This is a genomic window from Phocaeicola plebeius DSM 17135 (genome assembly GCF_000187895.1).
Taxonomy (GTDB): domain Bacteria; phylum Bacteroidota; class Bacteroidia; order Bacteroidales; family Bacteroidaceae; genus Phocaeicola; species Phocaeicola plebeius.
This window is the reverse complement of the sequence record NZ_DS990126.1, coordinates 57,672-115,342: the sequence shown is the minus strand read 5'-3', so window position 1 is coordinate 115,342 and position 57,671 is coordinate 57,672. Positions and strand designations below refer to the sequence as shown.

The 57,671-nt window shown below is 42.8% G+C and carries 32 protein-coding genes (2 of these 32 cut by a window edge); 8 read left to right on the top strand and 24 right to left on the bottom strand.

The genetic code is table 11. The features are described from left to right. Positions 1–2,830 carry the 5' portion of a SusC/RagA family TonB-linked outer membrane protein gene (locus tag BACPLE_RS07015; RefSeq protein WP_007560258.1) on the bottom strand. It extends 365 nt beyond the left edge of the window, so 2,830 of the gene's 3,195 nt are visible here — the first part of the coding sequence; it begins with the start codon at positions 2,828–2,830; its stop codon lies off the left edge, out of view. 540 nt (positions 2,831–3,370) lie between these two features. Beyond that, a complete protein-coding gene (locus BACPLE_RS07010) occupies positions 3,371–7,567 on the bottom strand; it encodes a hybrid sensor histidine kinase/response regulator transcription factor (protein WP_007560256.1) in 4,197 nt (1,398 codons plus the stop codon). Positions 7,568–7,805: 238 nt separating this feature from the next. Here BACPLE_RS07010 and BACPLE_RS07005 point away from each other — a divergent pair, with 238 nt between their 5' ends. After that, positions 7,806–9,785 (top strand): alpha-L-arabinofuranosidase C-terminal domain-containing protein, encoded by a 1,980-nt coding sequence (locus tag BACPLE_RS07005; protein ID WP_007560254.1) that lies wholly within the window; start codon positions 7,806–7,808, stop codon positions 9,783–9,785. A gap of 552 nt (positions 9,786–10,337) precedes the next feature. On the opposite strand, the gene BACPLE_RS07000 is transcribed toward BACPLE_RS07005, so the two are convergent. From BACPLE_RS07000 to BACPLE_RS06950, 11 genes are all read right to left on the bottom strand, one after another. Next, positions 10,338–13,685: a glycoside hydrolase family 2 TIM barrel-domain containing protein gene (locus tag BACPLE_RS07000; protein ID WP_007560252.1), complete on the bottom strand. Its 3,348-nt coding sequence runs from the start codon at positions 13,683–13,685 to the stop codon at positions 10,338–10,340. A gap of 442 nt (positions 13,686–14,127) precedes the next feature. Beyond that, positions 14,128–16,344, bottom strand: coding sequence for an LruC domain-containing protein (locus BACPLE_RS06995; protein ID WP_007560249.1), 2,217 nt, complete (start codon positions 16,342–16,344; stop codon positions 14,128–14,130). 582 nt (positions 16,345–16,926) lie between these two features. Continuing rightward, the gene (locus tag BACPLE_RS06990; protein WP_007560248.1) at positions 16,927–19,152 is read right to left on the bottom strand and encodes a GH92 family glycosyl hydrolase; all 2,226 of its coding nucleotides are present in this window, start codon (positions 19,150–19,152) and stop codon (positions 16,927–16,929) included. 27 nt (positions 19,153–19,179) lie between these two features. Continuing rightward, positions 19,180–21,453, bottom strand: a complete 2,274-nt coding sequence (locus tag BACPLE_RS06985) for a GH92 family glycosyl hydrolase (protein ID WP_040312580.1) — start codon at positions 21,451–21,453, stop codon at positions 19,180–19,182. Between the two features lie 27 nt (positions 21,454–21,480). Further along, a complete protein-coding gene (locus BACPLE_RS06980) occupies positions 21,481–23,697 on the bottom strand; it encodes a GH92 family glycosyl hydrolase (protein ID WP_040312578.1) in 2,217 nt (738 codons plus the stop codon). A 150-nt stretch (positions 23,698–23,847) separates the two neighbouring features. Continuing rightward, positions 23,848–25,683: a SusD/RagB family nutrient-binding outer membrane lipoprotein gene (locus BACPLE_RS06975; RefSeq protein WP_007560242.1), complete on the bottom strand. Its 1,836-nt coding sequence runs from the start codon at positions 25,681–25,683 to the stop codon at positions 23,848–23,850. A 23-nt stretch (positions 25,684–25,706) separates the two neighbouring features. After that, positions 25,707–29,096 carry a SusC/RagA family TonB-linked outer membrane protein gene (locus tag BACPLE_RS06970; RefSeq protein ID WP_040312602.1) on the bottom strand — a complete coding sequence of 1,130 codons (3,390 nt, stop codon included), beginning with the start codon at positions 29,094–29,096 and terminating at the stop codon, positions 25,707–25,709. A 192-nt stretch (positions 29,097–29,288) separates the two neighbouring features. Then, positions 29,289–30,290, bottom strand: coding sequence for a FecR family protein (locus BACPLE_RS06965; RefSeq protein ID WP_007560238.1), 1,002 nt, complete (start codon positions 30,288–30,290; stop codon positions 29,289–29,291). Continuing rightward, positions 30,283–30,846 (bottom strand): RNA polymerase sigma-70 factor, encoded by a 564-nt coding sequence (locus BACPLE_RS06960; protein ID WP_007560236.1) that lies wholly within the window; start codon positions 30,844–30,846, stop codon positions 30,283–30,285. The genes BACPLE_RS06965 and BACPLE_RS06960 overlap by 8 nt, the downstream gene beginning before the upstream one ends. A 153-nt stretch (positions 30,847–30,999) precedes the next feature. After that, positions 31,000–33,099, bottom strand: coding sequence for a glycoside hydrolase family 97 protein (locus BACPLE_RS06955; RefSeq protein WP_007560235.1), 2,100 nt, complete (start codon positions 33,097–33,099; stop codon positions 31,000–31,002). Positions 33,100–33,456: 357 nt separating this feature from the next. Then, entirely contained in the window at positions 33,457–35,808 is a 2,352-nt protein-coding gene (locus tag BACPLE_RS06950) for a glycosyl hydrolase 115 family protein (RefSeq protein ID WP_040312601.1), read from the bottom strand. Between the two features lie 368 nt (positions 35,809–36,176). On the opposite strand from BACPLE_RS06950, the gene BACPLE_RS06945 reads away from it, so the two are divergent. Continuing rightward, complete coding sequence (locus tag BACPLE_RS06945) at positions 36,177–39,020, top strand: beta-glucosidase (protein WP_040312574.1); 2,844 nt, start codon at positions 36,177–36,179, stop codon at positions 39,018–39,020. A gap of 10 nt (positions 39,021–39,030) precedes the next feature. Continuing rightward, on the top strand, positions 39,031–40,080 hold the full coding sequence (gene mnmA, locus BACPLE_RS06940) for a tRNA 2-thiouridine(34) synthase MnmA (protein WP_007560227.1): 1,050 nt from the start codon (positions 39,031–39,033) through the stop codon (positions 40,078–40,080). On the opposite strand, the gene BACPLE_RS06935 is transcribed toward mnmA, so the two are convergent. Together BACPLE_RS06935 and BACPLE_RS06930 are read right to left on the bottom strand one after the other, a co-directional pair. Then, entirely contained in the window at positions 40,081–41,577 is a 1,497-nt protein-coding gene (locus BACPLE_RS06935; protein ID WP_007560225.1) for a DUF3843 family protein, read from the bottom strand. It abuts the gene before it with no gap. A 282-nt stretch (positions 41,578–41,859) separates the two neighbouring features. After that, a complete protein-coding gene (locus tag BACPLE_RS06930) occupies positions 41,860–43,131 on the bottom strand; it encodes a peptidase U32 family protein (RefSeq protein WP_007560223.1) in 1,272 nt (423 codons plus the stop codon). Between the two features lie 88 nt (positions 43,132–43,219). Between BACPLE_RS06930 and dusB the strand changes: the two genes are divergently transcribed. Continuing rightward, entirely contained in the window at positions 43,220–44,206 is a 987-nt protein-coding gene (dusB, locus tag BACPLE_RS06925) for a tRNA dihydrouridine synthase DusB (RefSeq protein WP_007560221.1), read from the top strand. Between the two features lie 15 nt (positions 44,207–44,221). Here dusB and BACPLE_RS06920 read toward each other — a convergent pair whose 3' ends face one another. Genes BACPLE_RS06920 through BACPLE_RS06910 form a run of 3 tightly spaced genes read right to left on the bottom strand, consistent with a single transcriptional unit; the run spans position 44,222 to position 47,110 of the window. Further along, a complete protein-coding gene (locus BACPLE_RS06920; RefSeq protein WP_040312599.1) occupies positions 44,222–45,196 on the bottom strand; it encodes a phosphatase PAP2 family protein in 975 nt (324 codons plus the stop codon). Further along, a complete protein-coding gene (locus tag BACPLE_RS06915; protein WP_007560217.1) occupies positions 45,193–46,203 on the bottom strand; it encodes an NAD-dependent epimerase/dehydratase family protein in 1,011 nt (336 codons plus the stop codon). Before BACPLE_RS06915 ends, BACPLE_RS06920 begins: the two co-directional genes overlap by 4 nt. Before the next feature lie 4 nt (positions 46,204–46,207). Then, the gene (locus tag BACPLE_RS06910) at positions 46,208–47,110 is read right to left on the bottom strand and encodes a cation diffusion facilitator family transporter (RefSeq protein ID WP_007560214.1); all 903 of its coding nucleotides are present in this window, start codon (positions 47,108–47,110) and stop codon (positions 46,208–46,210) included. A 148-nt stretch (positions 47,111–47,258) separates the two neighbouring features. Here BACPLE_RS06910 and rnr point away from each other — a divergent pair, with 148 nt between their 5' ends. After that, entirely contained in the window at positions 47,259–49,409 is a 2,151-nt protein-coding gene (rnr, locus tag BACPLE_RS06905) for a ribonuclease R (RefSeq protein WP_007560210.1), read from the top strand. Positions 49,410–49,478: 69 nt separating this feature from the next. Here rnr and BACPLE_RS19815 read toward each other — a convergent pair whose 3' ends face one another. Continuing rightward, entirely contained in the window at positions 49,479–49,610 is a 132-nt protein-coding gene (locus BACPLE_RS19815; protein ID WP_007560208.1) for a hypothetical protein, read from the bottom strand. Positions 49,611–49,698: 88 nt separating this feature from the next. On the opposite strand from BACPLE_RS19815, the gene BACPLE_RS06900 reads away from it, so the two are divergent. Further along, complete coding sequence (locus BACPLE_RS06900) at positions 49,699–50,604, top strand: serine O-acetyltransferase (protein ID WP_040312571.1); 906 nt, start codon at positions 49,699–49,701, stop codon at positions 50,602–50,604. Between the two features lie 219 nt (positions 50,605–50,823). Here the strand turns inward: BACPLE_RS06900 and fucO are convergent, their stop codons facing one another. From fucO to BACPLE_RS06875, 5 genes are all read right to left on the bottom strand, one after another. Continuing rightward, positions 50,824–51,978, bottom strand: a complete 1,155-nt coding sequence (gene fucO / locus BACPLE_RS06895; RefSeq protein ID WP_040312568.1) for a lactaldehyde reductase — start codon at positions 51,976–51,978, stop codon at positions 50,824–50,826. 32 nt (positions 51,979–52,010) lie between these two features. Beyond that, positions 52,011–52,820 carry a rhamnulose-1-phosphate aldolase gene (gene rhaD / locus BACPLE_RS06890; protein ID WP_007560202.1) on the bottom strand — a complete coding sequence of 270 codons (810 nt, stop codon included), beginning with the start codon at positions 52,818–52,820 and terminating at the stop codon, positions 52,011–52,013. 26 nt (positions 52,821–52,846) lie between these two features. Next, positions 52,847–53,857, bottom strand: a complete 1,011-nt coding sequence (gene rhaT / locus BACPLE_RS06885) for an L-rhamnose/proton symporter RhaT (protein ID WP_007560200.1) — start codon at positions 53,855–53,857, stop codon at positions 52,847–52,849. Between the two features lie 65 nt (positions 53,858–53,922). Then, complete coding sequence (locus tag BACPLE_RS06880; RefSeq protein ID WP_007560199.1) at positions 53,923–55,176, bottom strand: L-rhamnose isomerase; 1,254 nt, start codon at positions 55,174–55,176, stop codon at positions 53,923–53,925. 6 nt (positions 55,177–55,182) lie between these two features. Beyond that, positions 55,183–56,661, bottom strand: a complete 1,479-nt coding sequence (locus BACPLE_RS06875; protein ID WP_007560197.1) for a rhamnulokinase — start codon at positions 56,659–56,661, stop codon at positions 55,183–55,185. A gap of 26 nt (positions 56,662–56,687) precedes the next feature. Between BACPLE_RS06875 and BACPLE_RS19425 the strand changes: the two genes are divergently transcribed. Beyond that, positions 56,688–56,849: a hypothetical protein gene (locus BACPLE_RS19425; protein ID WP_007560196.1), complete on the top strand. Its 162-nt coding sequence runs from the start codon at positions 56,688–56,690 to the stop codon at positions 56,847–56,849. Then, positions 56,824–57,671, top strand: partial view of an AraC family transcriptional regulator gene (locus tag BACPLE_RS06870; protein WP_007560193.1) — the 5' portion only. Its footprint extends 46 nt past the window's final position; 848 of the gene's 894 nt are visible here — the first part of the coding sequence; it begins with the start codon at positions 56,824–56,826; its stop codon lies off the right edge, out of view. Before BACPLE_RS19425 ends, BACPLE_RS06870 begins: the two co-directional genes overlap by 26 nt.

Genomic DNA, 57,671 nt, shown 5'->3' with positions numbered 1-57,671 from the left:
CATCTTTGTTGCTCCACCCGTAACAAGAATTAAGCGAGTTATAGATATCATCGCTCACATGATAGTTCAACGCACCGTAAGTAGCAATGCTCAAATCAAATCCTTTATACTCAAAACGTGCATTAAGACCGAAGTTCATTTTAGGCAATCCGCTTCCTAACACCACTCTATCATCTGTATCTACCTTTCCGTCATTATTTATATCCTTATATAAACAGTCGCCTACATTTGCTCCTTCCTGAGTAGCATGATTGTCAAGGTCCTCCTGCGTGCGTGCAATTCCTTCATAAACATAACCATAGAACTGGCCTATTTCCTGTCCAACGTAAGTAATGTAATCGCCCGTAAGATAATAATCAGTACCAAATCCTAATGAGGTTACACGGTTCTTTAACGTACTGAGGTTGGCAGATATTTCATATTTGAAAGGATGTTCACGGTTACGATAAGTAGCAGAGAACTCAAAACCTGAATTTTCCATAGAGGCAGCATTCATTGTAACAGTGGTATTGGAAACTCCGGCTTGTTCCGGAACAGGAACGTCATACAACAAGTCGGTACTGCTGTTTTTATACCATTCAGCCGTAAACTCCAAACGATTGTTGAAGAATGCCAAATCTACACCCACGTTATAGGTTTTCTTCTTTTCCCATGACAAATTATTATCTACGAAAGTAGAAATAGCGGAACCTGTTACAGGAGAATTATTGAAACTATACGTCATGTTATTGCGCGACATAGTAGCCTGATACATATATTCACCGATATTTTCATTACCGAGTTCACCGTAGCTACCACGCACTTTGAACATGTTTACCACATCCGGATTGAAAGGGAAGAAACTTTCCTTATCAAAACGCCAGCCAACAGATACAGAAGGGAATGTTCCCCAACGAATACCACTTGACAAACGGGAGCTGGCATCTCTACGTACGGTAGCAGAAAACAGATATCTGTCATCATAGTTGTAGTTTACACGACCAATGTAAGACAAGATAGCATGTTTATACTCATAACTGCTAGAGTAGGTATCAGAACCATTCTGAAGTTGCAGGAAGTAAGGTTCAGTATAGTTTAATCCCCATCCTGTAAGCAAATCTGTATTTTCTTCCTCATAAGTCTGACCTGCCACAATATTGATGTGATGTTTACCTATTGTTCCGTCATAAGTAAGAACGTTTTCAATAAGAGCATCTGAATAGTCACGGGAAGCCTTTTCCAGACGTTCATTGCTCTTCGCCAAATACACACGGTTACTTTGTATCCAAGAAGGAATCCAGGTAAAATCCTTGCAATGAGTCTTACTATAAGACAAGTTGATCTTATAGTTCAACTTATGGTTTTTACTATCCACACCAAACATCTTAAGAAGGTCCACATCGGCCGATCCTGTACCGACAAAACGGTCTACGCGAGTGTTACGCTGCAACAAATTATTAATCAGCAAAGGGTTAGATGCCGAAATATCTCCGTGTATGTCATCATAATACACACCGTAGCCATAGCCGTCGTAATTGTAATCACTGGCTGCACCGACTTTGTCATCGAGTACCCATGTAGAAGAATCGTATGCCTTGATAGTGGGCTGCATAAGTAGGGTACCACGCAATACGTTGGTTACATCGCCATACAATCCTTGAACGTACTCTGAAGCATTGGACAAACTCATATTATCCTGGTCTGAATGAGAGTAAACGACACTTGTCTGGAACTTCACGAATTTCGTATCCATCGTATTATTGACACGCGCGGTAAATCTCTCGTAGTTAGGTCCGGCTCCTTCAAGTGTTCCTCTCTGATTAAAATAGTCCAATCCTATATTATAAGTATTGTGAGCTCCACCTCCTGAAAGATTTACATTATGATTCTGGCGAATACCTGTCTTGAAGACCTCATCAAACCAGTCTGTATCAGTATCATCCTGAAAATGATATTTTCCTGTCGCACTATCAAGGCTATATCCTCCAGGCAACGGTGTATTGGAATTCAAACACGACAAACCAATATGTTGACTATATTGATCAGCATTCATCACGTCATACACACCTTTTGAGATATTATCAACACCAAAATATCCATTATAATCTACTTTTAACGGCTGGTCTTTCTGACCACGTTTGGTTGTGATAATAACCACACCATTGGCTGCACGAGAACCATAAATGGCAGCTGCAGAAGCATCTTTTAACACCTGAATAGTTTCAATGTCATTGGAAGAGAAATCGCGGATAGAAGTACCCATAGGCACACCATCAATGACATAAAGAGGAGAAGTATCACCAAAAGAACCGACACCTCGAATTCGTACTGTCGGGTCTGCTCCTGGCTGACCGTCAGAGGTAACTTGTACACCAGCCACCTTTCCTTCGAGCATAGAAGAAATATTAGAATGAGAAACCTGTTTCAAGGCTTCAGTATCGACTACAGCTACAGAACCTGTCAAATCCGACTTTTTCTGTGTTCCATAACCGACAACTACCACCTGGTCAAGCATGAAATCATCGCTCTGCAACTGGACTGCTCCAAGAACAGACCGACTACGCACTGCAACTTCACGTTCCTTATAGCCTACATAACTAATTAACAGAACAGCATTACCAGGCACTTCCAGCTGGAAATTTCCATCCAAATCGGTGGTTGTTCCGATTGAACTGTTCTTCACCCTGATAGTAGCTCCCAGTAAAGGTTCTCCTTGTTCATCAACTACCTGCCCACTGACCTTGATAGCCGGTGATTGTGCTACGGCAGCCATGGCAGGTACAGAATACATCGCTGTACTGCCAAAGGCACACAAGCCAAGCATTGCAGAAAAAATCAACTGTTTATTCATATCGATTGTATTAAATTTAAATTATTAATAAAGTAATAAATTGTCATAGATTCAGGAACTCAGACTTCAGTTCGCATATAAAATATAGCAGTATCGTAGCTGTTTTTTCTTTTCATGTCTCATAGTACGGAAATATTTATCTAACAAAAATGTTTCTTTCAACGCTTCAAATGTAAAGACATATGCAAAAACAAAGGTGGACAAACGAATTTTATAGGTGGATAAATGAAAAATACGAATATTTCCACATTAAAGGACAAAAGCTCCCACAGGACTCTTTGAGATATTTTCTGACCTACACAACAAAGGCTTAGATAAGAAATCACGACTCCACCATGATTATTCAGAAATTATTCTCCAAAATCCAGGTTTCTAATGGCAGAACCCTATGTTTTCCACACGAGAAACATAGAGTTCCAACGTAGAAAACATAGGGTTCTGCCACTAAAACCATAAAGAATATACTACACTTTCTCCTTTTAAAGCACTGCGTTTTCAGTTCTTCACCAAAAAGAATAAAAAAGGAGATTTTCCTTATGGTTAATCTTCCAGCAAACTGCTCGGAGTCACATTAAAATGCTTTGTAAAACAACGGGTAAAATATTTAGGATCATTAAATCCCACTTCATAGGCTATTTCAGAGATATTCATCGTACGGTTCACCTTATTTTTCAGCAAAAGTTCACGAGCCAGATTCAAACGATAGTTGCGAATAAACTGACCGGCAGACTGCCCGGTCAGGCTCTGCATTTTTTTATTCAGCAAACTTTTACTGATTCCTACCGCTTCAATAAAATCACTTACTTCAAAATCCGGATTCTTATAATTCTCTTTTACTACCGACATCGCTTTGTTCAAGAACTTCTTGTCACCCGAGTTCTCTTCTACCTCTAACGAGTCGGTGTTCATATCAATAGAGAACTTTTGCTGGAAACGCTTCCGGTTCTCCAGTATATTAGAGATGCGGGCCAGCAGCATATTCTCATCAAAAGGTTTCAGCAAGAAGGCATCTGCACCCATTTTATAGCTTTCCAGACGGGCCTCATCTGATGTTTTAGCCGTCAGCATCAAGAAAGGAATATGAGAGATGGAGAAGTCATTCTTTACACGACGTGACAATTCCATACCATCCATGACAGGCATCATCAAATCACTGATGATAAAGTCGACATTATTGGCATGCAATAAAGCCAAAGCTTCTTCTCCCTGAGAGGCTTCGAGCACATTATAATATTCAGCCAGTATAGAGCGAATATAATCACGCATATCCTTATTGTCTTCTACCACAAGTATAACCATTTTCCCATTACGTGGCACATCTATCGCAATATCCTCTTTTTCCATTTCAGACTCCGAATGGATTTGAGTATCTCCATATAATGCAGGCAAAAGAATACGGAATGAAGCCCCTTTCAGCGGATTATTCTTCGCATAAATCTTGCCGTCCAGTAAATCAATAAGCTTCCGGCATAAATACAAGCCTATGCCCGTGCCACTCTGCCCACTGACAGACTCAAGACTCCGGTTATCAGACTGATAGAACTGCATGAAAATACGTTCTATATCATTTTCCGGAATACCTTTTCCGGTATCACGTACACTAATAAACAATTTCTTTTCTGTCGCCTGTCCTATCACTCCGACATATATGCCCACATTGCCTCCTTTGGGAGTAAATTTCAAAGCATTGCTGATTAGATTGGTCATAATCTTACGCATCACATCCTCATCAAACATAAGGAACGGATCCGGAAGACGAAGATACAATTGAAGATTAATACCACGATTCTTCGCATAATCAGCAAAAGGAGGTACTATCTCCAACATAAATTCTTTCAAGTTACCATAGTTGGTAGCAATCTTGATACGACCCTCTTCCACTTTCCGAAAATCCATCAACTGATTAACCAATGAAAGAAGATATTTCGAATTGCGTTCCACCAAATGCAATTGTTCAATTACCTGTGGATTATAGCTCAACTTTAAAGCACGCTCAATCGGACCTACAATCAGAGTAAGCGGAGTACGAAATTCATGGGTAATATTGGTAAAAAAAGCCAGTTTATCAACCGTCAGTTCCTCTACCTTACGCGACATCTCCAGAATCTGGTTCTTTTGTGCAGTAATTTTTTCATTCTGATCCTTCAACAATTTATTCTGCTCCGAAAGTTCCTGAGTCTGGTTAGATAACAATTTCTTTTGTTCCTCCAGTTCTGAAGTACGTTCTTCCACCATCTGATGCAATAAGTTCTGCTGGCGCTTCAAAGCCTGATAACGCCACCTCAAAATGCGATAACCACCAAACAGGATAACAAACAAAACAGAAAGCAAAAACCAAGGTGTTTTATAAAAATAAGGATGAACTACAATGGTCAACTCCTCTGTACGTGCAAGCCAATGCTTTCCATCAGGAGCATAACGAAGTTGGAAAACATATTTACCGGGATACAAGTTCGTATAAGTCGCATTGTTTCGATTGGAAGGTACTGTCACCCATGCATCGTCAAAACCTTTTAAACGATATGAATATTGTGCCTGAGACTCCAATGCATAATCAAGGGCTGAGAACTCTATTGATAACGACTTGTCACTCTCGTGCATAACTATTTCTCCTGACTGAGGAAAAACTTCCTGTCCAAACACCTTGCAATGTGTAAATGCCAAAGGAAACTTACGCTGATGCTCAGTTTCAATCATCGGATGTATTTCGGTCAACCCCTTTTGACTACCAAAGAACAAACGTTCCTTGTCAAAAGACAAAGCACCGGCATTCCAATAAAACTGATCAGAAACCAAGCCGTCAATCTGACTGTAATTACGAAACGACTCCTCTTTGACATTAAAACAAGACAACCCGTTGTCGGTAGATATCCAGATATTTCCATACCAGTCCTCCAGCATTCCACGCACACTATTGCTTACCAGACCATCATTTTTCGTGAATGCCAGGAACTGATAATCATTCCCTTTCTTCATGGCTTTATAGAATCCGTTTCCATTACTTCCCAGCCATATTGTCCCGTCTTTCGCTTGAAAAATAGAAGTAATGCGCTCCCGACGCTTAGAAGCCGGGTTATCCAACTGATATACATATTTCTGATATTTCAATTGTCCTTTGTCATAAGCCGTCAGATTTATTCTTAAAAGGCCGAACGGAGACGAAATCCAAAGTTCCCGCTCACGGGTAATACACATGCCTAGTGCATTCTGATTGACAACCTCCTTACCTTCATTCAGGAAAGGTTCTGAAACGGTTCCGTCTGCCGGATTATATACATACACATTATTCATGGTGCCAATCCAAAGTAAATGACTCACAGGGTCAAAAGCCAAACTTGACACAAAAGGATCACTCAACGGAAGAGGTACATAACGTTTAGATGCAGAAGGCTTACGGTTTATCCAGCCAAGTCCGCCCCCCCAAGTACCTACATACAAACGATCTTTGTCATCTATTACTAACACACTCACAGTATTATGCGCCAAATAAGCAGGTGCTTCGGTAGTATAATGCAAGAAGGTATCACTTCCTTTCAGGCGACAGTTTAATCCCCCTTCCACCGTTCCCACCCAAAGTGTCTGGTATTCATCTTCTACAATCGCATTGACCGGATTACGCGACAAACTACCGGGAAGATTTTGCTGATGATAATAATTGATTACAGACAAACGGGAAGGAAACATTTTACTAATTCCTCCTATCTCAGTCCCTACCCAGATTATATCATTTTCATCATCTGCATACAGAGTATTGATAAAGTTACATGACAGCCCATGCATTTCCATAACTTCACCAGCCTGAATACGGGTAAAATCAGACGTAGAGGCATTAAACACGTTCAGGCCTAACAATGTACCAACTATCACCTGATTATCTCGTGTGGATGTAATAGAGGTCACATAATTCTGTGACAAAGAAGACGGATTCTGGGTATCGTGCACATAATGCAGACTGGTGTCTGTCGTCAAATCATAACAATACAGTCCGTTACTTGTACCAATCCACACATTATTCTGACAATGAAAAATGCTAAAAACCGCCTCTAAAGGAGAAATATCCAAAGATACAGAAACCGGCTGTGGTTCCTGACTACTTGTTACGCTCTCACTAATCCGGCACATTTTTCCTTTATGAAAGAACCAGACATAACCATCTATCTCATACAAAACACAGCCACGCTCATGTATTGGCGTATCCGAAATACGAATGACTTTTTTCACCGTACCCGTACTGTTAAACATTACCTTATAAATATGTCCACGACTACAGAGCCATAAATTACCAGTCCGAGTCGTCATCAAGAAACTAACCGGCGCCTTCATAAGCCCTGCCATTTCTTCCGATTGCAAAGATTCTACAGGCAGTAACTGTAAGTTCTCTGTAGAAAGTAATTCGATACCTGACTCTCCAGCCACCCAAATACGATGAAAAGCATCCTCTGCCAATTTCTCTACAAAATTACTTCGAAGTAGCCTTCTCTGGTCTGTCGTATTCGTATTAAAAACCACAAATTCATTTCCATCATACCGAGCCACCCCACCTCCATACGTAGCGACCCACAGATAGCCGTCGTCCGATTTGATTATATCGTCTACAAAATTATAAGTCAACCCATCGTTTATCGTAATAGAAGCCAACGAAAAACGAGAAGAGTTCTGCACCGCATAGAGTAATCCAGCCGGACGACACAAACAAAAAATCAGGAACAAGTATAGAAGCAAACTTTGTCTTTTCATAGAAATTATTCTGTTTTACACAAAGGTAAACCGTTTTTCGAGTCTTTTTCTGAAAAAGAGGATAAAAATCCGCTCAAAAGACAAATGTCCACCCAATAGAAAAATTTGTCCACCTCAGGAAAAAGGATTGCTCCTATTTTTATGCCTAGATTTCATAAAGACAGATATTTTACTGTTTTTCCGTGAATCTTTCGTGCTTTTTTATAATTTTGTATCACATTAATTTAATAATAAAACCATGAACAAACACTTAACCTTTCTTTCTGCACTTGCACTAACAGCGGGACTCAGCTTGCAAGCACAGAATGTCAACCAAATGGTTATCCAAGCCAACAAAATTGGAGCAGAGATTCAACCGACCATGTACGGTCACTTCTTTGAAGACATTAACTATGGAGCAGACGGGGGACTCTATGCAGAATTAATCAAAAACCGTTCATTTGAATTCCCACAAAGTTTTATGGGATGGAATATCTTTGGAAACGTAACTCTGCAAAACGATGGTCCGTTTGAACGTAATCCACATTACGTACGACTTGGAGCTCCCAGCCATGCACACAAACGTACAGGTATTGAAAATGAAGGATTCTTCGGCATCGGAATTAAAGCCAATGAAAAATATCGTTTTACTGTATGGGCAAGAGGAGAAAACCAGAAAATACGAGTAGAGCTTATTGACAACGATTCCATGGATGAGACTCAGGTCATCACGGCACAGTCTTTAGACATCAACTCCAAAGAATGGAAAAAATACGAGCTGATACTGACTCCTACAAAAACAGAAGCAAAAGCTCACCTGAGAATCTTCTTACAATCAGCAGGAACTGTAGACTTGGAACATGTATCCTTATTCCCAGTCGATACATGGAAGGGACGTGAAAACGGATTAAGAAAAGACCTTGTACAAGCATTAGCCGATACTAAACCGGGCATATTCCGCTTCCCTGGAGGATGTATCGTGGAAGGTACAGAAATAAGCGACCGTTACAACTGGAAAAATTCAGTAGGACCAGTAGAAAACCGTCCGCTGAACAGCAACAGATGGCATTATACTTTCCCACACCGTTTCTACCCTGACTATTTCCAGACGTATGGAATGGGATTCTATGAACTATTCCTTCTCTCAGAGGATATGGGAGCAGAACCACTGCCAATCCTGAACTGCGGACTTGCTTGCCAGTATCAGAACGATGACCCGAAAGCACATGTTCAGCTATGCGACCTCGACAGCTACATCCAGGATGCACTCGACCTGATTGAATTTGCCAATGGAGGTACTGATACCAAATGGGGAAAACTCCGTGCCGATATGGGACATCCGGCTCCTTTCAACATGAAATTCATCGGAATCGGAAACGAACAGTGGGGACCTGAATACCCGGAACGCTTGAAGTTATTCGTAGAAGCTCTTCGTAAAGCACATCCTGAAATCAAGATTATCGGTTCATCTGGTCCGAACTCTGAAGGAAAAGATTTTGATTACTTGTGGCCGGAAATGAAAAAGCTGAAAGTAGACCTGGTAGACGAACACTTCTATCGTCCGGAAGACTGGTTCCTGAAATCAGGAAACCGTTACGACAATTACGACCGTAAAGGCCCGAAAGTATTTGCAGGAGAATATGCCTGCCACGGAAAAGGAAAGAAATGGAATCACTTCCACGCTTCTTTGCTTGAAGCAGCGTTCCTGACTGGAGTAGAAAGAAACGCAGATGTAGTGCACATGGCTACTTATGCTCCGCTGTTGGCTCACGTAGAAGGCTGGCAGTGGCGTCCAGACTTAATCTGGTTTGACAACCTCCGTTCTGTACGCACCTGTAGCTGGTATGTTCAGTCGCTCTATGGTCACAATGCAGGAACAAATGTAGTTCCTCTGACTATGGATAAAAAACCGGTAAGTGGTCAGGAAGGTCAGAATGGACTTTTCGCCAGTGCCGTATGGGATGAAAATACACAGACCTACATTGTAAAAGTAGCGAACGTGTCTGAAAAAGCACAACCCATCAGTCTGGAATTTAAAGGACTGAAGAAGTCGGTAACTTTAGGAGATGGAAAATGCATCACACTGCATACAGAAAATCCGGATGCCGAAAATACACTCGACAACCCGAATCTTATTACTCCTAAAGAAAGCAGCATTTCAATTGAAGGAAATACGCTCAATACCCAAATAGGTGCCATGACATTTGCTGTCTACAAGTTTAAAAAAGAAAGCAAATAATTCATCGGCTTTTATTGCTAAAAAGGTGCGTCCGGAATTATCCAGACGCACCTTTTTTCGCTCTACTAATAATACATGCACAATCTATATCCCAGATAAAATAAACAAGCACATGCTATAAATAGCATAGCCATTGTAACTGTCAGTGCTTTCTGACGTTCCCGAACACTTAATTCCATTATATAAAGCCTTGATTAATTCTGTAACAAAGGACAAAAAAACATATTACAGAACCATGTAGAACACATGACTTTTAAATGAATATATTTTAGAGAACAGTTCTCATTGCCATTGTAATTTTATTAATAAGTCTTTCAAATACAGCCAAAATTTCAAATTATGTTATAAAGCACATGTGAACGCACACAAAACTTGCATAATTCCCAAAAGTCCGTACCTTTGCATCGTGTTTTTCATAGTATTAGATTTAAGGTTAACAAAAGGTTGGAGTTCAGCGGAACTCCTTTTTTTATGTCCCTATCTGAACAAAAAAATTCCGGGCCTGAAAACAAGTCTTTTCAAGCCCGGAATTTTCATTTAACGCTTTATTATTTACATCGGTACAATCGTGAATCCCCATTGATACTCCTTATTGGCAGGAATCAGATATTGAGGATCTGGCACGGCACCCCAGCTATCAAATCCTCCTACACCCATCTGTCGCATATCCAAGCACACTTCCACGAAGTCACGAGGAGTAATATCATTAATGTGTGTCTGACGAGGTTTGATATTCTTAGCGGTACTTACATCATGTTTCAACTCTTCTGCATCACGGTTATTCCACTGGTAATCACGCTGAACAGCTTCTTCTCCATCAAAATCTTCTATAGAATTACGGAGTGAGTTAAATTCCAATGTACCATCTGCATACACAGCCAAGCCCTTTCCGTTTTTCTTTTTCAGCATCAGCCAACGTGTATCTGTATGATGTCCGTTCTCTTGTGGACGCACATAAGGGAAATACATTTGTTCAGCTGTCGCCTGATACTCACCTACCAGTGTACCATTATTGCGGTCACAATAATTCTCTTCCGGTCCGCGACCAAAATAAGTAACCTGTTCCATCTCGGCTGGCAAGCGGAAGCGAACACCGATACGCGGAACTACCAGTTTGGAGCTTTCCTTGCGAATCGCTTCGTTCCCAGGAGTGAACGTGGCCATCAATGTAGCTTCTGAAGCTTCTGTCTTCGCAGCTTCCATTTCTGTAGAAGTAAATGTATAATTTGCTTTCACAACTCCTGAAGGATGAATGCGATAAGTCGCAATATACAGATTACCTGCAGCCAACAAGTAGCTGACTTTCAGTACCGCATCTTTTCCATCCATAGTCAATGAAGCGTCCACCACATTGAAGTTCTTGCTGGACTGCTTCCAGATTTGCAGGCGCTTCGGCATCTGGCTTCCATAGTCATTGTCATTCGGAGCACGCCAGAAGTTAGGCTGTATACCAAATCCCTCATGGAAATATTCTGTTCCCTTCACTTTATAAGAAGTTACCAGGCCGGTCGACTTGTCAAATACAAAAGCTACGCGCGAAGACTGCACACTCAACAAGTTGCCATTTTCACTGCACTGCAAAGCAGGGCCCTGTACCGAGAATGAACGTGAAGCAGGGTCTATCGGCAAACGGAACTGTTCGTGTGCTATCTCATATCCTTCCGGAATAAGTGGTTCTGGCTCTACCGTAGTCACTGAGAAGTTCACAAAATATTCCGTACCCACTTTAGCTTTCAATCCACTAACATTCACCGCCAACTCTTTCTTTTCCTGAGGAGCTACATCCAGTGAAACTTTTCCACGACGCACCACCTTATCATTTTCCTTCACTTCATACGAAATCATATATTTCTTCAGGTTCGTGAAATAAAAGCGGTTCAGCACATTAAACTTACCGTTTGCCAGGTCTGTAGCTTCAAAAGCCACATTCTGGTGTGCATATTTTACCTCACTCATGGCCGGATGAGGATTGCGGTCCGGATTCACGATACCATTACAGCAGAAGTTGCCGTCACTTGGCATGTTAGTTCCGAAATCACCTCCGTATGCCCAATATTCTCTTCCGTTTTCATCCTTCACTAAAATTCCCTGGTCTACCCAGTCCCAGATATATCCTCCCTGCAAATTAGGATACTGATAGATAGCCTTCCACTGATCCCATAAGCCTCCGGTAGAGTTTCCCATGGCATGTGCATATTCTGAAGGTACTACCGGACGGTCACTTCCTAACCGACCTATTGATTCCAGCCAGGATGCACTGGGATACTGCGGCACGTACATATCAGAGTTCCATTCCCACTGAGCACGTTCATAATTTACCGGACGATCCATCAGTCCTTTATCGGCCTGTTTTACCCACAAATAAGCTTCATAAAAGTTGTAACCGTTTCCAGCCTCATTACCTAACGACCAGAATGTAACCGAAGGATAGTTCTTATTCCGTTCAAACATATTCTCCACACGGTAAAGATGCGGTTTCAACCATTCCGGATTATTTCCCAAGGTTCCACCCTTACGCAAATCATAATACATTCCATGACTTTCAATATTCGCCTCATCGTACACGTAAATGCCATATTCATCACAGAGCTCATAGAAACGGCGGTCTTGCGGATAATGACACAAACGTACCGTATTGATATTGTTCCGCTTCATCAACTCCAAGTCCTTACGCATCAGCGCCTCGTCTACGTAGTGTCCTGTCAACGGATTATGTTCGTGAATATTTACACCCTTCAGTTTTAAAGGCTGCCCATTGATAAACAACACATGGTAATTCTTTCCATTGGTACCTTTCTGATCAATTTCTTTGATTTCAATGCGACGGAATCCGACATTATAAGGAATCACTTCGGTCACCTTTCCATTTTCCTTTACAGTCATCAACAATTTATACAAGTTAGGTGCTTCCGAAGTCCAGGTTTTTACTTCCGTCAATTCCTTGCTGAATGATACGATACCTTCTTTACCAGCAAGTACATCTACAGTTTCCTCACCATTGGCTACTACCTTTCCGTTATTATCGAGCAACTCATATCCAATACTCAACCCAGCCGTATTGGTACGATGATTCTTCAGCTCCATATCCAAGCGGAAAATGCCGTTACGGTACGAATCATCCAAAGTAGACACAATCCGGAAATCCTGCACTGAAGCTTTCGGCTGTGAATAAAGGAATACGTCACGTTCTATACCGCTGATACGCCAGAAATCCTGACATTCCAGATAAGAACCCGTACTCCAACGGAAGATTTTTAAGGTCAATACATTATTACCTTCCTTCAGATAATCATTTATCAGGTATTCAGCCGGATTCTTGGAGTCCTCATTATAACCGACTTCCTTTCCGTTCAAATACACATAGCATCCTGATTTTGCTCCGGCAATGTGAAGGTAAATATCACGGTCCTTCCATTCTGAAGGCACGGTAATATCACGCCGGTACACTCCCACTGGATTCTTCTCCGGCAACAAAGGAGGTTGAGGGTTACGAGGTTGAAACTCATATCCGTGATTCGTATAAATAGCTGTACCGAATCCTTGCACTTCCCAGTTTCCCGGCACCTTAATATCGTGCCACTCCTCTGTACTCACTTCCGGAGAAATAATGTCTGCAGGAAGGTTCAGATACGAATCCGTATAATAAAATTTCCACGTGCCATTCAACAACTCATAATAAGGGCTGTTTTCGTATTTTCCAGTCAGGGCCTGAGTCTTGTCGGCATAAGTCATAAAAGCCGACCTCGGTGCCTCCCGATTTACCGATACAGTCTGAATATCCTTCCAATAAGGCAAGGATACATTTTCTGCATACAACTGTTGAGGAATCCCGCTAATCGTCAGTACTCCCGTCAATGAACAGCAAATAGTTTTGATTGCTTTAGTAAGAGTTTTTTCCATCTTTCCTTTTTAAGGTTAATTATTTCTGGCACGCAAGTTAGGAAGAAATTTTTATATTTCGTCCTAACTCCTTTATGAATTTTATTTTCTTAAAAAAAGAAAGCCCGCCACCAAGCCACAGGCTCGATGACGGGTTCCCAATATATAGTCAGACTTAGATTTTATTTTAATACCATACTACCGGCTCATCTCCTATCAGAACTTCATAAAAATCCTTAAGACATCACAAAAGCCTTTTTAAAAGAACTAATAGTAGAAGCAAACAAATAACCTGACACTGATAATAGAAAACAAGAACTACCCCACATTAACTCCTCCTATACTTTTCTATCTGAAAAACAATAAAAACTAATTTTTACATAGTTCAAAACCAGAATTCAGATATAAATCAACTTATAACTGGATTCTGGTTTTATCTTAAAACAATGTCTTATCTAGTATTTTAATGCAAATACCAGTCCTTATCTTCAGTATGATTACTTTCTACCCAGTTTTTATAACCTGCAAATATTTGATCAATAGCGACAGATTCATTCTTAGGACGTCCTGTTACATGACCGTTCTTGTCACGTACCAATTTATTTCGCAGATTTTCATATGCATCTTGATTAGGTACTCCTAACAAATAGAAACTGAACGGATAATCAAGACTTGATTTTGCTTCCCCTTGTACTTTACGAACATAAAAAATACCTTCTTCTATATCAGAAGCATCATCTTCTTCACCAAAATAAGAATCATCTACCATTGCAGTCGGTATACGGCCTGTCAAATGTACTTCCCAACGTTTTCCTGGATTTCTAGTTGATTCTTTATAAATAAACGGATTCAATGTAGAAACCCCATCTCTTGAACCACCTTCTATAGGTTGTGCTTCGTTATATTTCACCTTAATTCTAATGCGGTGGTTCAGTACATCTGCACCTTTAATGTTATCAGTAATCAGGATTACATTATATGTATCACTGCTACCATATACACCTTCCTGATGCAAACTCTGGGCCACCTCAAATGGTACATATTCATAATCATCATTATATACAAAATTACCGTCAGCATCCAATACAGACTCTTTAGTGATTTCAGAAGTAATAGTACAGTTTTCACCCTCTTTTAATTCTTTTACCGCTGTTTTCAAGCAAACACCAAACCCATTCTTATTTCCTGCAGCATTCACATTCTGGCCAGGAGTCAAATAAAACTCTTCTCCATCCAACTTATATTCAACATCCGTAACCTCTTCTGTCAACAAATCTTTATAAGTTGTTTCATAATATTGAATATAATAATCATATCTTACCAATACATCATTCATATCAAAATCACCTCTTGACGGCCATAAATCCTCAAATGAGAATAATCCTCCAGATGTTTCAAGCTGAATACGTGCAGAAGTTTCCGGGGTTATATTGTCAATCCAAGGAGCTTCGATATCCTCCGTTGAACCTACAGAAAGCTTAATAACCACATCTTTATAGTTATTTACATCATCTTTATCCTTCTTACAAGGAATAAAATTATCTTCAAAGCCGAAAAAGGCACTTTCAATTTTTCCACTAGAATTAAGCCCTTTACCATCAGAGTACTTAAAGCCAATTACAGGACGATTAGCTACCCCATTATTATTAATCTCATCGCCTGATGCTGTAATAGAATAAGTAGTATTCGTAGTAGAAAGTGTTTGATTACCGTCATTCAACTGAGACCAGGCGTCAGAAAGTAATACAAAACCAATATTCCATTTACCCTCAGGAAATGCATCTTGTGCCACCCCATTTTCATAATACTTCAAATAAACCGAGGTACCAACTTTGGTGCCTACAGTAGTAATTACCTCACCATCATCTGTCGTATAAGTACCATCTTGGGTATTAGGAAAAATCATATGAATTTGCAGGCTATTATATGAAGGTTCTGAACCTTGTTTATAATAATAGTACCCCAGTGAACTTCCATATTTAGAATTACTACTTAACAAAGTAACAGCCAGTTTTTCTTCACCATCACTCTTAAAAACGAAGTCTTTTTGCTCATTATTATTCTTACCATTTCGATTTGCATAGTAACTATTGAACAAATTAAAATCTTTTCGTAGCTCTTCTTCCTCATAGAAACCATCTGCATATTGAATAGTTCCGTTTTCATCATACTCTCCCATCGCTATCCAACCTTTATCCAATGCAGTTGTAGTACCTGCTCCAGCACGACTAGAACGACTGGCAACTTTCGTCAAGTTATTTGCATCCACAGTAATGGAACCGTTACTTACATTTGCTTTCAGCAAAGAAGGAACATGAATAGCCGATGTATATACATATACATCACGTCCTGGTGCGGACAAATATTCGGGCAACTCTACAGCCTGACTGAACGTACCATCTTTCTGAGTGAAACCACTGAAAATAGGCAGCAAATCATCACTCTTTACACCATCTTTTAACGGACTTTGGTCATACACTTCAAATACAATTGCACCCTCTACTTTTGTAGCATAGTTAATTGACAACTGATAAGTAGTACTTGTTGAAAATTTAGCTACCGGATCCAGCTCCTCTACTATATTTTCCCCGTTATTAACTCCTCCATCGAGATCGTCTTTACAACCTATTAAAGCTGTAGAAGCAGCCAATAAGGCTGCACAAAATGTTAAATGTTTCATAATACTAATTATATGTTTTCATAATAAGTTTACTAAATCCAAAAAAATCTTAGAATTAAGATGACACAAAGTAATACCAAGTGAAAGGTATTTTACTTGAATATTCGCATAAAACATTTGTATATTTACGTATTCAGACAAATTAAGAAACCTTGAAAAGCCTCACTTTAAAAACCTTAATTCCTTATATTAGACTTTTATCAAAAAATCTTTACAACAAAACAGAACGAGTACTTCCTTAAAAAAGAGATAAAAACAGCCTTGAAAATTAGTAATTTCTATCTTTTATTCTAATAAAAACACGCAGGAAAGACATTAAAATGAGGCCAATTTCTTTTGATAGCTTTTAATTTTTAGCACAACCAAAATAGATAATTTTTCATAAAAAGATTTCTATTTTCCATAAAGCAAATATGAAATTCCTTTAATCAAACTTTAAACTTCAACATAGTTTATATTTAATAACATCAAAAATCACTACTAAAACCATTACCATGATGAAACAAAAAATACGGAATTCAAAAATGAATTCCGTATTTTTTGTTTATGATATTAAAAACAACTCTGTTACAACACTAACATTTAATACCATACTACCGGCTCATCTCCCATCAGGAACTTCAATTCGCCACCTTTCATAATATCAGCATATTCAATCCAAGGTTTCTTATATTCAGCTCCATTAAGGACAATACCTTGTATGTAATTGTTCTGCTGACCTTTATTTTCACGTTCTATAACGAACTTACCACCAGGAACAGCAATTTCTACCTTATCAAAGTTCGGATAACCAAATACAAACTTGCCACCGGCAGGTTCTACCTGATAGAATCCGAAAGAAGAAAGGATATACCAAGCCGACATCTGTCCTACATCCTCATTACCTGACAAACCATCCGGCTGGTCTGTATACATTGTATGAAGAATCTCCTTGATTCTGTCGGCCGTCTTCCAAGGCTGCCCTACAAGTGTGTACAGGTAAACCGTATGATGACTCGGTTCGTTACCATGAGCATACTGACCAATCAATCCGCTAATATCCGGAGAAGAAGCATCTCCCATATCACCGTTTGCCAGGAACAAAGAATCCAGTTTGTTCACAAACGCTTCTTTACTGCCGAAGCATTCCACCAGTCCTTCTACATCATGAGGAACCAGCCATGTGTACTGCCATGCATTTCCTTCACAATAGTCGTCTTCTCTGTGAGAAGATGCATAAGGACTAAACGGAGTACGCCAGGAACCGTCGAGCATCTTTCCTCTCATGAATCCCGTAGAAGCATCAAAATAATTCTTGTATGATTTGCTACGTTTCAGGAAATATTCATAATCTTCCTGCTTGCCAAGTTTCTGAGCGGCCTGTGCCACTGCCCAGTCTGCAATAGCATACTCCATATCATACGCAATGGCTTCCGTCATCTTGTCTGCCGGAATAAACCCGTATTCAATACGGTGTTCCATTCCACGCTCAGGCAACATTGAAGATTCTTTCAGTGCCTTGAAAGCCAACTCTGTATCGAATCCTTTGATGTCCTTCAAGATGGCATCTGCCACCACCGGTACCCCCGGATTACCTACCATACAGTTGGTTTCACACCCCATCAGATGCCATACCGGAAGCTTTCCTTGCTGCTGATGGATATGAAGCATAGTATTAATGATGTCACTCATCTTTTCAGGATGCAGAATCGTCATCAACGGCTGTGCTGCACGATAGGTATCCCACAGTGAGAATGTAGTGTAATTTACAAAACCTTCGCCCTTGTGCATCTGCTTATCGGCTCCATAATAATCACCGTTCACATCACAGAATTCAGACGGAGCAAACAAGGTGTGATACAGACTTGTATAGAAAATCTTCTTTGAAGCCTCATCTGTGGTATACACTTTTACCTTATTCAATTCCTTATTCCAGGCAGCCTTTGCATCTGCAATCGTCTTCTCAAAGTCCCAACCACTCAGTTCTGTCTGCATATTCAGCTGTGCACCTTCTTCTGAAGTAGGAGACAATGCCACCTTCATATACACCGGTTCTTGGTTTCCCGCAGCAAAGTTGACTCTGGCAAACAGCTGTGCACCTTTTGCCATGTTACCTTCCTTCACAGAATCGTTGACAATAAATTCTACGTTATCAAACTTACGTGAGAATTCTGCACGGAAAAATACACGCTGGTCGTCGGCCCATCCCTTTGAATAGCGATAACCGCTCACGGTGCTGTCGTTTACCACCCGTATCACGGCTTCTGTGGTTTTATCCCAGCAACCACCGTTTACCATATCAAATACAATGGCCGGACTTTCATTTCCCAGGAAAGTATATTTATGGAAGCCGACACGCTTAGTAGCTGTCAATTCTACATCCACATTGTATCTTGACAGGTGAGTACGATAGTAACCCGGAGTCACAACTTCTTTCGAGCGGTCTGAGTAAGACCATAATCCCGTTTCATACGATGAAGCATCCCCTCTTGAATAAGTCACTTCTCCTACTACCGGCATTACATTGATGTCATGCAAGTCGCCTATACCGGTTCCACTCAAATGTGTATGTGGAAATCCTATCACCGTAGAGTCTGATACATGATACCCCGATACCCAGTCCCATGACTGAGGAATGCTTGTCGGACCCAGCTGAATAAATCCGTAAGGTACATTGGCTCCATAAAACACATGTCCATGTCCGCCAGTACCAATACGAGGGTCTACAAACTGCGTCAAATCTTCCATCTCCTGCCCTTTCTGGCTACTTCCACAAGAAGCCAGACACAAGGACAAAACCGGAACAAACAATAATGATTTCTTATTCATGGTTTTAAATTTAATATATGAAGGTTCTTATTTCTCATCCACTGAAAACGAGTAAGGAGCATCTTCTGCAGCTATACCTCTGTTTTCGTTCGGCAAGTTACTCATTTCTATTTGTATTTTCGCTCCATTCATCAAATCTTCATGTGAAAAATAGTTATGAGTATAAGATTTCCCATTCAATTTCATCTCTTTAATGTACAAATTCTCCTCACTGTTCAACGGAGCTTCAATCATTACGTCCTTTCCATTTTCCAGATGAATAGTCGCTTTCTTAAACAAAGGAGCACCCACCACATATTCATTACTTCCCGGACATACCGGATAGAATCCTAAAGCTGTAAATACATACCATGCAGAAGTCTGTCCATTGTCCTCGTCACCACAATATCCATCCGGAGTCGGTGTATACATCTTGTTCATCACCTGACGCAACCAGTACTGCGCCTTCCACGGCTGTTTGGCATAATTGTACAAATAAATCATGTGCTGAATAGGCTGGTTTCCATGTGCATAGTTACCCATGTTCATCACGGTCATCTCACGAATCTCATGAATTACAAAACCATAATAGCTGTCATCGAATACAGGCGGTACAGAGAATACAGAATCAAGCATAGACACAAAGGCCTTGTCCCCTCCCATCAGGTCAATCAGTCCCTGAGGGTCATGGAATACCGACCAGGTGTAGTGCCAGCTGTTTCCTTCAGTGAAGGCATCCCCCCATTTCAATGGAGAGAAAGGCTTCATGAATTCACCGTTTTCCTTCTTACCTCTCATCAGTTTGGTTTCCGAATCAAACAGATTCTTATAGTTCATGGCACGTTCTGCAAAAAGCTTGATTTCCTTTTTCGGTCGCTTCAGCTCTTTAGCAAGTTTATAGATGCACCAGTCATCATACGCATATTCCAGTGTACGGGCTGCATTCTCGTGTATCTTCACATCACAAGGCACGTAACCTAATTTATTATAATATTCATATCCCAGACGTCCGGTAGAAGATACCTCCGGATGCACGTTCTTTGTTCCATGGAGCAATCCTTCATACAATGTCTTCAGGTCGTCCACTTTCACACCTTTCATATAAGCATCAACTAACACGGAAGCAGAATTGTTGCCCACCATACATCCGCGGTGTCCGGGGCTAGCCCATTCAGGGAAGAATCCACTCTCTTTGTAAGTATTGACAAGACCTTCCTGGATCTCTTTATTAACTGACGGATAAGCCAAATTCAACAAGGGGAAAAGACATCTGAATGTATCCCAGAAACCTGTATCTGTGTACATATATCCCGGAAGTACCTGTCCGTTGTAAGGACTGTAATGCACTACCTGTCCGTTAGCATCTATCTCATAGAATTTGCGAGGGAACAGCAATGAACGATACAAGCAAGAATAGAACATGCGATACTGGTCAAGGTTACCGCCTTCCACCTCGATTCTGCCCAGCACTTCGTTCCAAGCAGTCTTACCTTTTTGTACCAACACATCAAAACTGTCATTGCCCAACTCCTTCAGATTTTCTAAAGCCTGTGCCTGACTGATGAAAGAAGAAGCCACTCTAGCATGTACTTTTTCTCCTTTTCGAGTAGCAAAACCGATAATAGCTCCTGCATGATTTGCCTCCTGTTCAACTTTATCTACAGAGATACAGCTGTCGGCCACCGTAGCCTTGTACGTAAAAGGCTTGTCAAATTCTATTACAAAATAGTTCTTGAAGTTATCAGGCACACCACCACTATTCTTGGTAGAATAACCGATAATACGGTTATTTGCCGCATCAATCTTCACATAAGAACCCTTGTCAAACGCATCAATCACTACGTAAGAATGCTCATTTTCAGGGAAAGTAAAACGGAACAGGGCAGCCCGTTCAGTCGGAACCAGCTCTGTCACTACATCATGTTCTGCCAGATATACCTTATAATAATATGCCTTTGCTTCTTCACCTTTATGCGAAAACCAGCTGGCACGTTTGTTTTCATCAAACACCGGCTCTCCTACCACCGGCATAATGGAAAACTGACCGTAGTCATTAATCCACGGGCTGGGCTGATGGGTCTGTTTAAATCCTCTGATTTTAGTAGCTGTATACATATACTGCCATCCGTCTCCCATTTTTCCGGTCTGAGGAGTCCAGAAGTTCATACCCCACGGACGTGCAATAGCCGGATACGTATTTCCGGAAGAAAACTCATAAGTAGACTGTGTACCAATTAGCGGATTCACATAGTCTGCATAATTCGTAGCCTTACCGTGAAGGGCAAAGCACATTATCATGATTAACAATACTAATTTCTTCATCATAAATTCCTAGTTTAAAATTTTTAATTAATACCATGTATGCCCAGGCTCATTACACATCTCCAGTTCCAATGTCGCACCTGACAGAATCTGTTCATGCGTAATAAAACTCTGATGATAATCCTTGCCATCCAATTTCACAGCACGTATGTACCTATTTTCTTTGTCAAGATTCTTCGCAAGCACAGTAAACACTTTGCCATTTGCCAACTGCAATTCAACCTTTTTAAATTTTGGTTTTCCTATTTCATACTCACCGGAAACAGGATTTACAGGATAAAAGCCCATGGCACTGAATACATACCATGCCGACATCTGTCCGCAGTCCTCATTTCCACACAAACCAGCCGGGGTATTCAGATACAGTTCATCCATAATCTGCGACACATATTGCTGCGTTTTCCAAGGCTGATTTACCTTATTATACAGATAGGCCACATGATGGCTCGGCTCATTTCCGTGTGCATACTGTCCAATCATACCCGTACTGAAAATAGGCAACTCGTGGTCATCCGTCGGGTGATATGTAAACATGCTGTCAAGCTTCTCTCTAAAACGCTCCTTTCCTCCCACCAGGCTCACAAGACCATCCACATCATGCTGTACAGACCAGAAATAATGCCATGCATTGCTTTCACAAATATGTGGCGTATATTCCTCAGCATGGAAGTCCTTGATAAAATTACCTTTATCATCTTTGGGCTGCATAAAGGAAGTAGCCGGATTATACACATTACGGTAATTCTGCGAACGAGCATAGAAAGTATCCGCAATATCCTTCCGCCCCATCTTGGCAGCCATTTCAGCTATACAAAAATCATCGAACGCATATTCCAGTGTTCTTGACAACGACCAGTTTTCAGAATTATATTCGTCTGTGACATTATAAGGGATATATCCCTTCTGCTTATAAAAGCCAATGCCTCTGTATTCATCAATATTCGCAGTAGCTACACAAGCTTCCAATGCCTTTTCAGCATCAAAATCACCGATACCCTTCAAATACGCATCCACAATAACTGGTACCGCATGATAACCAATCATCATGTCTGTTTCACTTCCATAGAAGTTCCATACCGGCAAACGGCCGTTCTGCTCATAGAATGCCAAGAATGACTTAATCATGTCATTAGTCCGTTCCGGCTGCGTATAAGTAAACAGCGGATGTGAGGCACGGAACGTATCCCAAAGAGAGAACGTACTGTAATTGGTCCAGTTCTCCGCCTGATGCACCTTCTGATCCGGTCCGTAATATTGTCCGTCGACATCCGAATAAATGGTAGGAGCCAGCATACTATGATAAAGTGCCGTATAGAACACGGTCTTGTCATCCTTGTCTTCCGACTCTACCTTTATCTTCGACAATTCCTTATTCCATGTTTCCTTGGCCAGCAACCGATACTTTTCAAAATCGTTTTCCGGAACTTCTGCCTGCAGGTTCTTGGCCGCACCTTCCATACTCACTCCCGAAATGGCGGTAGAAACAATTATCTGCTCATCCTTTTTCGTCGAGAAATCAAACCGGGCAACGTATGCAGTACCCATAGGAAGATTGTCCTTCAAGATAGGAGTCGTATCCATTTGTACATTCTCAAAAGGAACAGAGAAACGGGTCTGGAAGAACACCTTCTGCTTTCTGGCCCAACCATCCGAAAAACGATATCCACGGATAGTCACAGAGTCTACTACCTCCACATAACTATCCTGTGTGGCATCCCAGTTCATTGCTTTTTTCAGATTCAGAATAATGGCCGATTTCGCTTCCGGGAAAGTATAGCGTTGAATTCCGCAACGTGCCGTTGCCGTCAGTTCCACATTGATTCCATAATCATCCAAGAAGACCTGATAATATCCGGCAGATGCACTTTCCTTCTCATGCGAAAACTTGGAATGTATTCCCAAAGGGGCTTCTGCCTCTACGTATGGCAGGGTTACAGGCATAAAAGAAATATCATACAAATCGCCTGCTCCTGTTCCTGAAAGATGCGTATGGCTAAACCCGGCAATGGTACTGTCCGGATAGTAATAGCCTGCAATTCTATCCCATCCCGGAAGCCCGTTGTCCGGACTCAATTGAACCATGCCAAAAGGAACTTGTGCACCCGGATAAGTATTTCCGGTAAAGTCCGTCCCAATGAAAGGATTCACATACTGTGTCAAATCTTCTTCCACATGAGTAACAGGAGTAGAACAAGCCCATGTAAGACCAGCCAAACCAATAAAAGCCCAAAGTGAATTTTTCATGTTATTATAATAGCTAAAAGATACTGCAACCCCGCAGTGACTAAAGTTAAGAAAAATAATGATTAAAAAAGCCGTTTTAGCCATATTAATGTATATCAAACCAATACCAACAGGCTAAAACGGCTTTCTTTATTCATTTATTAAAGGTAATTATCTGAAGTTTTTCGGCGTATGCCATTTGCCGCTGTCATCCATCGTGTCAGCTACATCCCACCAAACTCTTGTACCTTGGGTATAATCTGGCTTCAACGGATTACGTGACTCACTATTTGGATAACTAATACGCTTAATCAGTTTCGTATTTTCTACTTCACCGTTAGAGTTATTACCATAACGCGGCAACAGCAAATAGCGAGGATAATCAGTACGACGTACCTCTGCCCAGCCTTCATTACCATTAGGATATACAGCTAACCACTTCTGTGTAATAATCTGTTCAAGCTGTTCTTCGTCAGAACCGCTAGTGAAAGCTTTCATACCTGCCAAGTGATTAATGTAATTATCAATCTTCTGCTGACCTTCGGCATCTGCATCAATTTCATAATAGTTCATTGAAGCACGAATACCCTCTTCATAATATTTCTTGGCGTCAGTTTTAGGCAGTCCAGCCCAGCCACGCAAAGCAGCTTCAGCCTTCAGGAAGAGACTTTCAGAATAGCCCATCCATACAATTTCACGAGCTAAGTTCCACCATACCTTACGATTCATAACATCTGTACGCTGATCTACACGCATCGGAGAATAAACTGTAGTATATTTAGAACCAACCTCTGTTACTCCATTACGGTAACCACCGAATTCTTTATCTGATTCATGAATACCATCTTTCGCATTCAAATCATCCAAAGATGTAGGACGGAACCATAACACTTCACAACGGGGGTCAAGATAACAATTTGCTTCTTTTTCATTAAACTTCTGGTTATCCAGGCCCACTACTGTACCTTCTTCAGCACCTTGTGACACCTTAGCCACAAAACCATCAGCCGATGAGTCAATGCCATCCTTTAACGCCTGGTTCTTGTATGCCCACTCCATTTCCTTAGGCAAAACTACACTGGCGCCCCAACCGTACATCAAGGCAAAAATATTCTCATTACCGCCGGTTACAAACTGACGTTTAGGAATCAGTTTCATATTGTCTTCCTGTCCCTGCATCAAACCAGCAGGATCAGTCAACGCCTTTTCACCCTGTTCCTTAGCTAACGCTGGATTTACATTTGACACACGCAAGGCAAGACGCAGACGCAATGTATTCGCAAAACGAAGCCATTTATTTACATCACCTTTGTACACACGGTCATCCGTATCACTGAACTTATACTGAGCACCAGCTGGAGGATTATGCAAACCTGTGATAGCCTGATCAAGTATCTGGAATATTAAACCATATACTTCCTCTTGTGAACTGTATTCCACATTTTCTTCAGGAGGAATCATACCTTTTACATAATACTTAATTGGAATATCTCCATAAGTATCAGTCTGAGCAGACATCAAGAAAGCATAGTAGATACGTGTAATGTGGAATACATTGTGATAATATTCTCTATTACAGAACCAAAAAGTCTTAATCAACTGGCTATATTCTGAGATGGTACGGTCATCATAGAAATGACGCCAACGAGATGCTGACCAAGCATCGTTATACGCATAAGCCGGAGCATTATTCAAAAAACCGTTTGATCCACTATAAGCTGCATACACATCATGTGTCAGGTTAGTAGCAGTCTGATAATCATTGTATAACCCTTCATACATGAAGTTAAAGAAAGTTGCACCTACCGCACTTTCTGTAGCTTGTAAACTCTTTAACGCATTTTCCGACAAAGTATAGTCGATATCAATGCCGTCAGCCGTACCTCCTATCACTGTAGGATCATAAACCGGAGCATACGGATTGGTATTCATTTCTTCAAAGTCATGACAGCCTGTAAGTGCTAACAACGAACACAAGGCGACAGATTTATATATATTGAATTTCATAACTCTATACTATTTTTTTAAGATTAAAAACCTAAACTAACAGACAAACCAAAGGTACGAGTATAAGGCAGAGCCGCATAATCAATAGCCTGTGAGAACATAGTTGTATCGTAACCACCTTCAGGACTTGTACCCGGTGTATGCTTCAACAGATAACACAAGTTACGTGCTACAAATGAAACGTTCAGTGAAGTCAACGGGGTCTTTTTCAGCATCTTTGACGGGAATGAATAACCCAATGACAATTCTTTCAACTTAATAAATGAAGCATCATACAGGAAGTCTTCAGCCAACAACGCACCATAGTACTGGCTAGCTGTAATCTTCGTGGTATTAGGCTGACCATTTTCAGTCACACCAGGGAATACCATCATATAATTATCAGCTTCTCCACGATTTTCCGTACGCTTAGCCAAACCTCTACCGGTAGCCATCATTTCTGAGTAAGAGAAGATATCACCACCAAATTTCATATCAAACATAGCAGAAAGAGTTACACCTTTATAAGTGAAAGTAGGTGATACAGACATGGTCAGGTCAGGCTGAATGTTACCAATCGGGTTAGCTACATATTCAGCTTCATCAGTCACAGTCATCGGCATACCGTCGGCACCGATTATAATATCACCGTTATCATTGCGTTTGTACAAAGTAGTTGCATAAATCTCACCCAGTTTTTCACCAGCACGAGCACCAACCTTAACAGGGAAGTTGCCATCACCGTTAAAGAACATATAGTTCACATTAGATTCAGGAGCCAGTTCTTTAACAGTAGAAACATTGTGCGCCATGTTCACATTCAAATCAAATGTGAAGTCCTTAGTATCTACAATGGTAGAATACAACATCAATTCAACACCCTGGTTCGAAATCAAACCGGCATTAACCCACTGTCCACCACTCCAAGGAGCTGCAGCAGGCACCTTCATAATCTGGTTCTTAGTCTTGCTGTAATAATAAGTAAAGTCAAACCCGAAACGATTATCAAAGAACTTCATATCCAAACCAGCTTCGTATGAAGTAGCAATTTCCGGCTTCAAATTATCGTTCAACTTCACATTACTCTTATCAGGAGTCAAGATGCCATTATCAAACTTATAAGCATAAGTATTGTACAACTGATACGGTTCTGTATCCTTACCTACCTGTGCAGCAGACAGACGCAACTTAGCAAAAGTTACCCATGAAGGTAAAGATTTGTCGATAGACTTCATGAAATCAGAAATAACAAAACTTAAGTTAGCAGAAGGATAGAAGAATGAATTATTCTGCTTAGGCAATGTAGATGACCAGTCATTACGAGCAGTAAGGTCTAATGACAAATATTCCTTCCACGCCATCTGTACAGAACCAAATACAGAATTCATGGCACGTTCCTTACCTGTTTCAGCAGCTGTACGCAACAGGTTAGCCGCATTGAACATCCATTCACCCTTAGTCAACATGTTACCTACACCGGCACTCAAAGACTCGAACTTCTGATACATGAAGTTAGAACCCAGCGTAAAGCCAAGGCGGAAGTTTTCAGTCAACTGACGGTCACCCATCAAAATAAATTCAGCATTTGATTCGAAGAAGTTTTCTTCGCCACGATCCATCTTGTCATCAGTGATAGCACTAGGAACCGTTTCATTATTATACGCATCACCTGCATTGGTATTCTGAACACGCGTACGGTAATAATCGAAGGCATACTTAGCAGATAAATGCAACCAGTCAGTAAAGTTAATCTTAGTGCTATAATAACCAAATGCACGCCAGCGTTCGTCAGAATTATGACGCTGATGCAATACATAATATGGGTTACGGATTTCAGCACTCGGTCCATACCAGTTCACATGTACGGCATCTTCAGTTGAATACTGTTTCAAATCATCCAAACGTACATTGTGAGGAATACCCATCAACTGATTGATAGCACCGTATGTACCATATTCAGGACGATCCTCTGCTTTGGTACGTGACAATGAAATCTTTCCGTCGATTGACATCCATTTATTCAATTCTGTACCAGCATTCAAGTCGATATTTATACGATTCAACTTTTCATTCGGGAACACACCCTTGTTATCCGATGCACCGAACGAAGCACGGAAATGTGATGTTTCAGTACCGTTGCTAATAGACACATTGTGATTCTGTGAGAAACCAGTATCAAAATAATCCTTCAACTTATTGCCATATTTTGAATAAGCATATGTCTCACCATTCCAAGCTTCAAATGGGCTTCCATCCAATACGGGTCCCCAGCTACCTGATGTTTCTTTGGTATAGCTAGCACCACCATTGGCACCAATCTGTCCCTGGCCATAACGTTCCTGCTGCTCTAATGTTTCGGCTACGCTACTCCATGTAAAGTTACCAGTATAGCGGATACCAAAACCATCTTTCTTGGAACCTTTCTTCGTTGTAACCAAAATTACACCGTTACCAGCACGTGAACCATACAATGCTGCGGCATTCGGGCCTTTCAAAACTGAAATACTCTCAATGTCATCCGGATTAATATCCATTGCAGAGCCACCACGGTCTACACCACCATAGAAACTAGCATCAGATGTGTTGTTGTCGCTAAAAGGAACACCATCCACAATCCACAGCGGCTGGTTGTTATCGCTCAATGAAGAGTTACCACGAATGGTAATCTTAGTAGAACCACCCAAACCTGTAGCAGAGGTATTCATCTGCAAACCGGCTACTTTACCCTGTAAAGCACTGGTTACAGAAGGGTCACCTGTCTTGTTCAACTCATCACTCTTCAGTTCCTGCACAGCGTATCCCAGCATTTTTTTCTCACGCTTGATACCCAAAGCAGTAACTACGACTTCATCCAATACCTCTGTATCTTCGTGCATGGTCAAGTCAATTACCTCTTTGCCTTCCACCTTCATTTCTATACTCTTATAACCGATATAAGAGAATTGAAGTACCGCATTTCCAGGTACGCTCAATGAATAATTTCCGTCATAGTCAGTAATACTTCCGTTGGTGGTTCCTTTTTCCATAATAGTCACACCAATCAGCGGTTCACCCGTCGCATCTATTATACGTCCGGTAATTGTTTTTTTTGTCGTTTCCTGTGCAGGAGACTTCTTTACTGTAGAATTATCCATAGACAGATAAACGACTTTATCGTCTATCTTATAAGAAATGTTTTTTCCACTCAACGCCTTGCTCAACACTTCCTGTAAAGAAGAGTCATTCATATTCAAAGATTCAAGTTGAACAGAAGCAAGCTTGTCATCATAAAAGAACTGATAATCCGACTGCGCCTGAATTTCTTTAATCACACTTCCCAAACTTGGATTAGCCAATGAAAGATTAAACTGCGCCGAGACCAATTGAAATGGAGCTGCCGACAAGCCTAGAAAAACCAATGTCCTGAGATATTTTCCTGGACATAAGGATTGCATTTTCCCTTCTAAAAATAAATTTTTCTTAAGGTTAAACATAATCTTGTTATTTTAAAATTATTACTACAATTTTCAATAGTACTTATATAACAGCTATCCAAATAAAAACACTTACTTTATTTCATTTATTTTTTCAAGAAACATAAAAAAAACGGCAAACATATTATAAAAATATATTTGCCGAATCGGATTTTACTCCACAGGTTCAATCAAAACCTTATCACTCTCTATCTTATATTTTATCGGTATACTATTTTGCAAAGTTTTTATTACATCTTCAAGCTCTTGCTTTTTCTCTATCATGCCCGAATAAGTATGTTCCAGGTCAATATCCTTACGAACCTCTATCTTAACATGATATAAATCCTCCAGCACTTTTGCAATATCCTGAATTGTCGCATTCTGGAATGGCACCATGTTGTTCCGCCAGATTCCATCCATAATTGAATTGGTTTCTTTCACCACCATCTTATGGTTATTCTTTTCTACAATGGCTTTCTGACCTGGAAGCAAAACGATTTTTGAATCATCATTAGCAGATTCCACAAGCACTTCTCCTTCAATAAGCGACGTTTCGGCTACGGTATCCCTGGCATAACTCTTCATATTAAAAATCGTACCATGCACTACCACCGTCATCAGCTTACTCTCTACCGTGAACTTATGCTTGCCTGTCTGACGGGCTACTTGAAAATAAGCTTCCCCATCCAGTCTGACTTTCCGGTTGTCTTTCGTAAAAGTTTTCGGATATTCAAACACACTCCCTTTATTCAACCAGACTTTTGTCCCATCTGCCAGTTCAATCTTTCTTATCTTACTGTCCGCGTAAACTTTTATCATGTCCTCGCTTGTCAGCCCTTTAAAGGACAGCCACCCTATAAGCACCAGAACCAGCACGGCCGCCGCATATCGGGTCCACATAAAGAGATGCCTTGTCTGCTTTTTCTCTTTCTTATGCAAAGACATAGATACCTCGGCAGGCTGCACTACCGATTTCAGCCGTTGCATGGCTGCATTTATTTTATCTTCCTCATTGTATTTCCACTTTCCCAGATGATATAACTCCTCTATGGAAAACAGATACTTTTTGTTGTCGGGCGAAGCACTGATATATTCATTCAGCGCCTTCATATCTTCAGCGGTTGCAATTCCCTGAAGATACCTCCATATAATATCATCACTAATGTTACTCATATACACCTAAAAAACAAATTAATAATAAAAGCAGATGACTGAGCTTTACACGCAGTATCTTCAAAGCCTTATACATATGGGCTTCTACTGTTCTCAGGGAAATACCAAGTATGTCGGCAATTTCCTTATTCTTCATATCGTAGAGATAACTCATCTTAAAGACTTTCCGGCTTTGGTCTGGCAAGTCGTTTATGGCAGACAGAATTTCTTTTTTCATCTCCAGATTTTCCATTCGTGCCATCACGTCAGAATTCTCATAATTATAATAAGCTATTTTCTGAGCAAAGAATTCTTTTTCTTCCGCCGTATAACTATCCACTACCGATTTATGCTTCAGAAAGTTGATGGATCTAGTATAAACAGACCGATATAAAAAAGACTTGATGTGATCGTCAAAATCAATCTTGCTTTTGTTATTCCACAACTCAACAAATACATCTTGAACAATATCTTCCGCATCATCCTCACCTACCAGACGAGTTGCATAAAACAACAACGCAGAATAATGTTGTTTAAACAAGTCATAATATATTGTTTCAAAATTGTTTACAGACATAAGTGATCAGATTTGGTATTTATCACAAAGATAAATTTTAAAATCGATTTCAACAACTTTTATATAAAGTCATCCACTCATATCTGTTTTAAGCAATTATGCCGACAAGGATGTCAAAGATCTATCTTTATTTTCCTGAAAACAATCTTCTACCTATAATTCCTTTATACTAATAGCTACCCCACCACTGGGTGCCAGTTTTTGTCTGAGTTTAGTCTTATGACTTATCGTCCGTGTCTCTATCACATATTCTTTCGGATTTGTCCGCCAATCGGCTTTCTTACCGTCTGCATAAATAACGGCCTGATACTTCTTTCCTTTCGGCAGGAAGCTGAAATCAATAAGGGCTTCACGGCTGTTTTCATCCGTAATACCTCCTACATACCATTCATTTTTCCCTTTGGCCTTACGGGCAATTGTGATGTAATCTCCCGGTTCAGCTTCTAATATATAAGTACGGTCCCAATCAACCGCCACGTCCTTAATAAACTGAAACGCATCCGGATATTTCTCATAATTCTGATACAAATCGGCTGCCATCTGAAGCGGACTATACATCGTGACATACAGAGCAAGCTGTTTCACCAGTGTAGTACCCAGCTTTGCCTTGTTACTGCCATACACCGACAAATCTCCTTCAAAAATACCGGGAGTATAATCCATCGGACCTCCCATCAGACGAGTAAACGGAAGAATGGTCTGGTGGTCCGGACGAATGCCGTTGAACGATTCAAACTCCGTCCCTCGCGCCGACTCCTGCGCAATCCAGTTGGGATAGGTACGGCATAAACCGGTCGGACGAACCGCTTCGTGCGAATTGACCATAATCTTATACTGAGCCGCCTTTTCTGCTACACGGTTGTAATGGTTCACCATCCACTGTCCGTCGTGATGCTCACTACGTGGAATAATCGGGCCTACATATCCGGTTTTCACCGCATCATATCCGTTGTCTTTCATGAAACGGAACGCATCATCCATCTGACGCTCATAATCTGCCACAGACGAAGTAGTTTCATGATGCATGATAATCTTTACCCCTTTGGAAGCCGCATACGCCTGTAACTCCTTCACGTCAAAATCTGGATAAGGAGTAGTAAAGCTATAGATAAACTCTTTGGCATACGCATAGTTATCTTCCCATCCTTCATTCCATCCTTCCACCAGCACGGCGTCAAATCCATGCTTAGCTGCAAAGTCGATGTATTCTTTCACATGAGCTGTATTGGCTCCATGATGTCCGTTAGGTTTCAGTTGCTTATAATCAGTCTGTCCAATCACAACATCCTGTGTATCGGTATAGGCCCATGTAGAGCCTCCTCCCGTGAAGTATTCCCACCACACACCAACGTATTTAGTCGGCTTTATCCAGGAAGTATCTTCTATCTTACACGGCTCATTCAGATTCAGAATCAGGTTGGAAGCCAGAATATCACGGGCGTCGTCGCTCACAATAATCGTACGCCACGGAGTCACACTTCCAGTCTGAATATATCCCTTATTTCCATTCTTATCGGGCGTCAAGTGTGCACTCATAAGGTAAGTCTCTGCATCCAGGTTCAAATGCATGGCCGGATAATTTACCAGTGCTGCTTCATGAATATTGATATACAGTCCGTTATCCGACTTCAGCATAAGCGGAGTCTGTACAGCCAGATTCGGAGTCGGTGATTTACAAGCCAAAGGCTCATTACGGGCCTCATCAATTAAAAGAGGTACTTCCGAAAGGCGGGAGGTAGTTATCTGAAATTCATTGGTATCGTAATCAGCCGGAATCCAGAAAGCTTTATGATTGCCAGCCAGCTGGAATTCTGTCAGTTCTTCTTTCAGAGTAAAATGACGCAGATTACTTTGCACGGGGAATTCATAACGGAATCCCAGTCCGTCATTAAATAACCGGAAGCGGATATTCAAGAGTCTGCCGGATTTTTCTTGTTTCAATGCCACCCACAACTCCTTGTGATGATCGCTAATCTCATTGTTCTGCCCCCACACCGTATTCCAGACCGTATTGCAACTATCTATCTTCGTTTCCACCACACTAAAGTTACGGTCAAAAGCAATCGAAGGACTTATCTGAAAGCCCATTTTGCTTTCGTTTATCACTTCTTTTTCTTTGTACATTAACGAATAGACTGGTTTGCCTTCGTCGGATAGATGAAACTGCATTTTAAGGTTCCCGTCAGGCGAAGTCAATGTCTGCGCATTTACAGCCACAGATGCCGCCAGTAACCCAAGCCATACAAAAATCATTCTCATCGCTGTATGTTTTTATGTTAGTTGTATTTATTTATCCTAAGTATTATTATAACAATCACACGCGCAAAAACACTTACTGTACCATTATAAAATAAGAATAAAATTTGACTTTTTCTGCTACGCATTACAACATCCCACAGCAATATTTCGAAATCCTGCTGACATCAAGTCCACAACGTTCTTTTATATTCTATGTTTCTCGGGGCAAAAACCTAGATTTCCCATCAGAAAAACGAAGGTTTCTGCCTAAAGAAACATAAGGTTCACAAACGGGAGACATACAATCCATGCCCGCATTATAAAAAGGACCTCAGGCGACTTTTACTTTAACGTTACCGGTATCTGGCATGATTAATTCTCCAGCCTATAGACATATAGCTGGTCCAATACCACACCTTCATCTAATGCCTGTATAATAATTCGATGTCTTTGATTCCCCCGTAAAGGAAACTTCAAACGAAGTATTGCCTGATTCGACAAGACATTCTGTTTCCACTCTTCACTACGGCCATAAGTACGATAAGACACAGGAAGCGACTGTACCTCATCTAAAGAAACTTGCACGCGCAATTCATTTCCAACCACTGGATGTGCCGGAAGAAGACGGAGTTCCACTTCTACCGAGTCTGCCGGACATCCATCAAAGTGAAACATCACTGAGGAGTCTTTTGAGATACCAGCTGCCATACCTTCGTACCCCAATCCCTCGCACGGCAACAGATTACCTTCCATAGCCTCCAGACCATTCCATTTAAAGAGATAGGAGCGAGCGGATTTCAAAGAATCAGTAGCCGTACTTCTCGGAATCCGTTGATATACGGACAAATTACGGGGTTTATAATCCATAAAACCTTGCCATTTCCCCTGATTGTACCTATGTGTCAGCGATACAATACTGTCGAACGCCTGTTCACTCAATTGCCAATCAGCCCTTCCGTGACGGGCCAACTGTGCATACAGGCATTTCTTGTTCATCTGTGAAGCTCCCTGTACGGGATACTGTACCAAATGAAAATAAGCAGTACGCTTTGTTTCAGGCATTCTTCTGCTCCATATTTCCGCACGGTCTTCAAGAGACTGGTAAAGCGACAATCGCTTCCGGATTTCCCCCTCACTCCAAGGAAGGTCGGTAACGATTTTGTATTTCGGATCTTTCTCTTCGGTTCTTGTATGCCCCATAAACTCCGGTTTACGGATGTATGCCAACCGGTAATGCTCCTGCAACAAAGGTAACAGAGCAGAAGCTGAAACAGTCCCGAACTCCCGGGACAAAAAATGAGAAAGATGCCCGGTAACTCCAGTCTGCTGCACCCGACCTATATTCCAAGCCATATCCATAAACAACTCCGTCTGATACTCTGCCGGCTTAATATCCCCTACATTCAGAATCCACATCTGACGTATACCTTTCTCGTATGCCTGCTTCATCTGCTGATAAAGCAAGTAAGGACTCGCCGTAGAAAGCCACAGGTAATCGTGCGGACGCCCCCAATAAGACACATGATAGTAAATGCCATTCCCTCCGGGACGAGCGGCCTCTTCGGCAGTAGGGAAATGGGTTATATATCCATAGTTGTCGTCACACCACATCAAAGTCACATCCTCAGGCACCTGCAGTCCTGCCTGATAAATATCCAGCACCTCCTTATACGGAATCAGCACTTGCGGCACTTTTGTCAAATCCTTTCCTTTATATTTTGCCAGCATACGACGCTGGTCTGCCAGAATCTCCGTAAGCGCCTTCTTCTGTTCTTCCAGTGTCTTGGCTCCCTGCATCTTGCCATCGTGTACACCGCGCATACCTAAGGTGTAAATATCATCCGAATGACGAAGTTGCTTTACGCGCTCCTCCCAGAAAGACAAGACATTTTTCCGGTTGTGTACATAGTCGTACTCCCCCTTTCCGGCCGTTTTCCACTCGCCGTTGGTATTGCGCATCATCGGCTCACAATGGGAAGTACCCAGATAAATTGCATACTTATCGGCCATTTCCTTATTCCCTTCGGTAAAAAAGAAAGGAATGGAACACCCATGCATGGCCGGCCAGAATGTATTGGCCCGCAAGCGAAGCAACAGTTCAAAAATACGTGCATGCGTTTTCGGTCCTATCTGCCCTTTCCGCTCAGACGGTTCATAATGTTTCCAGCTCCAGGGAGTCAGTCCCCAATCCTCATCATTGATAAATATTCCCCGATAAGCTACCTGAGGATAATCCAGTTTCCGGAAACCTGCGGGCAAACGCAATTCCTCTTTTTTTTCGGGTATCGCATCGGCCCACCATTCCCATGGGGAAACTCCCATCATACGAGAAAGTTCAAGCACTCCATAGGCCGTTCCACGCTTATCACTCCCTGCCACAATCAGTCTTCCGTCAGGAAGTACATTTAATAAAAAAGCCTCTTTATGCTCATTGAGCTGAGCTACATCCAGCTGGTGAGTTTCAGCTAACGCTTGCAGCACGGAACTTTCTCCCCATGTACCGACATAAATGTTTCCGGTGTTCTCCGAACGAGATATATTTCCAGAAAGTACCGACCGACAATCACGCTTCAACAAATCAAGCGCAACTTTCACTACCGGAGCTTCTGTAGTATCACACACCACCTTCATATTCTGTCCTGATTTCCAGACAAAGTCTTGTGCTGCCCAGCCCATGTGACAAGATATACAAATCAATAAAACAACAGCTAATTTTCTTTTCATACGTATTTTCATAGATGATTTGTCTGCAAAAGAACATATTTCTTACATCTATTCCATATACCCATTGTGCTTTTACATGGAAATTTGTATAAAAGGTTTGAATGGAAGCCCTATATTTCTTAATTCATGTTATAAAACATATTATTCGCTTGTCATTTTCCCCAAAACCCTTACCTTTGCAATGTGTTTTTCATAGTATTAGATTTAAGGTTAACAAAGGTTGGAGTTCAGCGGAACTCCTTTTTTTATGCCCATCACTTAAATAAAGACAGAAAGTTCATTTGAATGGACAATTTTATCACTACTTATTCCCTGAATAATTCTATTTTTGAGGTCAAGTAAAACAACCCTAATTCTAACTTTATCACATGAAAAAACAATTATTCTATTGCCTTCTTTCTTGCACATCGCTTTGCAGTATAACAGGTCATGCATTGGAAGTTTCCAAAACGTATGTTCCCAAAAAGAAAAGCATGTACCATAAAGAATGGATTGACTTCAACAAAAACGGCCGGAAAGATATTTACGAGGATCCTAAAGCACCATTAAACGAGCGAATTGAAGACTTGCTTTCCCAGATGACCGTGGAGGAAAAGACCTGCCAGATGGTCACGCTTTATGGGTATCAAAGAGTTTTAAAAGATTCATTGCCTACTCCCGACTGGAAAAACCAGTTATGGAAAGACGGTATCGGAGCTATCGATGAGCATCTGAATGCGTTCCGAGGATGGGGTGTTCCTCCAATGCAGAATGAACTAGTATGGCCGGCTTCGAATCATGCCTGGGCCCTGAATGAGGTGCAACGCTTTTTCGTAGAAGAAACACGCCTGGGTATACCGGCTGACTTTACCAATGAAGGTATCCGGGGAGTAGAGAACTATATTGCAACCAATTTCCCAACCCAACTGGCACTCGGACACACCTGGAACAGGGAACTGATACGCCAGATAGGCTACATCACAGGACGAGAGGCCCGCTTACTAGGGTACACTAACGTATACGCCCCCATCCTGGACGTAGGCCGTGACCAACGTTGGGGACGCTACGAAGAGGTTTATGGAGAAAGCCCTTATCTGGTAGCAGAACTGGGCATCGCCATGGGAAAGGGACTTCAAACCGACATGCAGGTAGCTTCTACGGCCAAACACTTCATCGCCTATAGCAATAACAAAGGTGCTCGCGAAGGATTTGCAAGAGTTGACCCGCAAATGTCATGGAGAGAGGTAGAAAATATACATGCCTATCCTTTTACAAGAGTAATCCAGGAGGCTGGTATCCTGGGAGTGATGAGTTCCTACAATGATTATGACGGATTTCCTATCCAAAGCAGCTACTACTGGCTGACACAACGCCTAAGAGGCACCATGGGATTTAGGGGTTATGTGGTATCCGACAGTGACGCGGTGGAATATCTCTACAGCAAGCACAAAACGGCAAAGGACATGAAAGAGGCAGTTCGCCAGAGTGTAGAAGCAGGACTTAACGTACGCTGTACGTTCCGTTCACCAGAATCATACGTACTCCCGTTGCGTGAGCTGATTCAAGAAGGAGGACTCAGTATGGAAACCATTGACAACCGGGTAAGAGATATCTTACGTGTCAAATTCTTGACAGGTCTGTTCGACACACCTTACCAGACAGACCTTGCTTTAGCTGATAAAGAAGTCAACAGCGAGGCACATCAACAAGTTGCCTTACAGGCTTCCCGCGAAGGACTCGTGCTGTTGAAAAATGCAAATAACCTGCTTCCTTTGGATAAATCACAAATCAAGCGTATTGCCGTATGTGGTCCGAATGCCGATGAAGCATCCTTTGCACTTACCCACTACGGCCCCGTAGCAGTAGAAGTAACTACCGTACTGGAAGGTATCAAACAACAGGTTAAGGAAGGTACAAAAGTAACCTATACCAAAGGATGTGACCTCGTAGATGCCAACTGGCCGGAATCGGAAATCATTTCTTATCCACTTACCGCAGAGGAAAAAACCGAAATTCAGAAAGCTGTCGATAATGTCAAAGAAAGTGACGTAGCTGTAGTAGTACTGGGAGGAGGCATCCGCACCTGTGGAGAAAATAAATCGCGTACCAGCCTGGATCTCCCCGGCCATCAGCAGCAACTTTTGGAGGCCATAGTAGCCACTGGAAAACCGGTGGTACTGGTACTGATTAACGGTCGTCCGCTCAGTATTAACTGGGCAGATAAATTTGTACCGGCCATTCTGGAGGCCTGGTACCCTGGTTCGCAAGGAGGAACAGCTATTGCCGAAGCTCTCTTCGGAGATTACAATCCGGGAGGCAAGCTGACTGTTACCTTCCCTAAAACCGTAGGTCAGATACCTTTTAACTTCCCGGCCAAACCTGCTTCACAAGTAGACGGCGGACAAACACCTGGCATGAAGGGTAATCAATCGCGTATCAACGGTCCACTCTATCCGTTCGGATACGGACTGAGTTATACCACTTTTGAATACAGCAACTTACAACTCTCCTCTCCTGTCATTACCGATAAAGAACCGGTAACCGTGACCTGTAAAATTAAAAATACAGGAACACGAAGCGGAGATGAAGTGGTACAGTTGTACACACGCGATGTTATCAGCAGCGTGACCACGTATGAAAAGAACTTGCGCGGCTTCGAACGCGTACACTTGGAGCCGGGTGAAACCAAAAAGGTCAGCTTCCAGTTACTTCCACGTGACTTCCAGCTACTCAACAAAGACAATCACTGGGTCGTAGAGCCTGGTATGTTCCAGATTATGATAGGAGCTTCTTCCGAAGACATCCGGCTGAAAAAAGGACTTGAAATCCGAGCTTACGGACAAGCATCCGCCAATGAAATAATAGAATCGGACCCGCGTGACTTTATCAGTGCCAGCAAAAACAAGAGCCATATCCTCCATGTGGTTGACGGAGACTATTCCACTACTTGGAAAGGTGAAAAAGGGGAATACATATCCTTCGAACTGGCAGAGAACGCCAAAGTAGACCGTATCAATGTAGCCTGGAAGAATGCAGAAACCGGCACACACTACGAGATTCAGATTTCCAGCGGAGGCGGACAATTCCTTCCGGTACAACGCGGAGAAGTTACTCCCAATCAGGAAGAAACCATTCGGTTCAACAAGACAGGAGGCAGTGACCTGCGTATCCTGATAACTCATGGGAGTGCAGAAATTGCAGAAATCAAATTGCCGGAACTGAGAAAAGAGTAACTTTGTCCCGATGAAAGAAAATAACAAAGTTCTATTGGGAATGAGTGGCGGCACCGACAGTTCGGTTGCCGCCCTTCTATTGCAAGATGCAGGCTACGAAGTAACTGGCATCACCTTTCGTTTTTATGAGAAAGATGGAAATATAGAATACCTGGACGATGCACGTGACTTATGCCGTACGCTAGGCATACCTCATCTGATTTACGATGCACGGGAAATGTTTCAGGAAAAAATCATACGCTATTTTATTCAGGAATACATGGCCGGACGTACTCCGGTACCTTGCACGCTCTGTAACAACTACCTGAAATGGCCCTTGCTGCAACAGGTAGCAGACGAAAAGGGTATTTACCATCTAGCCACCGGGCACTACGTCAACAAACAAAAAATAGATGGATACTGGTACATTACCTGCGGAAATGATGCAGATAAAGACCAGTCTTTCTTCTTATGGGGACTTCCACAATCCATTCTGGAGAGAATGTGCCTCCCTATGGGCGGACTGACCAAGACCCGTGTACGCGAAATCGCCGCCGCACGCGGATTTCTGAAAGCTGCTAAGAAACGTGACAGTTTAGGTGTATGTTTCTGCCCGATGGATTACCGTACATTTCTGAAAACTCATGTACCCGAAGGAGAAATCAGTCCTGGGAACTTTTATGACGAGCAAGGACAGAAAATCGGGAAACATGAAGGCTATCCGTTTTACACCATCGGACAGCGGAGAGGGTTAGGTATTCACTTGAACAAAGCGCTCTTTGTCAAGGAAATCATTCCGCAGGAAAATAAGGTAATTATCAGTGACAGCCTGCAAGCACTGGAAAAAAATGAGATGTACCTCACACACTGGAACCTTATCAATCCCGATGTAGTGCTTGGACACGAAGATGTCATTGTCAAAATACGCTACCGGAAACAAGCCAACCGATGCACTGTCACCTTACTGGACGACCAGCGACTGCATATACAACTGCATGAGCCGCTGGCTTCTATTGCCAGCGGGCAGGCAGCTGCATTTTATCGGGATAATACCGTATTGGGAGGAGGGATTATTGAGTAATCAACAATCCTTCTCTCTGCATTTTTCAAAGAAATAATCTGTAAAGAAACGCGCGTTTCTCTTCATTGTTTCCCGTCCGTGTTCCTCACCCAACGCACTGTTCAGACAAGCATCCGGAAGCATATCGGCATCCTGCAAGGCACAACTCAAATCGTAAGGTATCACATTGGGATTCAAGATAAACATGGCCGCCTGCTTTTTGGCTGCTTCAGCATCATAGAATGTATTATCCGGTGAGGAAATACATTCACACAGTTGCATTTGAACATGTATGCCGGTATGTGGAGAAACCATCAGCACCAATCCGTGTGTGGCATCCATCTTCGGCAATTCTATTCCTTCTTTTTCCTTATATCCCAATTTCTGAGAAAGGAAATCCTGCACTTCTTCTTCTGATTTGCAGAACACAAATTGCTTGCCACCGGATGCTTCCATAAACTCATCGAATGTTTTCTTAATGCCCTCACGTGCGGCAATTCGCTGGTCAATCTCTTCCTTCACTTTCTCCTGGAAATCAGATACAACCAGCATACCGTCTTGCCACCAGTATCCTCCATACTGAACCAGCCGGCAACTTAATATGGTTACTCCTTCTTTACGACCTTTCAAGGAATCCATATTCAAAGAATCTTTCCGAATACCCAGCTGTTCTCCTTCTTTCTTTGACAAATCTTTTACAAACAGGAATTTTTCATCTTCTCCTTCATAAAGATACATTTCCTGTGGAAGAGCTTTTACTTCAGCCCACAAAGCTGTTTCAGGATGACTCTTTCCTATCAAAGCCAACCATTCGACTGATGTCAAGGAAAGTAAGTTCTTGCGTCCTTCAAACAGAATGTTCTGCTTTACATCGTACGACAAAATATGTGGATTGACATTCTGTCCCATTCGTGCAACCGTATCTACCACTCTCTGATATTCACCTCGGTTTTCAAAACCTACATAACTGCAAAAGTGAAACCACTCCAGCACACTACGATAACGCATGTAATCGTTTTCTCCAAAAGCCTCCCCATATAACATCGCATGCAACCGCTCATTCTCTGGAGCTACCTGAAACTCTTCCGACAAATAATCATAGATCTGATTAGCCAGTTCCTCAAAAGCCGGATTCTCTGGATTCAATACGCCACCAGCCTGTTTCTCCATGCATTGAAGATAATGCCATAACAGAAACTGCAAATCTTCCGGATTCACTTCTCCCGGATAATAGTCTTTTTCTTTTTCCGAAGTCATGAAGGGAACAAGGCTGCCATACCGCTTACGGCATTCTTCAGAGAATGCTTGCCAGATTCCGGTCTGTGAAATTACATCCTGAAACCAGAGTGTCAAATAAATGGCAATTCCATGCACTGAATGTTCCGGATAACGTCCTCCGACAAAGTCCTTTAAACATCCAGCTATCTGATTAGCAACGTTTACATAGTACGTGTCTACTTCATCCTGTCGGTCGTATGGTTGAAATAACATCCACTCTTTTACATATATCTTTTTCATATTACATGAGATTTTAAGTTCTGGAGTGCAAATGTAAAATAATTATGAGAACAAGCAAGCTATCCCAAAGGGACTTATTTATTATTCACAAGTAATTCACAACCTGTTAATTCACATATCACACTGATAATCAATGAAAGATTAGGATATCAACAATTATATTCACAAGTATTTCAACAAGTAATTAACCGAGGTGTTTATATTCTATTCTCATAAAAAAATCCTGTCAAGGCTCCTTTTTAGAAGCCCTGACAGGATACTATCGCTATTCTTCAAATAAATTTACTCTTTCCGTTTTGCCTTCAATTCTTCGGCGGGCACCATGCGGTACAAACGATCGCTGGGCCGGATACGGTCGGGCACTTTAAATGACACGTGCACACCTTTCTTCACCACATCCACCGGCTTCAAGTCTACACGAGCCTCATCCAAGGTGACATACATGGCACCGGTAGTAGGACCGGTAATCAACAGTTTATCGCCGACTTTAATTTCTGAGGCTTCAATCAGGAATTCAGCTACTCCAATATTAGAGAAGTACTTGATTCCACGTCCGGCATATACCTTACGCTCCGTCGCTTCCGAACCGTAGTTCTTGCTCCATTCACCCAAACGCTGTCCTAAATAATAGCCGTTCCAGAAACCACGATTGAATACTGTCTTCAGACGTTCATCCCAGTTGGCCACCTTTTCATCGGAGAATGTACCGTCAATGTACGACTGAATAGCTTCCTTGTAGCATTCTACTACTGTACGTACATACTCAGGACCACGGGCACGACCTTCAATCTTGAATACCCGTACACCCGCTTCAATCATCTCGTCCATAAAATGAATGGTCTTCAAGTCTTTCGGCGACATGATGTACTGGTTATCCACTTCCAGTTCAATGTCACTTTCCTTATCCTTTACCGTATACGCACGACGGCATACCTGCATGCAAGCTCCGCGATTGGCCGAAGCATTCAGCTCGTTCAGGCTCAGATAGCACTTTCCGGAAACGGCCATACACAAAGCTCCGTGGCAGAACATTTCGATACGAACCAATTCACCCATCGGACCCTTGATTTGCTGCTCCTGAATGGCATCGTAAATCTTACGGACCTGTTTCAGGTTCAGTTCACGCGCCAGTACCACCACATCGGCAAAACGTGAATAAAATTTCAATGCTTCTGCGTTACTGATGTTCAACTGAGTAGAAAGGTGTACCTCCTGTCCCACTTCATTACAATAAGCCATTACTGCCACATCGGCCGCAATGACCGCACTGATACCTGCCTCTTTTGCCGCATCCACTATTTTACGCATCAAGGTAATATCCTCGTCGTAAATAATGGTGTTAATGGTCAGGTAACTCTTTACTCCATGTTCATCGCATATCTTGGCGATTTCACGCAAATCGTCTATAGTAAAAGTGCTCGCCGAACGCGCACGCATGTTCAAGCTTTCAATGCCGAAATAAATGGAATCGGCTCCGGCATGAAGGGCAGCCGCCAATGACTCGCGTGAGCCCACGGGTGCCATGATTTCAAAGTCTTTGATTGTATAACTCATTTCCGTGATTGTAATATTACGGTGCAAAGGTAGCGTTTTTTCAGGATATAATAAAATTTCACTACCTTTGCGCGACAATATCAAGGCAATGAAAATTAGAAACATAGATTTAGGAGAAAAGCCAGTATTACTGGCACCGATGGAAGACGTCACTGACCCTGCATTCCGCCTGATGTGCAAGCAGTTTGGTGCCGACATGGTGTACACGGAATTCGTATCGAGCGATGCCCTGATTCGTTCGGTAGGGAAGACCATGCTGAAACTGAACATCAGTGAAAAGGAACGTCCGGTAGCCATCCAGATTTATGGAAAGGATACGGATACCATGGTGGAAGCAGCCCGCATCGTAGAACAGGCCAAGCCTGATATATTAGACCTGAACTTCGGTTGCCCGGTGAAGCGGGTGGCAGGAAAAGGTGCTGGCTCCGGCATGCTGCAGAACGTACCTAAGATGCTCGAAATAACCCGTGCGGTAGTAGATGCCGTAAAGATTCCGGTTACCGTGAAAACTCGTTTAGGATGGGATGCAGAACACAAGATTATCGTAGAACTGGCGGAACAATTACAGGACTGCGGAATTGAAGCCCTGACCATCCACGGACGTACCCGTGCACAGATGTATACCGGTGAAGCCGACTGGACTCTGATTGGAGAAGTCAAGAAAAATCCGAGAATGCGTATTCCCATTATCGGGAACGGTGACATCACTACTCCACAACGTGCCAAAGAGTGTTTTGAACAATATGGAGTAGATGCCATCATGATTGGACGAGCCAGTTTCGGACGTCCCTGGATTTTCAAGGAAGTAAAACATTATCTGGAAACAGGTGAAGAGTTGCCACCTCTTTCTTTCAAATGGCGGATGGATGTATTGCGTCAGGAAGTGCTCGACAGCGTAAACCTGCTGGATGAACGCAGAGGTATCCTGCACGTACGCCGTCACTTAGCCGCATCCCCACTCTTCAAAGGGATTCCTAATTTCAAGGACACACGCATTGCCATGCTTCGCGCAGAAACATTAAATGAACTGAATGGTATATTAGACCATATAGAAGCTACTTTCGGTAAGGAATAATCCTTACCGATTTTTTTAATACATCCGTTTAAAGACCGGAGAAATAAACCAGCGCTTATACATCAGCGTGGCCAGCTGATAGACGAAGAAAGCGGTAATAAGTCCTACCAGCGAATCAATCAGGTAGTGCGCCTGAATATACACTGTGGCACAGCACAGCAGTACATAGAATGGGAACAGAATGTAGGCCAATTTTCGGTTCACACGCCAGGCCATAATCATCACAATCGTAGAGATTCCCACATGTGAGCTGGGAAAAGCAGCCGTAGGACGTTCACCTACTTCCTGTGAAGCTTCGACCAGATTATAGAAGAATCCGTGTTCATATCCCGGGCCAGGAAGCAAGAAAGTATTGTCATTAAAATAATCTCCTATTGCCGGAAAATCACAAGCGTTTACTTTATCCATTCCAATGGCAGGGAAATAGAATTGCGGTCCGGCCACCGGCACCAGAATGTAAAACAAATAGTAAATGAAGAAAGAAGTGACCAGTACGAAGCAAATTTTCTCAAACCATTCAAAACGGGTCAGGAAATAATATACCACCACAATCAGCATCATGGGATAATAAAAGAAATACCCCATATTGAAAGGCTCACTGAACCACATGGAAGGACACAGTTTACTAAATTCCACCGAAGGCTGGCAATGAAAAATAGCCTGTTCGGCAGAAGCAAACACGTAATCCAGGTTCGGGAACAAGCGGTTAAATTCAAACGTATCCGGATACCAATATGCCAACAGCGACATTTGCACGACCATACGGATAAAAGCTGTCAAGCGGCAGGGAAATACCTGATACAAATATATCAGAACAAACGTCAGGACCACAATACCCAGACGCTCCAACAACATCATCCCGGGATGATCCATCCGGGGATACAAAAGCAAAATCAAAATAGTGGTCAGTGCATTATAAATCAAGCTAATGCTTTCTACTGCAAACAAGCCCTTTCCACTTTCTACTCGTTCAAATAACTTCAGTTCTATAGCCATCCTTCTTTTTTATACCAGGCAATGATTTCTTTTACTCCTCTTTCCAACGGATATTCGGGAACATATCCTAATTCCTTTTCCAGCGGTGAGATGTCGCACCGCCAGTTGCGCTGTTTCATAATACGGTATTTATCACAGTTCAATGTACTCGTCTTACGGAGTATTCGTCCTACATTCTCTGCCACAAAGGAAATGGCTTTCAAAAGAAACAACGGACAGACGAAACGAAGCATCCACGGATTTCCCAATTCCTTCCGAATCAAGTCGGAAAACGTATGACTACTGTATACCTTTCCGTCGCTCACAAAATAAGCGCGGCCTGTGACATTTTTTTCAATAGCCAGATAAATGGCCTGTACCAAGTCCTTCACAAACACAAACGTAATATCCTGACGTTTGAAACCTGCTGCAAAATCCACATGCTGCTGCACGGACTTCGCCATCAGGAAATAATCGCGTTCCCGTGGACCGTAAACTCCCGTCGGACGGAAAATCACATACGGGAAATTGGTGAGGGATTTCAAATATTCCTCGGTATGCAGTTTACTCAGTCCATACGCCGTATTAGGCCGGGGAATATCCGTTTCGCAAATAGATGAATAGTCTTTTTCCCGAATCGGTCCAAATATACTTAACGAACTTATGTAAATAAAGTTCACCGGAAGCATGTCTAATCGCTTCAGCGTCTCAATAAAATGTCGGGTAGCCCAGTAATTCCCGATTTCAAAATCGGCCTTGTCCAGGCATTTGGTCACCCCTGCACAATGAATAATGTAATCCCATTTCCCATGCTGGCGTTTCTGTTCCTCCAACTGACTGGCCAGACGGTCGGAGTCAGTAAAATCCAGTACAGCAAAATGGATACGTGAATCCTGCAAATATTTCCGGCTGCTGCTCTTCCGCACACCGGCCCACACCTGCATGCCACGCTCCAGCGCACCTTCCACCAAAAAGCTCCCGATGAACCCACTGGCACCGGTAACTAATATTTTTTTCTCCATAAACTTATTTTTCCGGTTCTACATGGATACTGATGTAGGTATCCTCTCCAAAAGTATCCCGCAACTTTTGCTCAATGGCAGTAGCCTTTTCATGTGCCTCATGCAGCGAGATACTTCCGTCCATCCGCACGTGCATGTCTATTGCATAATGACTTCCAATACGGCGGGTACGCAAATGATGCGGCTGCGACACACCGTCCAGTGACAATACCGTCTGCGTAATTTCCTGCTCTATATCATCGGGCAACGAGCGTTCCAATAATTCATCAATACAAGCCTTCAGCTGCTTCACGGCCACCTGCACAATAAAGAAACTGACAATCACTGCCGCCAGAGGGTCGAGCACACGCCAGCTTTCTCCCAACAGGATAGCTCCTCCAATACCTACGGCCGTACCGATAGAAGAAAATGCATCGCTGCGGTGATGCCAAGCATTGGCTATCACGGCCGGACTATTACAGCGTTTTCCCACCAGACGGGTGTAATGAAACAAGATTTCTTTCGATACTACGGATACAATGGCAGCAGCCAGTGCAATCCAGCCGGGCGACTGTAATGCCTCTCCTTTTGCAAAACTGATGATTGATTCTATTCCACTCCAGCAAATTCCTACGCCTACAGCCAGCAAAGCCGCTCCAATCAACAGCGTAGCCAGTGTTTCATACTTTCCATGTCCGTAGTCATGTCCCTTATCTTCCGGTTTGCTGGAAATACGCACAAACACGATGACAATCAAGTCCGTTATCAAATCCGACAAGGAGTGCACCGCATCGGCAATCATCGCCGCACTCTTACCCCAGAAGCCTGCCGCAAACTTACAGGCCACCAGCAGAATATTGACCAGACTACCCACCAGGGTTACCTTGTAAATCTCACGTTCACGAACGGATGTTCCAATCTCATTCATATCTTACTTTTGTAAAAAGAATGTGGCAAAGATAATAGTTTTTCAGCATCTTAACAGAAAAAACCACGTTTATTCCCCGGAAATCACTTTCTTTGTATAAAGATAATCTTACCAACAGCAGAGAGCTGTTGATTTAAAACAAAACAACATGGCTAAAAAGAAAAAAGAAAAGAAAGGCGGAAAGCACCTGAAGAAAAAAGAGCTCGTAGAGATACTGCTCAACTATTTCCGTACAAAGCCGAATGAAGCATTCAGCCTCAAGCAGTTGTTCCAAGCTCTAAAACTTACAACCCATCCGGGAAAAATGCTCTGCATCGATGTAGTGGAAGAAATGTTGGAAGACAACTTTCTGATTGAAATCGAAAAAGGGCGCTATAAAATCAATGACAAAGGACAGATTCTGACCGGTACCTTCGTACGTAAAAGCAATGGAAAGAACTCGTTTATCCCTGAAGAGGGAGGAGAACCCATTTTCATTGCGGAACGTAACTCTGCTCATGCAATGAACAATGACAAGGTGAAAGTTGCCTTGTGTGCCAAACGTAAAAAGCATCAGCTGGAAGCACAGGTAATCGAAATTCTGGAGCATGCCAACGAAACCTTTGTCGGCGTATTGAAAGTCAGCAAGAATTATGCCTTCCTGCTGACGGAAACCAGTACTCTGGCTAACGACATCTTTATCCCGAAAGACAAGCTGAAAGGCGGAAAGAACGGCGATAAGGCTATTGTCCGCATTACCGAATGGCCGGAAGAAGCAAAAAATCCGTTTGGCGAAGTGATCGACATCCTCGGAAAAGCGGGTGACAACACCACTGAAATGCACGCTATTCTGGCTGAATACGGATTGCCGTACGTATATCCGCAGGCAGTAGAAGCTGCAGCAGAGAAACTGTCGGCCGACATCACGCCGGAAGATTATGCCGAACGCGAAGATTTCCGCGATGTCGTGACGTTCACCATCGACCCGAAAGATGCCAAAGACTTTGACGATGCGTTGTCCATCCGCACCCTGAAACCCGGATTATGGGAAGTAGGTGTGCATATTGCGGACGTATCCCACTATATAAAAGAAGGAAGCATCATCGACAAGGAAGCGGCCAAACGTGCGACTTCTGTCTACCTGGTAGACCGCACCATCCCGATGCTGCCAGAACGTCTGTGTAACTTTATCTGCTCCCTGCGTCCTGATGAAGAAAAGCTGGCTTACTCTGTCATTTTCGAAATGAATGAAAAGGCGGAAGTGAAGAACTACCGCATCCGCCATACGGTAATCAAATCCAACCGTCGGTTCACGTATGAAGAAGCACAGCAAATCATTGAAACAGGAGAAGGTGACTACAAGGAAGAGGTGCTTCAACTGAATCGTCTGGCACAGATTCTGCGAGAAAAACGAATGGCCGCCGGCTCTATCAACTTTGACCGCTGTGAGGTAAAATTTGAAATTGACGAGACGGGTAAACCGCTCAGCGTATACTTCAAGGTGTCTAAAGAAGCCAACAAGCTGATTGAAGAATTCATGCTGTTAGCCAACAAGACGGTGGCAGAATACGTAGGAAAAGTTCCTAAGAACAAAAAACCGAAGGTACTTCCTTATCGTATCCACGACCTGCCCGACCCCGACAAGCTGGATAACCTGAATCAGTTTATCGCCCGCTTCGGTTACAAAATCCGCACAGGAGGTAGCAAAGCAGAAGTATCCAAGTCCATCAATCACTTGTTAGGCGAAATTGAAGGAAAGAAAGAACAGAATCTGATAGAAACAGTGTCTTTACGCGCCATGCAGAAAGCACGCTATTCGATTTATAACATCGGACACTACGGACTGGCATTCGATTACTACACGCACTTCACCTCTCCTATCCGCCGTTATCCGGACTTGATGGTACACCGTCTGCTTACCCGTTACCTGGCAGGAGGACGAAGCGCACAAGCCGACAAGTATGAAACTCTCTGCGAACACAGTTCAGCAATGGAGCAGACTGCAGCCAGTGCAGAACGTGCATCCGTGAAATACAAACAGGTGGAATTTATGGGTGAACGTATCGGAGAAGTGTACGATGGTGTAATTTCCGGTGTCACAGAATGGGGACTCTACGTGGAAATCAACGAAAACAAGTGCGAGGGCATGATTGCCATGCGCGACCTGGGCAACGATTTCTATGAGTTCGACGAAAAGAACTACTGCCTCATTGGACGTCGTCACCACCAGAAATTCAGTCTCGGCGACCCGATTAAGATTAAGGTAGCCCGTGCTAACCTGGCTAAGAAACAGCTGGATTTCGTATTGGCTGAAGCTTGACGAACCGCGTTTAAATAAATTATTTCCCCGCTTCCTTCTAAAAATCTAAGAAGGAAGCGGGGATTTTTATTATTTCACCCTCCGGTTTAACTGGTTATTCGCTTTCTCCGGACGAGACTTTCCCACCCGTTTTCCACTTGTCTTTTTCTTATTGCTCTGTTTTGCCTTGAAAGCAAACGGATTTTTCTTGTTTACTACCATACCATTCTGATTTTTCTACAAAAATAAGATTTTATTGGATTCATCACAAAATATAGTTACTTTTGCCAATTATCAAAAAGAAATGCTCATGAGCCCAATTGATTACACACATATACTGACAAAGGCCGTTGACGAACTTTCCGACAGCCAATCTTACCGTGGGCTGTTCCATCAGCACAGAGAAGGTGAGCCGCTTCCTTCCGGGAAATCACTGGAACGCATCGTAGAACTGTCACGTGCCATCTTGTTCCCCGGCTACTTTGGCAATTCTACCATCAACAGCCAGACCATCAATTACCACATTGGTGTCAATATTGAAGAACTGTTCTCTCTGCTTATTGAGCAGATACAGGCCGGACTGTGCTTCGGGGTGGAAAATTCAGGTCAGTGTGACTGTCAGTCGCCTTGTCGTGCTACAGCTACCCAATTAGCAGCAGAATTTATCAGCCGTCTGCCGGAAATCCGCCGGATTTTGGCTACAGACGTAGAAGCCGCATACTACGGTGACCCGGCTGCCACCTGCTTTGGTGAAATCATCTGCTGTTACCCCGTCATCCGTGCAGTGACCAACTACCGGATTGCCCACGAGCTTCACCGGCTCAACGTGCCTCTTATTCCGCGTATCATCACGGAAATGGCTCACTCCGAAACCGGAATCGACATCCATCCGGGTGCGCAAATCGGACATCATTTTACCATTGACCACGGTACGGGTGTCGTAATCGGTGCGACCTGCATCATCGGCAATCACGTGAAACTGTACCAAGGTGTTACATTGGGAGCCAAGAGTTTCCCTTGCGACGAACAGGGAAACCCCATCAAGGGTATTCCACGCCACCCGATACTGGAAGACAATGTGATTGTCTACTCCAATGCCACCATTTTAGGACGTATCACTATTGGTGAAGGAGCTACCATTGGAGGTAACATCTGGGTGACGGAAAGTGTACCTGCCGGTGCCCGCATCGTACAGCGAAAAAGCAAGGAAAATTAAGGAAAAATTACCCATTCAAAAACGCACTTACGTTTACTTCAAAACACAAGGACGTTTGAAACCAAACGCAAGTACATTTCATCTTAAACGCCTTTGCGTTTCAATCCAAACGTAAAGGAGTTTTTTATCAGGAAGGCGTCTTCAAAAAAATAACGTCCGCAGTCCCGGAAAACTCACCGGAAACTGCGGACGTTTTTGTATATAAAATAATATGAATGCTTAGAAAGCCTTATGGTAGAGTGCTTCAATGTCTTCTACTGAAGTCGGACGCGGGTTACCTCCGGTGCAGACATCATTGAATGCATCGATAGCCAACTGATGCAAGTCTTCTTCCTTCACACCGATTTCATGCAACTTCTGTGGAATACCGATGCTCAAAGAAAGCTGGCGAACAGCTTCTACCGCAGCTTTTACACCTTCTGCTTCGCTCATGCCGGTAGTATCCACTCCCATTGCTTTGGCAATATCCAGGTATTTCGGTGCGGCAGGAGATTCTGCATTGTATTCCATGACGTAAGGCAACAGCAATGCATTGGCTACGCCGTGCGGAGTGTCATAGTGCGCACCGAGAGGATGAGCCATAGAGTGAACGATTCCCAGACCTACGTTGCTGAATCCCATTCCGGCAATATACTGTGCCTGCGACATGGCTTCACGAGCTACCGGATCACTGCCATTGTCTACGGCAGCCTTCAGGTTCTTGGCAATCATCTCAATGGCCTTCAGTTCAAACATATCCGACATCACCCAGGCTCCCGGAGTAATGTAGCTTTCAATGGCATGCGTCAGGGCATCCATACCTGTAGCGGCAGTCAGGCCCTTCGGCATAGAATACATCAGTTCAGGGTCTACGATAGCTACCGACGGAATATCGTTCGGGTCTACACATACCATTTTCTTGGTAGCAGCCTCATCAATAATCACATAGTTGATGGTTACCTCAGCTGCAGTTCCCGCAGTAGTAGGCAGAGCAAAAGTAGGCACTGCTTTATGATGCGTATCTGCTACCCCTTCCAATGAACGCACATCGGCAAATTCCGGATTGTTTACTACGATACCGATACCTTTCGCCGTGTCAATGGAAGAACCGCCACCCAATGCGACAATAAAGTCGGCACCGGAAGCCTTGAAAGCTGCCACACCGTTCTGCACATTGGCAATGGTAGGATTGGCTTTTACATCACTGTATATTTCGTAAGGAATACCTGCCTTTTCGAACACTTCCACCACCTTGTCGGCTACGTGAAAACGAATCAGGTCCTTGTCAGTCACAAAAAAAGCTTTCTTGAAACCTCTACGGCCTGCTTCTGTAGCGATAGCTTCGCGACATCCGGCACCAAAGTAAGAGGTTTCGTTCAAAATCATTCTGTACATAATTTCATGGTTTTAAAAGGTTAGATTTTTATTTATTTCGGAAGATGGAACACGTCCGTCAGTTCCTGCATTTGTTCTTTCGTCATACCGTCCGGCTCAAATCCCATGCAACGGGCATTGATGTAAATCTGGGCAGCCTTGGTCAGCACGTCAATCTGGTCGAACGCATCCATTACGTCGGTACCTACGGCAAACACACCGTGTTTTTCCCACATTACCACATCGTAATCATCCAGTTCCTTCAGTGTAGCATCTGCCAGTTCTACTGAGCTCGGCATCTTATAAGGCACGATACCCAATCCACGCGGACAGAATGCCTTTGTTTCCGGAATCATACTCCACAACAGATAAGTCAGTACATCCTTTTCCAGGAACTTCGGAGTATGGCTCATTGCCACCAGTTCGATGGGGTGTGTATGTACGGTAGCCTTTTTCTGGGCACCTTCCGCAATCAGCGTATTGTGAACAGTCAGGTGAGAAGCCACTTCCGAAGTCGGCATCACCGGCTGGTCAGCGATAATGACATAGCTGGCACAATCGTCGCAGATACGAATCACAGAACCGTTTTCCATCGGCCAGCGAGCCAGGTCGCGCATACGTTTCTGTGTACCTTTGCAGAAGAAATAACAGCCTTTCAGATGCGGTAATACCGCTCCAATCTGTTTCGGTTCACTGATGGCCGGCATCTGACGGATTTCATCGTCAACAAACTCTGTTACATTGATGGTGATATTTCCACCGTTGCGTTCAGCCCATCCTTTTTGCCACAAATATCCGGCTACTTCGGCCACTTTATTGATTTCACGGGCCAAACCCGGACGTCCTTCAAGAATTGATTTCATTATATTATGTATTTAAATTTGATTTTTTATTTCAACAGCTGCGGAAGGAAAGAAGATACAATCAGGACAATCAGCCCCAATACCAGTACCCAGATGGTCTTGGAAGAACATCCTTTCCATTCCTTCAAAATAATTCCCCACACATTCGAGAATGTCACGTTCAGCGACATCAGGATACACCAGGAGAACGTAAGCAGTACCGGTGAAGCTACCAGGAAACCTTTTCCCAGACTCAAGCCAAAGAACTGGCTATACCATAACACACCGGCCAACGCACAGAACAGAATGTTGTTCACATACAGCGAGGTCTTTCCATAATCACCCCATGTCTTGTTCTTTGCATTCTGATAAAAACAGTACACCATGTTGGTAAGGAAACCTCCGGCAGTTACCATAAGAGTAGCCGGCAAAGTTTTATACACTTCTGCACTTTCCGGGAAACACAAACTCTGTCCGAATCCTAATCCGATACTGAAACAGGCGCTCATGAAACCCGCCAATAAAGCTACGAAAATTCCTTTAGTAAAATTGAAATCTTTCACAGCTTTTTTCTTTTCTTCCTCACTCAGACTGGCAGACTTCATATTTCCTGCATAACCGATGATGCCGATACCCAGCAAAGTCACAATCACTCCCACAATAACCGGCATGGTCAGTTCCTCCATGTGACCAGTAAATATGGGCGTCAAAATTGTTCCCAGTCCAGCACAGGTACCCAGCGAGATAGACTGTCCCAATGCTACTCCAAGGTAGCGCATACTCAAACCAAATGTCAGACCACCCACTCCCCAGAGTACACCGAAGAACATCGCCCAAAGCGTATCGGCTGGATGAGCTGCATAAACCTCAAAAAGGCTGTGTCCGTCCGGAACAGCCAGCAACGCGCCCAAGAAAGGAAAAACAAGCCAGGCAAAAACTCCCTGCACAATCCAGTAAGATTCCCAGCTCCAGCTCTTTATTTTATTGATGGGTACATAGCAGCTCGACTGGCAGAATGCTCCCACTGCAATAATCAACAATCCGATAATGATTTCCATAGCCTATAAATTAAGCCAGCCGGACAACGGGCAAGACAAGCTTTTCCCGCCATCCGGCTGTAAGATTAATTTCTCTTAGAGGTTACTTCCGCTTCGTATTTTTCTACTTCAGCAATGTATTCTTCGCCTACAGGTACATTGTTCTTCAAGCAGAACATATCCCATACAGCTCCCCAAGGCAATGACTTGCATTCTTCGAGCAATGCCAGACGCTGGAAGCCACGGTCTGTTTCTTCATAGTCACGCAGCGTGTTCAGCGGTTCGAGCAATGCCTGCAACAGGCACTTCTGTGTAGCACGCATACCGATTACATACGCACCGATACGGTTGATAGATGCATCGAAGTAATCCAAACCGATGTGAACACGGTTCAACGCATTGCAACGTACGATTTCCTTGCACAAATCGAGTGTATCGTCGTTCATGATAGTTACATGGTCTGAATCCCAACGAACCGGACGGCTTACATGCAACATCAGTTCCGGTACATAGAGTAACAGAGAAGAAACTTTATCAGCCACACTTTCTGTCGGATGGAAGTGACCGGTATCGAGTGTAATCAGTTTCTGGTTCTGTACACCATAGCCAATATAGAAGTCGTTAGAACCCACTGTATAGCTTTCCAGACCAATACCGAATACTTTTGATTCGATGCAGTCCTTCATGTGATCGTACTTTTGTGCAAAAATCTGGTCCAAAGAATCTTTCAGCAATGCACGGTACTTCATACGGTTTACGGTAATATCCTTGCTACCATCGTGTACCCACAAGTTCATGATACAAGGATCGCCCTGACGCTTACCCATTTCTTCAGCAATGGCACGGCAACGCTTAGTATGTTCAATCCAGAAATCACGGATAGCCTTGTCAGGATTTGACAAAGACAAGTTTCCAGACTTCGGGTGAGAGAAAGAAGTAGAGTTGAAATCCAGCTTCATGTCATTTTCTTTTGACCACTGCATCCAGCCTTCAAAATGTTTTACTTCTACCTGGTCACGGTCTACAAACTGTCCGCCGAATTCACCATAGATTTCGTGCAAGTTCAAGCGATGTTTTCCCGGTACGTAAGAAGCAGCCTTCAGGATATCTGCACGCAATTCCTCAATGTTACGAGCCTTTCCCGGATAATTTCCGGTAGCCTGAATACCTCCGGTCAGTGAACCCTGTGATTCGAATCCGGTCACATCGTCTGCCTGCCAGCAGTGCATAGACATAGGTACAGACTGTAAAGTTTCCATTACGGCATCTGTATCGATACCCAATTTGGCATAGCGTTCTTTAGCTATTTCATACGCATTGATAATCTGTTGTTCTTTCATGGCAAATTATTTTTTAATGATTGATATATATTTCTGATAAGCTTCATTCCACACTTCCGCATCTGCTGGTGAGAAATAATCCGGTTCCACATTGACGGAAATCACGTTACGCATTTCCTGCAATGTACTTACTACTCCGGCTGCTTTAGCCTGAAGCATGATATTTCCAATTGAAGATGCCTCGCTCGGTCCGGCCACAACCGGCAAGCCGATGGCATTTGAAGTAAACTGATTCAGCAGTTTGTTGCGTGAACCTCCTCCAATGATATGCAACTTTTCAATCGGATTTACGGAAAGTTCACGGAATACATCGAGTACCTCACGGTATTTCAATGCCAGACTCTCAAAAATGGCACGGATAAACTCACCATGTGTCTGCGGTGCGTTCTGTCCCGTACGTGCACAATACTCACAAATGGCTTTAGGCATATCCTGTGGATTGGTAAATCCCGGATCATCCGGATTGATGAAGCAGGCAAACGGACGAGCATTCTGAGCCAGTTCCACCATCTGCGGATACGTATAATCCGTTCCTTCCTTATGCCATTTCTTCAGACATTGTTCTACAATCCACATACCTGTGATATTCTTCAGCAAACGAATGGTACCGTCTACTCCTCCTTCGTTCGTAATATTATAGTGAGTTGTCTTTTCATTCACAACCGGACCATCTGTTTCAATTCCCATCAATGACCATGTACCTGAACTCAGGTAAGCAAAGTTCTTGTTGGCAGCCGGTACAGCCGCTACGGCAGAAGCTGTATCGTGTCCGGCTACGGCAATTACCGGAACAGATTCTATCTGAAGTTCTTCACACAAATCCTCGGTCAGCATACCGACCTTAGCTCCCGGTTCTACCATATCCGCAAACAAGGATTTGCTGACACCCAGAACTTCCAACAATTTTTCATCTAATTTGCGTGTTTCCGGATTCAGCAACTGAGAAGTAGATGCAATGGTATATTCTGTCACCATCTTTCCAGTCAGCAAGTAAGAAAGTGCATCCGGCATGAAGAGCAGACGACTGGCGTGTGTCAACCCGAAGTCCTTCCGTTGTTTCAAAGTGTACAACTGGAAAATACTGTTGAAATCCATGTGCTGGATTCCCGTCTTTCCATACAACTCATCTGCCGACATCACCTTTTCAAAGAACTCTTCCTTCTTACCGATAGTCTGCGGGTCACGATACGCATACGGAAGGCCTATCAGTGCCCCTTCCTCGTTCACAAAAGCAAAATCCACTCCCCATGTATCGATACCGATAGAAGTGACAGGCACTTTTTTCTGTGCCACGGCAGCCAGGCCTTTCTTTAAATTCTCATACAAGGAAAAAATATTCCAGTAAAAATGTCCGTTGAGTTGCAGCATCTGGTTCGGGAAGCGAGTAACTTCTTCCAGTGTCAATTTATCACCGGTCAGCGTCCCCAATATGGTTCTTCCGCTAGTTGCTCCTAAATCAAATGCAATAAAATATTTGGAATCCATGCTAAAAGTTTATTTGGTTAACTACTGTGACAAAAGTAGAAAGAAAAAATTCCCTTCTTGCGGAAGAAATGACTTTAAAATATAAGTTTTTGATTTTTCCTGCCGACGAAAATTCAGGAGTTTATCAGGGATTTTTTATCTTTGCGAAGAAAGGGACAAAAAATGGAAAAGAACAGCGTAAACTATAAATATCTGGTACGGAGTCCGCGCGATATAGACTGGGGAATTACCGTGGACACCGTAGGCTCGGAACCCATACCACCCAATTACCCGGTGTACCCACCTCGTACCGGACATCCGGATGCCTTTTATTTCACTCCCTCACGCGGCCGTGTGCTGGACAGCTACCAGCTATTATACATCACGCACGGAAAAGGCTATTTCTATACCTCTCCCGATACTTTCATCGAAATCAAGGAAGGAGACATCTTGATTCTCCAGCCTCACGTATGGCACAGCTATTTCCCCGATAAAAAAACCGGCTGGCAGGAATACTGGATCGGATTTCAGGGAATCAACATGGACAGCCGTTTTCAAAACAACTTTTTTGCGAAAGACCAGATTGTATATCACATCGGTGTGCAGGACAGCATCGTCAAACTTTACGAACAAGCCATTCAAGTGGCCATGGAAGAAAAGGCAGCCTGCCAGCAATATCTGGCCGGTATTGCCAATCTTATCTTAGGCATGACCATGTACTACTCGCAGAACTACGAGTTCGACAACAAAGCCACCGAACAGATTAGTAAAGCCAAGGTATTCATTCGCGAGAACCTGTTAAAAGGCATCGGTCCGGAAGAAGTTGCCGACTCTCTGCACATGAGTTATTCCTGGTTCCGGAAACTATTCAAAGAGTATACCGGCCTTTCTCCGGCACACTACATTCAGGAACTGAAAATCCAGCAGGCCAAAGATTTGCTGGCCACCACCCAGCGAAGCACCAAAGAAATAGCCTATTACCTGACCTTTGACGATATACCTTACTTTACCAAGGTTTTCAAGAAATACAC

Bases quoted from the DNA above. Each gene is read 5' to 3' on its own strand.
- BACPLE_RS06930 (WP_007560223.1), bottom strand. From the start codon at position 43,131: ATGAGTTATACAATCAAAGACTTTGAAATCATGGCACCCGTGGGCTCA.
- rnr (WP_007560210.1), top strand. From the start codon at position 47,259: ATGGCTAAAAAGAAAAAAGAAAAGAAAGGCGGAAAGCACCTGAAGAAA.
- BACPLE_RS06900 (WP_040312571.1), top strand. From the start codon at position 49,699: ATGAGCCCAATTGATTACACACATATACTGACAAAGGCCGTTGACGAA.
- mnmA (WP_007560227.1), top strand. From the start codon at position 39,031: ATGAAAGAAAATAACAAAGTTCTATTGGGAATGAGTGGCGGCACCGAC.
- BACPLE_RS06875 (WP_007560197.1), bottom strand. From the start codon at position 56,661: ATGGATTCCAAATATTTTATTGCATTTGATTTAGGAGCAACTAGCGGA.
- BACPLE_RS06955 (WP_007560235.1), bottom strand. From the start codon at position 33,099: ATGATTTTTGTATGGCTTGGGTTACTGGCGGCATCTGTGGCTGTAAAT.
- BACPLE_RS06915 (WP_007560217.1), bottom strand. From the start codon at position 46,203: ATGGAGAAAAAAATATTAGTTACCGGTGCCAGTGGGTTCATCGGGAGC.
- BACPLE_RS06950 (WP_040312601.1), bottom strand. From the start codon at position 35,808: ATGAAAAGAAAATTAGCTGTTGTTTTATTGATTTGTATATCTTGTCAC.
- BACPLE_RS06935 (WP_007560225.1), bottom strand. From the start codon at position 41,577: ATGAAAAAGATATATGTAAAAGAGTGGATGTTATTTCAACCATACGAC.
- BACPLE_RS07000 (WP_007560252.1), bottom strand. From the start codon at position 13,685: ATGGAAAAAACTCTTACTAAAGCAATCAAAACTATTTGCTGTTCATTG.
- BACPLE_RS07010 (WP_007560256.1), bottom strand. From the start codon at position 7,567: ATGAAAAGACAAAGTTTGCTTCTATACTTGTTCCTGATTTTTTGTTTG.
- BACPLE_RS19815 (WP_007560208.1), bottom strand. From the start codon at position 49,610: ATGGTAGTAAACAAGAAAAATCCGTTTGCTTTCAAGGCAAAACAGAGC.
- dusB (WP_007560221.1), top strand. From the start codon at position 43,220: ATGAAAATTAGAAACATAGATTTAGGAGAAAAGCCAGTATTACTGGCA.
- BACPLE_RS06995 (WP_007560249.1), bottom strand. From the start codon at position 16,344: ATGAAACATTTAACATTTTGTGCAGCCTTATTGGCTGCTTCTACAGCT.
- BACPLE_RS06975 (WP_007560242.1), bottom strand. From the start codon at position 25,683: ATGAAATTCAATATATATAAATCTGTCGCCTTGTGTTCGTTGTTAGCA.
- BACPLE_RS06980 (WP_040312578.1), bottom strand. From the start codon at position 23,697: ATGAAAAATTCACTTTGGGCTTTTATTGGTTTGGCTGGTCTTACATGG.
- rhaT (WP_007560200.1), bottom strand. From the start codon at position 53,857: ATGGAAATCATTATCGGATTGTTGATTATTGCAGTGGGAGCATTCTGC.
- BACPLE_RS06990 (WP_007560248.1), bottom strand. From the start codon at position 19,152: ATGAATAAGAAATCATTATTGTTTGTTCCGGTTTTGTCCTTGTGTCTG.
- fucO (WP_040312568.1), bottom strand. From the start codon at position 51,978: ATGTACAGAATGATTTTGAACGAAACCTCTTACTTTGGTGCCGGATGT.
- BACPLE_RS06880 (WP_007560199.1), bottom strand. From the start codon at position 55,176: ATGAAAGAACAACAGATTATCAATGCGTATGAAATAGCTAAAGAACGC.
- BACPLE_RS06970 (WP_040312602.1), bottom strand. From the start codon at position 29,096: ATGCAATCCTTATGTCCAGGAAAATATCTCAGGACATTGGTTTTTCTA.
- BACPLE_RS06960 (WP_007560236.1), bottom strand. From the start codon at position 30,846: ATGTCTGTAAACAATTTTGAAACAATATATTATGACTTGTTTAAACAA.
- BACPLE_RS06910 (WP_007560214.1), bottom strand. From the start codon at position 47,110: ATGAATGAGATTGGAACATCCGTTCGTGAACGTGAGATTTACAAGGTA.
- BACPLE_RS06965 (WP_007560238.1), bottom strand. From the start codon at position 30,290: ATGAGTAACATTAGTGATGATATTATATGGAGGTATCTTCAGGGAATT.
- BACPLE_RS06985 (WP_040312580.1), bottom strand. From the start codon at position 21,453: ATGAAGAAATTAGTATTGTTAATCATGATAATGTGCTTTGCCCTTCAC.
- BACPLE_RS07005 (WP_007560254.1), top strand. From the start codon at position 7,806: ATGAACAAACACTTAACCTTTCTTTCTGCACTTGCACTAACAGCGGGA.
- rhaD (WP_007560202.1), bottom strand. From the start codon at position 52,820: ATGAAATCAATTCTTGAAGGACGTCCGGGTTTGGCCCGTGAAATCAAT.
- BACPLE_RS06945 (WP_040312574.1), top strand. From the start codon at position 36,177: ATGAAAAAACAATTATTCTATTGCCTTCTTTCTTGCACATCGCTTTGC.